Below are 57,671 nucleotides of genomic sequence, written 5' to 3' on the forward strand. Positions count from 1 at the left end.
CGCATTGCAGGCGATCATGCCCGAAAGCTGGATCCGGAAAAACAAGGTGTTCCAGGCACAGCTCCTGTATATTCTGCTAAGTATCGCCATCGGATCGGCTGTATCGAATTTCTTCCTGGACATATCCTATTGGTCAAGGCAGCTACCCGGCCTCATAGGCTGAGGGCTGTCCTTCATGGACGGGCGCGCGGAGCAACCGGATGCCTGTTCCTGCCTCCGTCCATGAGGGACAGAACATAAAAAAGGCAGAAAGCTGTTTGACACAAATTTCATAGGGAATGAACAAATTAGGTAAGAAGACCCGTACCGGCCGGTGGGCGCTTACCGACACAAAAACCCAAGGTTCGACGTATAGTATGAAGAATATGTGTACAATTGGCGATCGTCAGTGCCAGCTTGCCGGCTCAATTCTTGAAACGGAGCCGGAAGCATTGTAAACTGTTAATGGTTTGTGATTTTATTACGGACCCGCGGAATGCCGGTTTACAGGGCTTTATAAGCGGGCCGCACCTGACGATACAACTGAAAATCAGATCATGGATCACATGGATACGAGAGAGAAGCCGGAGGGACTTATATTGGAGAAAATTATTGTTAAGGGTGGTCGGCCGCTGAAAGGGTCGGTTCGTGTCGAAGGAGCAAAGAATGCGGTACTTCCGGTTCTTGCTGCGGCACTCCTTTCAACGGAAGGGACGAACATCATCAAGGATGTCCCTATTCTGACGGATGTATACACCATCAATGAAGTATTGAGGAGCCTGAACGCGAAGGTCGACTTTGATGCGGAGCGCAACGAAGTGCGGATCGACGCATCCGCCCCGCTGTCCAGTGAGGCGCAGTTCGAGTATGTCCGCAAGATGCGGGCATCCATCCTCGTCATGGGGCCGCTGCTTGCACGCAACGGATATGCGCGCGTTGCACAGCCGGGCGGCTGCGCAATCGGCTCCCGCCCGATCGAGCAGCATCTGAAAGGCTTCGAGGCAATGGGTGCCAAGATCAAGACGGGCAACGGATTTGTTGAGGCGAAAGTGGACGGCCGCCTGAAGGGCGCGCGCATTTACCTGGACTTCCCGAGTGTCGGGGCGACGGAGAACATCATGTCCGCGGCTGCACTGGCGGAAGGGACGACAATTCTTGAAAACGCGGCGAAGGAGCCGGAAATTGTCGACCTCGCGAACTACATCAACGAAATGGGCGGACGCATCATCGGTGCCGGTACGGACACGATCCGCATTGAGGGCGTCAGGTCGCTCCGCGGCGCAACCCACCACATCATCCCGGACCGCATCGAAACCGGCACGTTCATGGTCGCCGCGGCGATCACGAAAGGTGATGTCATCATCGAGAATGCGGTGCCTGAACACAATGCCGCGCTGATCGCGAAGCTTAAGGAAATGAACATCGAGATTGATGACACCGACGCCGGTCTGCGCATCCGCGCTGAAAAGCCGCTCCGTTCGGTCGACATCAAGACGATGCCGTATCCGGGCTTCCCGACAGACATGCAGTCGCAGGTGATGGCACTGATGCTGACTGCGGAAGGCACCGGTGTCCTTACAGAGACCGTGTTTGAAAACCGCTTTATGCATGTGGAGGAATTCCGCCGCATGAACGCAAACGTCAAGATCGAAGGACGTTCCGTCATCATGAACGGCCCGTCCAGCCTGCAGGGTGCCGAAGTGGCGGCCACTGACCTGCGTGCCGCGGCTGCGCTGATCCTGGCAGGCCTTGCTGCAGAGGGCATCACACGCGTCACGGAACTCATCCACCTTGACCGTGGCTATGTCGACTTCCATGGGAAGCTTGCACAGCTCGGAGCGGATATCATCCGTGTGAACGACGATGAAACAGCAGACGAAAAGGAAAAGGAACTGGTATGATCCTTCGGGAGGGCGGAGCCAGCCCTCCTGCATATCGCGGAAGTCCGGCACTGCCGGCGCCAACGCCAATCATGCAATCATCTTATCCTTATCTATCTATAATGAAAGCGGACCGGCTTTGTGCCGGTCCGCTTTTTCATATCTCTTCCGCCGGGCACATAGAATCGGGTATGAAAAAGTTGATTGCACTCGGACTGATCATTTTTCTGTTCAGCATGCCGATCCTGCTTAAGAAAACGGAAGGTACGGCAGTGGACAAGCCGCCTGCCGAGACCGGTCCGGAAGAGGCCCAGGCCCCGGAAGCAGGAGCGGCCTGCGAGGTTTTCCTGACTGTCGAGGGCGAGCCTGAGCCCGTGCCGCTCGAGGAGTACGTTGTCGGAGTGGTCTCGGGCGAGATGCCGGCAGGATTCAGCAAGGAAGCGCTGAAGGCGCAGGCGATCGCCGCGCGCACCTACGCGCTCCGCGTCACATCAGGCGGCAAGGAAGCGATCCGCAAAGACACCGCCCATCAGGTGTACAAGCCTGAGGCGGAGCGGAAAAAAGAGTGGGACAAGGACTTTCCGGATAAAGAGCAGAAAGTGAGGGAAGCGGTGACCGAGACGGAAGGCAAAGTTCTGATCCATGAAGGGGAGCTCATCTCCGCCATGTTCCACTCCACCAGCAACGGAAAAACCGAAACAGCGAAGAATTACGGAGGAACGGACATCCCGTATCTTCGCAGCGTCGAAAGCCCCGAGGATGCTGATGTATCTCCGAGATTCGAGGATTCGGAGACATTCACGCTCAGCCAATGGAACAAGAAGCTCGGGGGAGACTGGAATACGGCCAAGTTCGGGACGCTCCGCCTGAAAAGGAACGAGACGGGACGCGTCCAGCAGGCGGAGGCAAACGGTTTTACGATGGAAGGCCGGGAGATGCGGGAAAAGCTGGGTCTCCGCTCCACGGATTTTGACATCGCCTACGATCCCGTCAAGAAAATCGTTCATGTATTCACGAAGGGCTATGGCCACGGCGTCGGCATGAGCCAGTACGGGGCAGAAGCCTACGCGCGCGAAGGATGGCCCGCGGAAAAGATTTTATTCCACTATTATGAGGGAACGACAATAAAAAAATTGGAAGCGGACGATCCGGAGTGTTTAAAATCCCCTTAACCTGCCAACAATGCGGTTGAGGTGATGATAATGAGAGAAGAGAAACCGAATAATCCTTCTCAGAAGAACAAGAATCGCAAAAGCTGGTTGTGGCCGGCCATCTATTCAGGATTCGCGGTCTTATTCGTAGGGATGGTCTGGACCTATCAGGCAGTAACAAATGACGATGCAGGTGAAAAGGCTGAAGTATCGCAGTCCGGCCCTACAGGCGGAGCCGGAGACGTCACGGTGGAAACCAATGCTTCGAACGAAACGATGAAGTTCCCGTTCGATGAGGCGCTTCTCGACGGTGTATCCGTGCTCCAGGAATACTATGACATGGAAGCAGATTCAGAGCAGCGCGAGAAAGCCCTTCTTGTCTTTAATCAGACGTACGTGACGAACAGCGGCGTGACACTCTCCAACGGTGATGAGCCGTTCGAAGTGAAGGCGGCGCTTAGCGGAACGGTGGAAGATGTAGTGGTCGATGAGTTCATGGGCAACAAGGTCACCATCAAGCATGCGGACGGCCTGACAACAAGCTACGGCTCGGTAACAGGCATCACCGTTGAAAAGGGTGACCAGGTCGCGCAGGGCGAGACGATCGCCACCACTGCCGCCAACGAGTGGAACCCGACTGCAGGCAATCACCTGCTGTTCGAAGTGAAGAAAGACGGTGTCGCCGTCAACCCGGGCAATTTCCTGGCATTCTGAATCGAGCCGGACAGCCGACCAAGAGTCGGACTGTCCGGTTTTCCCGTTTCCGTGGGAGATGAAAGTTGCCGGCCTGCTTTCCGTTCCGGTTCCCCCTTCCTGACGGCCTGCCCGAAAATGGCCGTCTCCGCCTTTCTTCCCAAAGCCGATTTTCCTTCATCCGGTCTGAATCCGCGCGCGGCGGCATATGTTGTGAAAAGCGTTCCTACATGAGGAAAGGAAGAGAACGTGCACGAACATATCCGGCGCCGATGCCTGAAGTTGGGGGAATTGCTGCTGGAGACGAGGGCGACCGTCCGGGCGCTTGCCCGATCGACGGGATATTCCAAAAGCACCGTCCATAAGGATCTGACGGAGCGGCTCCCGAATGTGGATGGAGAGCTCGCGCGTGAAGTCGCGGAGGTGCTCGCCTATCACAAGGCGATCCGGCACCTGCGCGGGGGTGAGGCGACACGCGACAAGTGGCGCCGCACGCGCACCGGATCGGAAGGGTGCAAGGAACCGGCGTCCCCGAAATCCTGAAAAAGCGGTCCGCGTCCGGCATTCTGCCGGACCGCCGGGGCGCTTTTTTCATGGGCCGGGGGCCGTGAATCCCGTATGTTCATTGTCCGGCCGCTATGATAAAATGGGACAAGACAGAAAAACGTACGGGAGACGGACGGAAGGAGCACGGATATGTTCTACAGGGATATCGGAATCGATCTCGGCACGTCGAACACACTGATCCACGTGAAGGGCAGCGGCGTCGTGCTGAACGAGCCGTCGGTCGTCGCAATCGATCCGAAAACAAAACAGGTTCTGGCAGTCGGGGACGAGGCATACCGGATGCTCGGCCGTGCGCCGGGAACCATCCAGACCATCCGTCCGCTGAAAGACGGCGTCATCGCCGATTTTGACATGACTGAAGCCATGCTGACCAAATTCATCGACCGTCTCGGCGTGAAGGGGTTTCTCCGGAAACCGAGGATCCTGATCTGCTGTCCGGTCGAAGTGACCACGGTCGAGCAAAAGGCGATCCAGGATGCGGCACTTAAATCGGGCGCGCGCCGTGTGTACATAGAAGAAGAGCCGAAGGTGGCCGCAATCGGAGCCGGGATGGATATCTTCCAGCCGAGCGGCAACATGATTATCGACATCGGCGGCGGCACGACCGATATTGCGGTCCTGTCGATGGGCGGGATCGTCACCAGCCAGTCCGTCAAAATCGGCGGAAACACGTTCGATGCGGATATTCTGCAATACATCAAGAAACATGAGCAGCTGCTGATCGGGGAACCGACAGCGGAGCTGATCAAAAAAGAAATCGGTACGGCGCTTCCGGGTTCTGAAAAAAAGACGATCGACATCCGCGGCAGGGACCTCGTCAGCGGCCTTCCACGCGCCGTCACGGTGGATTCGCACAAAATAGCCGGGGCGATCCGGGAATCGGTGATGACGATCGTCCAGGGCGCAAAGAACGTCCTGGAGAAGACGCCTCCGGAGCTGTCGGCGGACATTATCGACCGGGGCATCATACTGACCGGAGGAGGCGCGCTGCTGCAAGGAATCGACGGCCTGCTGTCCGAGCAGGTGAAGGTGCCGGTCTATCTGGCAGACGATCCGCTCGGCTGTGTCGTGACTGGAACAGGCATCATGCTGGACCGCCAGCGGCCGGTATTCGTCAAAGGCTAAATCAGTGCATGGATTAGGGAGATTGCAATGACTGGAAAACAAAAGCTCGAACAGAATACCGGCAAGCGGGGCCGGACAAGCAGCCGCTCAGGCGATGAGCGCAAATTCCGTGCAACCAACCGGACGGCCGAGCGGCAGAAAGCAGGCGGACGGGGCAAAACCGCCGCAGCAGCTGTCCCGTCAGCTGAACACACGGGAAACAAAGTGTTCAGGGCGACGAACAGGACCGCGGAGCGGGAAAAGGCGCGTGCCGCTGCCAGAAAGAAGCCGGCAGCAAAAGGCGCGGAAAAGGACGGGAAGCAGGAAGTGGGGCGCTGGGTCCAGATCCGGCTCATCCCGATCTGGCTGCGCGTACTGCTGTTCCTGCTCGGCGTCGTGATTGCGGCAGTGCTCGGCGTGATGTTCGGCTACGGGGTCATCGGTGACGGCAAGGCACTTGATGCACTGAAGCCGGAGACCTGGCAGCATATTTGGAAAATGATCAAAGGCGATGTATGACCGCCGTCAGGCAGGCCATATTGAAGGAGGAACACATATGTTGACGACAGAACAGATTCAGGCAATCCTGCCTCACCGCTATCCGTTTCTTCTGGTCGACCGCATTACGGAGCTGGAAGAGGGCAAGCGTGCGGCCGGCTATAAGAACGTGACCATCAATGAAGATTTCTTTAATGGGCATTTTCCCGGCTATCCGGTCATGCCGGGCGTCCTGATCGTTGAGGCGCTTGCGCAGGTCGGTGCAACGGCAGTGCTTTCTATTGAAGATAATGCTGGCAGGCTGGCGTTTTTCACCGGGATCGACAACTGCCGGTTCAAGCGTCAGGTAAAACCGGGTGACCGCCTGGAGCTCGAAGTCGAGCTGACGCGTCTCCGGGGCACGATGGGCAAGGGACATGCCATCGCCCGCGTCGACGGCGAAATCGCCTGCGAAGCGGATATCCTGTTCGCCATCGGCCCGAAAGCCGAAGAATCTGAAGCCTGACTGGCACTTAGCATGTGCAGGAAAGTCCGCTTCATACGGGAAGCGCAGGCGGAAATAGGAAATGAGAATTTTATCATCGTTCCTCCCCAAACGGCCAAGCTAAGGACATCGCGCAGGCCTGCGTGATGTCCGAGGCAGAGCGGCCGTCCGGACGGCCGTGCGGAAACCTCGCACAACAGCCGGAGGGGAGGATTTTTATATGCTGAAAAAAGCGGCACCGGCACTGTTTGCCACCGCTGTCGTGCTTGCGGGGTGCAACGGGAACAACGAGGACGCACTCCCTGCGGACAACGAGACACCGATGGAGGACATCCAGGAAGGCACTGATGAGATGTTCGACAACAACGGCAATGGCAACGGTAATGGCAATGGAAACGGCAACGGTGACGGAATGAACGGAGAAGGCACGAACGGCACGGTCGACCCTGACGGCACGGGTCCGGGGTTCGGTGAGTTCGGCAATGATGACGGCGGCGGAACCGATGTGAACGAGCGGGAAGAGATCATGGAAGACGATCTTGACCGCAACGGTAATGGCGGCGCCGGCAACGGCGGCGGCATGGGCGGAGGCCAATAACGAAGAACCCGGCCCGGGCAAGCGCCCGGCCGGGTTTTGTCATGAAAAAATAGAGCCGCCCGGGGAGGCGGCCCGATCAAGAGTTTTGTTTATCCCGGTCGCGCTTCAGCTGCGGCCGGTTTTTCATGTCCGTCCTGAAACGGTCGAGCATTTCGTCTCCCTGCAGCCCTTCGGCGATCAGCTCCTCGAGGAGGTGTTCGGCGTACTGGGAGCGGACCCGCTTCAGCGGGCCTTTCAGAAGAATTGAGATATGGTCGCCGATTTCCTTTACGGCATAGACCGCAAGCCGGAATCCGGCAGGTTCGTTTTCCGGGTAGGAAATGACCGCCTTGGCGTTCAGGACTTCACCCGATTCAAGCCATTCATCAAACACCGGCTTGTGTTCCTTATCAATGAACATCTCGAGGATCCAGGAGCGGCGGCTGTTTTCTTCATTAATGATGATTCCGTCGACAAGCGGGCAGGAAAAAAATTCCCCGTCCTTCTCAAAACCGACCGACAGCAGTTTAAACGATTTCACAGACCTTCGCCCCCTGTATTTTCGTACGCCCAGTATACCATACGGGAACCTGCCCGAAAATTCTTTCGGAAACTACCAAAATTGAAATTTGGGGAGTCAGGGAAGTGTCCGGGAAACATTGGAATGACAAGGGCTTGCCTGGTCGCATCAAAGAATGTCCGTAGCGCAAAAATCAATTTTGCGGCAAAAAACGCGTCCATTCTTCAAAATTGGCGTTTTGCCTCGTCCGTCCCGGGTCGGGTATGCTGGGCTCAACCACAGTGAAGGAGGTGAACCATTGAATCAGGTGGCATTGGTCGGGCGTCTCACGAAGGATCCCGAACTGAAGAATCTCTCGGAAGGGCGGGTCCAGACCAGCTTTGTGCTGGCCGTCAACCGGAGGTTCAGGAATGACCGGGACAATGACGCGGATTTCGTTTTGTGCACGGCCTGGGGAAAGGCTGCAGTCAATACGGTGAAGTATTGCGGCAAGGGATCGCTTGTCAGCATCGGAGGCCGCCTTCAGTCCAGGTCCTATGAAAAGGACGGGAACCGGGTGTATGTTACGGAAGTGGTGAGCGAGGAAGTCCGTTTCCTTGCGACAAAACCGCCTGCCCGCACGACTGTTGTGGCCGACAGTCCGAACGGGGACAATGCGGAAGGAACAAGTGCCGGACCGTATCAGAACGCCGGGCCGGAAGAAAGGGTTACGCAGGACACCCATCATGAACGCCACGGAAGCCCGGCCGGCAGGGGGCAGACCCTTCCGCCCGAGCTGGTATTCGAAAACCGGAAAAAAGAAGAACAGGAAGAACCCATCCGGCCATGACCCGGGAATCCGGCGGGACCGCAACGCCGGAAAGCCCGGGAACCGGCCCCTTTGGGACCATCTCACACCCATCCTTTGATTTGGAAACGCCACCTTTCAGAAAGGACCTAATGGCATGGAGCACATCGAGCAACAGCTCGGCAGGACCGAGCAGCAGATTGAACAGCTGATCCGGATCGTCGCCCACCTCAACGAGCGCGTCATTTATCTGGAGAAAAAGCTGAGTGATCGTCATTGGCAGGAATCGGACATTCTGAAATTCGTCATGAAGCGATGAATGAGTGAAAAATGGTGGAGGATACAGGATAAAGACGGCCCGGCCATGGGGGTGGCCGGGCCGTCTGCTACATAGGGACAGCGAGCTGTTAAATGATCAGATAATCAACGTTTCATGCAAGATAATCAACGTCTCATTCAAGATAATCAACGTCTCATGCAAGATAATCAACCTCAAAAAATCATCAACGATTTACCCGATCGAGAACAGGTCGTTCAGCTCTTCGTCGGTGAGTTCCGTGATCCAGGCGCCGGACTGGATCAGGTCGGCGGATAGGGCAGCTTTTTCGGCAATCATCTTGTCGATCTTTTCCTCGATCGTGCCGATCGTCACGAATTTGCGCACGTGCACAAAGCGGTCCTGTCCGATCCGGTAGGCCCGGTCGGTCGCCTGGTTTTCGACGGCCGGGTTCCACCACCGGTCCGCGTGGAGCACATGGTTGGCGGCCGTGAGATTCAGTCCGGTGCCGCCGGCCTTCAGCGACAGGATAAACACCGGGAAGCCGCCTGCCTGGAATTCCTCGACAAGGCTGTCTCGGCGGCCCTTCGGCATGCTGCCGGTCAGGAACGGCGCTTCGATGTCATAAAGACTGGACAGGCAGTGGCGGATCAGTTCGCCCATTCCGATGTACTGGGTGAAGATGAGCACCTGTTCGCCGCTGTCGACAATATCCGCGGTGAGCGTCATGATCCGCTCAAGTTTCTTGGAGCGGGCGAGCATCTCGTCCGGCTCGGCGAACGGCTCTTTCAGGAACAGCGCAGGATGGTTGCAGAGCTGTTTGAGGCGGCTGAGCATCTTCAGGATGATGCCGCGCCTGCGGAAGCCTTCCGCTTCCATGAGAGCCGCCTTCGTCTCGCCGATATAGCCTTCATAAAGCGCGGCCTGCTCCTCGGTGAGCGGCACGAACTCGTTTTCCTCGAGCTTGTCGGGAAGGTTGAGCTTGAGCGAAGGATCGGATTTGGTCCGCCGGAGAAGGAACGGGGAGATCTTCGCACGAAGCCGCTGCATCTGCTTTTCCGAGCCGTCGCGCTCAATCGGACTGATGAACGCTTCCTGGAACTCCGAGAAGCGGCCGAGATAGCCCCGATGGATAAAGTCGAAGATCGCCCACAGTTCCGCGAGCCGGTTTTCGATCGGCGTGCCGGTCAGGGCGATGTGGTGCCGGCCCCTGAGCTTCCGGACAGCCCTGGACTGCTTGGTCTGCATGTTCTTGATGTTCTGCGCCTCGTCCAGCGAGACCGCATCCCATTCCATCGCCGTCAGTTCCTCATGGTCCTGCATGAACGTGCCGTACGTCGTCAGGACAAGCCCGTTGCCGAGCGCACCCAGTGCGGCTTCCAGTTCATCGCCCTTCAGGCGGGAAGTGCCGTAGTGGACGAGGACCGGATGTTCCGGGGCGAACCGCTGGAGCTCTTTTTGCCAGTTTCCGATGACCGACGTCGGGCAGATGATGAGGGAAGGGGCTTCCGCCGTTCCGGATTCCCTGGCATGGAGCAGATAGGCGATCAGCTGAACCGTCTTGCCGAGCCCCATGTCGTCCGCCAGAACCGCACCGAATCCGTGTTCCCGCATAAAGATGAGCCAGTCGAACCCTTTCTGCTGATAGGGCCGGAGTTCAGCTTGCAGTCCCCTGGGTACAGGTGTTTCCGGGATGCCTTCCTTGCTGCGGATCCGCTCGACCGCATCTTTGAGAGAATGCTGGAGGAGGAAGTCAAACAGCGGATCGTCTTCGTCCTCGTCTTCCGGTTCGGGGCGTCCCGCGCCGATCTCTTCTTCGAGGTCCCGGAACAGGAGGTCCTTGACGGTCCAGCCGCTTTTCTCGGCTGTCTCCATCATTTCGCGGATGCGTGCGAGCCAGGCGGCATCCAGCCGGAACCATTCGTCGCCCGCGCGGATGAACTCGCGCTTTTCCTCGACGAGCTGCTTGAACTGTTCTGCGGGAATATCAGCACCTCCGAGGGAAAACGTCCAGTTGAAGCTGAGCGCGTCGTCCAGGCGGGCATTGCCGGATGAACCGGCCGAAGCGGAGGCGCGCACACGCACACGCCGTTCCGCGGCTTCCCGGAGCCAGCCGGGAAGGATGACGTCGATATCCAGCGCCTGCAGGAGCGGCAGATCGTCTTTCAGGAATTCCCGGACTTCATGGTCTTCGAGCGGGAAAGCAATAAACGAGCCGTCCCCGCCGCCATCGTCCACGGAGAGGACGGTCCGGATTCTGGTCTGCATTCCGGAAACCGTGCCGGCAAAGGGCTTCCACTTTTTCGGCAGTGACTCTGATGGAGGCTTTGCGACCTTCGCGGCAGCCGGTGTCCAATGCGTGCCGGTTTTCGGATTCACGAGGATGCTCTCCAGCATCCATCCGCCATCCTCATCTTCGGGTTCCGACAGCCGGAGCGCCATGCGGAAGGGAAGGGGAACGTCCGTTGCTTCGGAAGCCTCCGACCGGCGGAAGCGAATGACGTCTTCCAGGCGGTCCTGCCCAATGCCGCCCTCGGCCAGAATTTCGGAAAAGACCCGGCCAAGGAGGCGGGCGGCTTCCTCGGAGACGCCTTCCGCGACCTTCAGCGAACCGTCCGGAGCCCCGATGATCCGGGGCAGTCCCGGTTCCCGGTAAATGGATGCGGCTTCTTTGAAGATGCCGATCCACTGCTCGTCTTCATCCGACTTCCCGAGAAAACGGACAAACGGATGAGGATCTCCGAACGACTCGACAATTTCACGGCTTCCTGCCCGGACCGCGCCGTCCCTGTCCTCGATCAGCAGGCCCATATAAGAGCGCGTATGGCTGAAAAAGAGCAGCTCCTTCAGAGGCCGGCTTCCGATAAAGTCGCCGGAACCGTCAAACCCTGCAAGCAGAAATCCTCCGTCCGGCGATTCGCTGACGGACAGGCGGATGTCGCGGTTCAGTGTGAGCGGCTTCATGACAGCAGTCCCCCTTTCTCCAGTTCTTCCATGAGTGCGCGGAGCCGCTGGTGGCGACGCCGCAGTGCTCCGACGTAGCCGGACCACCATTCGGCCCGTCCGGCTTTTTTCGCGGCGCGTTTCATCTTTTTCAGGATCCGGACGGCTTCCCGGTAGTTTTGCCGGCTTTTCTGGGCGATCTGCTCTTCCACATGGACGTTCATGAGGAAAATGGCTTCCATCGGGGCTTCGTCGATCATCGTCTTTAGCCCGGTCCGTTCAATCCGCTCAAGGCTGGAACGGTTCAGGTGATGGTACGCCGCCCATTCCCGGTAGTGGTCGCGGCTGAGAAGGAATTCCGCATACTCGGCTTCCGCGGCGCTGCCGCAGCGGAACAGGATGTCTGCCGCCGTTTCATCGGGCACGTCCGTCTCCCGGCAAAGGTCGGCCAGTCTCCCGGCCGCGGTGCGCTGGTCGAGGAACGATACGGATTCCATATAGTTCCCGATTTGAGGAACAAGCGACATGAGGAGATTCCGTGCTTCATCGGCATGGCCGTTTTCCGCAAGGCTGGATGCCATGTCCAGATAGGAAGGGAAAAGCGGCAGATCGTTTTCTGAAAGCGGGGCATCCAGGCCCGTGGCCGGAACGCCTGACAGCACTTCCAGATAAGCGGTCATGAGCCGGAGGGCAGGCGGCTTTTCGCCTTCCTCATTCATCCTTCGAAGCGTACCGAGCTCACGCTGCCTGGCATCGCTTCCGCTGAAAAGCGATTCCCACATCTCACGGTAGACGGACAGCCACCGGCCCTGGGCATTTTCAGCGGAAAGGGTCAGTGTCCGGATCAGTTCCTCCAGATCATGATAAAACGGGTCGGCAGCGAACAGGCGGCGGCTGGTGGAAAGTAGCTTCAGCTCGTCCCGGATGCCGTCTGTAAGCTGATCGAGCAGGCGCCCGTACTGCCACCGGTCATAACCGATCGAGAAACCGCCCGCCGGCGCGCCGGCAGTGACTGCACGCAGGCCGAACAGCCCGGAATACAGGCGGAAAAGCGGCTTCCATTCCTGCTCGAGCGGCTCCGCCTCCCGCACCTGCTGGCGGTAGAGCGTGACTGCAGAGGAAATCATATGGAACGGGACATTGTCCCCGATCGAAGGGAAGGTGCCCGTGAGCTGATCGAACACCTCCCGCCACGCTTCCGGCGTCTTTTCCGCAGTCCGTGACGGAGCGGCGGTCTGGGTTGCCGACTGGCGCCATTCCGCCAGCCACTCCGACAGCGAGGCGAAGCGCTGGTAAAGCGCGAAATAGGCGGCCGTCGTATGCTCGCATCCCTTGTCGCCGTGGACACTGCATACCGCCCGCGGATTGTACAGGCGGATTTCCGCTTCCGGCTGAGGGTAGCCGGGGAAGGCAAACCGGACGATTCCGGTCTGGTCGGACTGGAGAAGCCGCAGCCAGTCGTTGCGGACCATCATCGCCGCCTGACGGAACCGCCGTTCCCTCACTTCGTGCGTGACAGGCAGCCGTTTTTGCTGCTCCATTGCATCCATTATTTCCGTTCTATATATATCGGCGACTTCCGTAAGCTGATCGATCAATGAAAACACCGCTTTCTATGGGGTGATTTCCTGCGTGGCGGCAAAGCCGCACGCCAGAAAATCCGATAAACTAAAAAAGGCTGTCCCTCCATTATACGATGCCTGGAAACAATCGTAAACGGAGGGACCGCCGATTCTCTTAAGAGTGTCCGCTGCGGTTCATGTCTTTGAAGATGTCCAGCATTCGCCTGGTCACCGACAGCATCTCTTTCCGTGTTTTGGGATCCTGCCCGGAGACAAAGGAGATCAGCTCCCGCAGCTCGCCCGATTGCTCGATCACTTCACCATAGGATCTTGCAAACGAGGCGTAATAGCGTGCCTGTGCCTCCCGGGCCTCCTCGAGCAGCCGGGCCGTGTCCCGTCCCCCTGCGCCGTATGGCCTGCCGAGCATCATGGCGAGGAATTGCTCATCGGTCATACCGAACACTTCCTTCGCCTTGACGAGCAGGTCATTCGGGAAGTCCCGCTTCCCGAGCTCATAGTTGGACAGCACGGCCGGTTCCACACCAAGCCGGTAAGCCATTTCTCTCTGCTTGATGCCGAGCACATCTTCACGGTATTCCCTGAATTTATCCTGGATCGCCACGATCCCATTCCCCCTTTGGGCCGTTCATGGACCCAAAATAACGGTTGGAAGGTGAGCATCCGGATTAATCAACAAAATGTTGATTGTAAATCATCATTTTGTCGATTTAAGTCTATAAATTAACGAATATTGTAAATATGATGATAACAATGAAATGGTGACGAAAGGAGTGTGCGCGATGACACGGTACGAAATCAGGTTAACCGGAAAAAAAGACGGGATCAGGCCGGGGAAGTGGCGGCTGATTGAAAGGAAGGGAGGAGGGGAGACCGGCTATAAGGTGGTCATGGAAGGAGACGGAGATTACATCCGTCTGCCGGGGATGGATTATGGCCCGTTCCGCCTGAGCAATGTGAGCATGGATTTCGCCGAGCAGGTCATCGTCTTTCACAAGCCCGCCGAAGATCATCAGCTTTTCCGGGAGACCGGACACGCATTCCTGTCGTCCTATGTCATGGAATTCGGGGAAGACGGCTTCGGCTTCTTCGTGCACGGCAGCCGGCGGTCCCGAAAAAAGAGCCCGAAAAGTCCGGGACGCAGCGAATAAAAAAGACACCGGGCCTCAAGCCCGGATTATTTTGTATGCGCTTTCATATAATTATGGTAAACTGTTGATAACGGAATATTTAGAAAAGGAGGGAGCCCCATGCTGCACATCCAAAGAATGAAGCCATTTTACGTTACGCAGGAACAGGCGAAGGTGAAGTTGGTCTTTGAGTATCAGTACTTCACGATCAAAAAAGGTGAAGAGCTTTTTCATTTCATTCCGGCGGAGGGGAAAGAAATCCACATCAACCTCCAAAACCTTCAAGTCGAAAACCTCGGTGACATCTTTGTTTTCCAGAAAGGCAGCCGCTTCATCCGCCTCCCGCTTTATCAGTTGCTGCTCATATCAGATATCCATACCCATCTCAAAGAAATCCTGCAGGGGGCGGACATTATGGAAAATGACCCGCTGCTGCTCGAACCCGGTGAAGCGGAAAACCTGATCGAAGAACTTGAACGGATGAACCTGCTGAACCTGATCGACCGCGCGCTCGAACAAGGAGACCGGGACCTCTTCCACCATCTGACCGGACAGTTGAACGGAACTTTATAAAATAGATGAATTTTAAAGAACCCGCCGTGAGGTCTACGGCGGGTTCTTGGCATTGGGCGGTCGTTTTGGCCAGTATGTCAACGTCTCACTCCAATACGTCAGCGTCCCTTCCATGACAGCGCCTTCTCCCCGGCTCCGCAACACCCTACCCATTTTCCTGCCGAATAAACGCACTTTTTGACAGATAATCCGCTCGTCCTGTGTCGTTTGGATGGTTACAAAACGGCTTTAATTTGGTAAAGTTGAAGGGTGTAAGCTATTAACCTATCGGGCTTGAAGGGATATGGATGTATGTTCTTTGAATTCAAATTCTGGCGTTTCCTGCTGAATCAGCGGGAACTGACGGACCGGATGGACGGGAGCGCGATGAAAGGCTTCCGATGGCGGGTGGCCGGGCTGTTCATCTCCGCAGCCGTCCTGTATGCCCTGATGGACATGTGGGGCATCGGGTCACGGGGCCTCACGCCGATCGCCGTGGCCGGGGCGGAGGAAACGTTCGCCCTCAGGCGGATCCTGTCACTCGCAGCCGCGATCCTCTGGTCTGTCCTTTATACGGCGTTCCATGTGTATGGCGTCGCGTTCATCCTACATAAGCTGACAAATGCCGAATACCGGAAGCTCATTGTTCTGCAGCTGTTCGTGACAGCGATCCTGCTCCTCGAGAAAGCGGTCGTGTTTGCGATCTTCCTGACCGGCGGAGCGGCTACGCCGGTTTCGCCGCTGTCATTCGGCCCGCTTGCATCGACATTCCTGACGTATCCGTTCCTGATCTACTTCCTGAACCAGCTAAGTGTCGGGACCGCGCTTGTCGTGGCCTACCAGTTCCGGTTTATCCGCCAGCTGCTGCCGGAAGCCGGCCGGAGCCTTTTGTGGATCCTTCTCGGCCTCCAGGTGCTCATGGCGCTTGCCGTGTCCCTTTATGGGATGATTCCGGCGGAGCGGCTGTTCACGGAACTTTTCGGAGGAGGTGGGTCGGTTGAATAAGCTGGGGAATATCGCCGTGGCGGTTGCCGTCACCGCTTTTATCGCAACGAACCTCATGCTGCTGTACGGCCAGAAGAGCCTGATTCCGAAATATGTCTATGCGCCTGAAACAGAGCGCATGGTCGCCGCGGACTATGCAGATAAACTGCCCAAGGAGGCGTTCGTCGTTCCGGATACGGTCTACACGGCGTATGTCGATGGTGATGCCACTGTTGAAGAATGGCTCGTCAAGGAAGGGGAGCCGGTCACGGCGGGCCAGCCGATCGCAAAGCTGGACGCGGGCCGGATGGAAGGCCAGCGATCGGTCTGGCAGTCCGAACAGAGTGCGCTTGAAGCCCAGGAACGTGAGCTGGAGTCCACACTGAGCCAGCTGGAGCGGGAACGCCGCTCTGCGCAGTCCGGTTCCAACTCCAACACGAATGAACGGTTTGGCAACAGCGGCACCGATAGCGACAGCCCGATTGTCGACCTGAGCGTCGATGTCAATGTCGACGTTCCGCAGGAAGGGGCCTATGCCCATGCCATCACCGCAGTGGAAAACCAGCTTGCGGACATCCGGCGACAGCTGACGGTCGTTGAGGCCCAGCTGGAGCAAAGCGGGGAATCCCCTTCACTGGTCAGCCCGGTTGAAGGGACTGTGGCCAAGGTCCACCGGCAGGGTGAGCAGCTGGCCGTAGATGTCTATTCATCCGAGCGGACGATCCTGACGTATGCCGCAGGCGAGGAGTGGCAGGACATCCAGCAGGGGGATCGCGTGTTCATCCAGGCGCCCGGCCTTGATGCCGCCATCGAAGGCAGTGTGTATTCGGTCTCTGAAGTCGAGGCCCCGGAGTCGAAATGGCTCGACACCTACCGTGATCTCGACAAACAGGATGTCAGCAATCCGCTGGCTTACTACGAGGTGCGGATCCTGCCGAATGAGGACGTCGGCACGCTTCCGTTCGCAAACAATGTCAACGCCGTCATCTACACGGAAGAGGCGTTCGACGCGGTCGCGGTGAAGACGGCCGCCCTCAGCGGCAAGTACAGGGACGAAGCGATCGCCACGGTCATCGACGGCGAAGGCTATGCAGTAAGCGTCCCGGTCATCACACCGTTTGACTGGAAAGGGCAGAGCGTCATCACGGACAACCTGTATGCGGGTGACTTCGTGATTACGGGCCCGATCTATGACCGGAATGTCTCGCCTCCTGCCGTCATCCTTCCGATGCCGCTGGAGTGGCCGTCCAAAGAAGAATGGAAAGCCCATGACTGGCGCGATTACATGCGTTTCGTGTTATTCCAATAAGCCATTTAAGGGAAGGCCGTCCGCTTTTGCGGGCGGCTTTCGGTGTTTAGCCTCCTGTTCAGCGGGTAATCTCAGACTAGACTGCTAAAGGAGGCGTTAGGAAAATGACTGAACGTAGAGTAGTAGGTTATTACGACAACGAACAGCAAGCAATCGATGCAATCGAGGATCTGAAACGCCAGGGTTACAGCACAGACGACATTTCCGTCATCTCGAAAAACAATGATGATGTGGAAGCGATCCAGGATGAGACCGGCACACAGGCTGCTGAAGGCGCAGCGACGGGTGCTGCGACAGGCGGCGTACTGGGCGGCCTCGGCGGCGTGCTTGCCGGCCTCGGGGCACTGGCGATCCCGGGTATCGGGCCGATTGTCGCTGCAGGTCCTGTCGTTGCCGGACTCACTGGTGCGGCAGCAGGCGCGGGCGTCGGCGGACTTGCCGGCGCACTGATCGGCATGGGCGTGCCTGAAGACGAGGCAGAGCGTTACGAGACATACTTTAACGAAGGAAAGATCCTTGTACTCGTTGACCGCAATGCCAGCGTTGAAGACACGGGCTTCACGACGGGAGGCAGACTGGCAGATGAGACGACGTTCACAACTGGGCGTACGCGGACCGACGAATCGGCCGCCACGGATGACCGCTCGCTGCTTGATGACACGGTCGACCCTGCAAGCCGTGACCGGTTCAACGACCCGCTATAATCTGAATAAAATCTGACAGGACCGCTGCACATGGTTGCAGCGGTCTTTTCGTGTATAAAAGCGGCCCGGGAGCGGCAGGATTGAAGGAAGAAAACGAATGAGAGGGTGCGTCGTGATGTTTGAAGGCTGGGGAGAAGGGTGGGCAGATGTCCACTTCTGGGAAATGATTGTCCGGACGGTGCTGTCATTTGCGGCACTCCTGCTTCTGACCCGGCTGCTCGGCAAGAAGCAGATGAGCCAGCTGACGTTTTTCCATTACATCACAGGAATTACGATCGGCTCGATTGCAGCAAACATTGCAGGGGAAAGCGAGACGCCGTTCTGGAACGGAATGGTCTCACTTGCTGTGTGGACACTTCTGACGGTGCTCCTGAGCTTCATCACCCTGAAATGGGGCGGCAGCAGGGTGATTCTCGACAATCAGCCGACCATTGTGGTCAGGGACGGACGGATTGACGAACAGGCGATGAAATCTGTTCAGCTGCATCTGGATGATTTGAACATGATGCTCCGGGAAACCGGGATCTTTGCCATAAAAGATGTTCAGTATGCTGTTCTGGAACCGAATGGTGCGCTGAGTGTCCTTCAGAAAGTCCAGCAGTTGCCTGCCACCAAAAAAGATGTAAAGGCAGGTGGAGGCCATCCCCAGTACATGCCTTCGGAAATCATCGCGGACGGGAGAGTCAACCGGAAAAATCTCGGGATGTACGGGTTGAGTGAGGAATGGCTTCTGGAGGAGATCGGCAAGCATGGGGTGTCCCGCTCGGACCAGGTGTTTTTCGCTCAATTGCAGGAAGACGGTACGCTTGATGTCACGCTGAAACAGCCCAAACTGAAAAAATGAACCCTTGGACCTGTGAGTTAACCCTGCGTCCAAAGGTTCATTTTTTGTGCTGTAAAATAGGGGCAGTATGTTCCGTCCTAAATGTATAGCCAAGCATGGAAATTCCTAGATATAGCCTAAAAGTCATGGCCGAAAACTCCATCTTTTTCTTCCTATTCCACATGCTATATTAAAAATGTTCCACATAGTATGAACATTTTGGATAGGGGGAGAAATTTTGGAGGGGACAAAAAGGCGCAGGCTCACTTTATTCATGATCCTGCTGATGGTCCTGTCGCTCATCATGCCGGCCGGTGCATTTGCCGAAGGGCTGAAGCCGGCACAAGGACAGGGCGAGGCACTCATGCAGCAAAAGATGGCGATTGCCATGCAGGACAAGTCAGGAAACGCACTGCCACAGTTGCATCCTGATCTGCAGGGGCTAAAAGGGCAGCAGGAAGTCAATGTCATCATTCAGTTATCAGAAGAGCCCGTGGCGGTAGCGGAAGGCAAAAAGAAGATCAAGAAACTACCGTTCCAGGCATCTGACCGGGCCAAGCAGGTCCACGCCATCAAGGCAGAACAGCAGCGCGCCAAGCAGGCGATGAAAGCGGCCAAGCTGCTTGTCAAGGAAGGCTATGCCTACGAGACGGTCCTGAACGGGTTCGCGGCGACCGTCAAGGCGGACGACCTTGAGAAACTATTGGATGTACCGGGCGTCAAAGTCGTCGAGCCGGATGTTATGCGCGAAGCGATGGAAGTGCCGTCCGAGGACGGCCGGGCGGGTGTCCAAATGGACTCCACGAACACCTTCCTCGGGATCGAGCGCCTCTGGAATGAGGGGCTCACCGGGGAGGGGATCAAGGTAGGGGTCATCGATACCGGCATTGATTACCACCACCCGGATTTCCGCGACAACTACGCAGGCGGCCAGAACTTCGTGCCGCACACGTCTAACTACGCGCGTCCGCGCGCTGACGATGATCCAATGGAGACCACGCCGCTTGACCGGCCGGACCATATGGCGGAATTCAATGCACAGGGTCTCTCATTCTACACTTCGCACGGCACACACGTGGCCGGCACGATCGCGGCAGCCGGCAACAACGAATACGGCATCAAGGGCATCGCGCCTGATGTCGAGCTTCATGCCTACCGCGTCCTCGGCGCGTACGGCAGCGGCGCAACGTCCTGGATCATTGCAGCGATCGAGCAGTCGGTCGAAGACGGGATGGATGTCATCAACCTGTCTCTCGGAGGCGGCAGCAACACATCCATCTCCGCAGACTCGTTCGCCATCAACAACGCGATGCTCCAGGGCACAATTGCCGTTGTGGCGACCGGAAACTCCGGTCCGAACCGCGGCACGATCGGCACACCGGCCACTGCGACGCTCGGCATCGCGGTCGGCAACACGACGAAGCCGGAAGAAACGGTTTCCGCTGATGTCCGTCTGTCCGCAGGAGACTACGGGGCGGACGTTCCTATGAATCTCATGGCGACCACTTTCGGCGCCGACACGGCTTCACAGCTCGAAGGGGAATTTGCGGTCGTCGCCGTTCCGGGAACCGGGGCGGATGCAGACTATGCGGGCATTGATGTACGCGGCAAAGTGGCGCTTGTTGCGCGCGGCGCAATCCCGTTCGTGGATAAGATTTCGGCTGCGAAAAAGCACGGTGCTGCTGCCGTGCTGATCCACAACTTCGCAGGCGGGTCGAATGCCCCTGATGCTTCCGGGACCTATCTCGGCAGCGACTTTGAATACATCCCGACATTCGACATGAGCCAGACGGACGGGGAAGCCTTCCGTGCGGCGATCGGCAGCGGAGAAGGCACGGTGTCCTTCGGCAACGTCCTGACACAGATGTCCGAGGGCGACCAGGTGAACAACTCCAGCTCACGCGGACCGTCGACACCGGACTTCGACATCAAGCCGGACGTCTCCGCGCCGGGCACGAACATCATGTCAGCCATCCCGGCATACAAGCCGGACGTGCCGGATGCCGACTACAGCAAGGCGTACGCGCGCAAGACAGGCACGTCGATGGCGACGCCTCATGTCGCTGGCATCGCGGCGCTTGTCCAGCAGGCAAACCCCGGCTGGACACCATTCGATGTGAAAGTGTCGCTTTCGAATACAGCGAAGCTTCTCGACACGGAGAAATATGATGTGTTCTCCCAGGGGGCTGGGCGTGTCCAGCCTTACGAGGCCGCTTTCCCTGAAGCGCTCGCCTATTCGTACGATACGGCAGACGCTGACGGTAAAGGAAATATCGTGGACAACGTAAAAGGCACGATCACCTTCGGCAAGCTCCAGCAGGTTGCTGAAGGGGACGTTGAAGTATCGAAGACAGTCAAAGTGAAAGATGTTGCCGGAGCGGGCGGCGATTATACCGTCACCGTGCAGACGACGAAAGCGTTCGGCGACGCGAAAGTCACCGTCGACAAGTCGGACTTCACGCTTGATGGCGAGGAAGAACTCACCGTCACGCTGATTGCGCCGCAGGCGGAAGCCGAAGCGGGCGATGAGCTGCTCGGGTATGTCCGCATCACCGGTCCGGAAGCCGAACTCTCGCTGCCGTTCGCGGCCCAGTTTGGTCCGGAAAGTGCAACGGCAATCGAATTCATGGACATCTCTGGAACGGATCTGTCATTTAACGGGGACGGAGTAAACGATTCCGCACTGCTGTCGTTCAAGGTCACGGGAGACCTCGGCACCAACATGATTGAGCTCTGGGATATCGAGGACCCTGAAGGCGGCGTTTATGAAGACGGCTATATCGGCTATCTCCATGCCGGCGAATCCCTCCCGGCAGGCTCCTATAGCCTGAATATCGGCGGAACGTATATGCCATGGGATGGCAGCGGGCAGGCCGCTATACCGGAGGGCGTCTATACCATCGACCTGACCGCCCTGACGGTATCGGGCAACCCTCCTGTGGTCGCTGACTACGTCGGACCAATCTTCGTGAAGTCCACCGAGCCTGTCGTGGAGGCTTCTGCGGACGGCACGACGGTCACCGGCCGGGTCATCGACAAGTATGTCGACTACAAGGCGGTCCTTGCGCCGTATGGCCTGGACTATGACCTGAATTCGAAGTTGAATGCCCAAATTGAAGTCGTCTCCGGTGAAGAAGTCGTTGCGACAGAGGCTGTCGTGCTTTCTCAGGACGGCAGCTTCACGGCAGATCTCAGCGGCAAGATAGGTGCCGGCAAAACAGCGCGGCTTTCCGTTAAAGACGCGGCAGGCAACACGGCTGCCACAGTGATCTATTCGGAGCCTGAAACACCTGTGATCACGGTACCGGACGAAAATCTGGACGAGCAGCTCGGGAACAAATCTTCAAACGAAGTGGTCGTCAGCGTTCCGGAATTTGAGGGAGTGGCGGAAGTGGCACTGACCGCGGCGCAGCTCGGCCAGATTGCGGACGCGAAAAAAGGCCTGTCCGTCCAGAGCGGCGACGCCGGCTTCACCTTTGACAAAAAGCTGATCGGCCAGCTTTCCGCTGCAGGCGATGTCACCGTCGTACTCGGCAAGGAACAATCGGCAGAGGAAGACGCCATTTCGGAAGTCTACTCGGTCCATTTTCTGGATGACGCAGGCAACCGCATCGACACCGGCAAGCAGAAACTGGACGTCTCCATTCCGGTTGACCTGAGCGGTATCCAGAAGACGAACAAGCTGACTGTCAGCGACAGCGACAGCGGCAAGACCTACAAGCTGAAAGTGAAGGGAAGCACCGGCACGTTCAAGGCGGACGGCCCGGGCACTTTCACGGCAAAGAGATAACCAGATCAAAACCCGTTCCGGGAAATTTTCCGGAACGGGTTTTTTCTGTGGAAAATAAATATTACAATATGATTACATTACCGGAAAAACGGAAATAGAAGAATACTAGACAGAAGGCGGTGGATACCTATGGTAAACCCGAGGCGGGAAGTGGAAACTCTGCTGGAAGAAAAGATCCGTCAGCAACGAAAACAGGCACGGCCGCCGAGGCGGCCGAGACGATACAAGACTTCTGTTAGGAAAGCCGCAAGCTATGTCGTCCTGGACTTTGAGACAACCGGATTCCGTTCAGGCGCGGACCGGATCATCCAGATCGGTGCAGTCAAATACAAGGACCATGAAAGAACCGGCACATTCGAGACGCTCGTCAACCCGAAGCGGCACATCTCACCAAGAATCACACAGCTGACCGGGATCACAAACGACTCAGTGAAGCATGCCCCGATGATCGACGAAGTCATCGGCGGGCTGATCGACTTTATCGGCGACCTCCCGATCGTCGCGCATAACGCCGCATTCGATATGGGCTTCCTCTACGCCATCGAAGACCTGCACGGCATTCCCATCCCGGAATACACAGTGATCGACACGGTCCAACTTTCCCGGAAAGTCATCACTGAAACGCCTGACCATAAACTCACGACGCTGAGCCGCTACCTGAAGCTGGAGCACGACGCACACGATGCCGTCGGCGACTGCCTGGTCACGGCCAAACTCTATCAGCACTGCCTTGGCATCATCGGCTGAACGGCCTGCCTGTCCTGGCAGGCTTTTTATTGCGGCGGCTTTCTTGCGGTCTGATATACTTACATCTATGACAGACCATGCCTTGCAGGCGGAGGAAAGGAAGACCGGCCCATGTGGAAGATTTATCTGATGCTGACGCTCGTGATGTTCATGTGGGGGCTGAACCTCCCGATGCTGAAGTACCTGCTCGGGTATGTGGGGCCGGTCACGATGACTTCCCTCCGGATCTTCACTGCGGGCATCATCGTATTCATCATTCTCACGGCCATGAAAATCATCCGTCTTCCACGGCGTACGGAATGGATTTACATAATCCCGGGGATGCTGCTGAACGTCGTGGCGCATCACTACTTTCTGAATGCGGGACTGACGATGACCTCCGGCACGAACGCCGCACTGATCCTCGGTACCGGCCCGTTCCTGACTGCGGTGTTCTCCTCGCTGCTGATTCGGGTGTTCCCGTCAAAACTGCAGTGGCTCGGCGTCCTGCTCGGACTCATCGGGGTCAGCTCCGTCGTCCTGGCGGGAGGCGGGCTTTCGGATATTTCACAGGGGGACGTCTTCATCTTCCTGTCCATCGCCGTCCAGGTGCTAAGTTTCCTCATCGTCGCCAAAGCAGCCGCGACACTCGACCCGCGGCTGCTGACCGCCTACATGCTTCTGATCGGCGGCTCCACACTGTTCATCATCGGACTGATTGTGGAACCCGGTGAACTGGCCGCGTTCGGCGAAGTCCCGCCGATCTTCTGGCTGGTCTTCGGAATCAGTGCGCTGTTCGGTACCGCCATCAGCCACATGCTCTACAACTACTCCGTCGGCCAGGCCGGCCCGACCAAAGCGGCGATCTTCATGAACCTGAACACACTCGTCGCACTTCTCGGCTCAGCGCTCTTCCTCGGCGAAGTGTTAACTGTCCGCCACCTCCTCGGACTCATCCTGATTGTCACCGGTGTCCTCTTCGGATCAGGAGCGGCGGAGGACTTGTGGAAGAAGCGGCGTGCTAAGGAGGAGACGGCGAGGGATTAGGTGAAACGTTGATATAGTGGAGTGAGACGTTGATTATCTTCACTGATACGTTGACTAAGTTTAATGAGACGTTGATTAACTTCATTGAAACGTTGATTATCTCTTATTCTAATAATTAAAAATTCAGATATTGCGTCACGGCTCTCCTTCGCTTATGGTAAAGGAAACAAAGTCGGACGCTTTTTATTTGCGTTCCCCCTCCGGCCGGAGAGGAGCTGCAAATGAACTCGACTGACTGGGAGATCCATAGCCTGGAGCGCGCCGTTGTTCGTCTCCAACATCAAGAACCGGTTATTAACGAGCCGCATGATGTGCCGACAGTTGAGGCGATGCTGGGCGTCGCCACCAACGATAGGAAGTTTAAACGGGAGAGAAGGCAGGCGTTGGAAGATATCGAAGCCATCCTTTATCGGAAAAAAGCAGGGAGGGTTGGGGAAGAGGCTGTAGAGCAGACACTTTCTGAAATGATTTTTCCCGAGGGGACGCATGTATTTAGAAACGCCTCACTGCTGATCAGAAAGGGCTACCGGGTCGAAATCGATGTCCTGATTCTCACGCCAAGCTTTGCACTGGTCCTTGAAGTGAAGAATATTGCCGGGACGCTCTTTTTCAACGAAGAGGAAGGGAAGACCGTCCGCATCCGGGAAAACGGTCAAGCCGATGAGTTCGATTGCTATGTACATCAGCTGGACCGGCAGATCAGCGGCCTTAATCAGTTTCTGGCAAGCCATCAGATTTCGTTGCCAATCTATGGGGCAGTAGTCTTGGCGAATCAAAACACAGTCGTGAAGAAGCGGCCGGTCACGTTCCCGCTCCTGTACCGAAAACAGCTTGCGCGTCATTTCCGCTCACTTCGCTCTGACAATCCAATCCTATCTGCAGTCACAGTTAATCAGCTATCCAGACTTTTCGGCCCACGTGTGGAAGAACAGCAGGAACAACCACTGTGCATGGAGAGGGATCTCAGTCCGCTCATGTTCCGCCGAGGAGTACTGTGCCTTCAGTGCAATCAAAGAATCCTTGCTTACCAGGGACGGGGGTGGTATTGCAGGACTTGTGAAATACCGGGAAGAGAAGCGGTGCGCCAGGCGGTTGAAGACCGCTTGATATTGATCAACCTGGAAATTACCAATAAGCAATGCAGAGAGTTTCTTATGATTGGGCATAGTTCCCAGGCGACAAGAATCCTGAAATCTTTGGAGCTGAATAAGTTCGGTGAACCGCCTGGGACGAGTTATTACAAGATTGGCAAAGGACCGCTGAAATGGGCGGAGGAGAGTAGAAAATCAACGTCTCAATAAAGATGTCAACGTCTCAATAAACTTAATCAACGTCTCACTTTAGATAATCAACGTCTCAACAAACATCATCAACGTTTCCCCTCGAGACAGTCTCTTCAGCTCATCTCGCTCATAAACTGACTGATAAGGAAAGGATGATCAAAATGGCGCTCAGGATCAATCCGCTGGTGGAGAAGACGCCGCTTTCGGGGATCCGGCAGATGTCGAACCGGCTGCCGGCGCATCCGGGGGCGGTGAATCTGACGGTGGGCCAGCCGGATTTCCCGCCGCCGGATGAGGTGAAGGAAGCGGCACGGCAGGCAATCGGGCAGCGGGCAACGGGGTATTCGATGAATGCGGGGCTGCCAGAGCTGAGGCAGGCGGCTGCCGCGTACTACGGCAATAAGTATGGGTTCCGCTATGATCCGGTGAGCGAGACGGTGATCACGGCGGGCGGGAGCGGCTCGATGGATGCGGTGCTCAGGACGATTCTTGAGCCTGGGGATGAGGCAATCATTCCGGTGCCGATCTATGCAGGCTATGAGCCGCTGATCCGGCTTGCCGGTGCGACTCCAGTTTATCTGGATACCCGCCGCACCGGGTTCATTCCGAAAGCAGATGCCCTTGAGAAGCTGATCACGCCGAAGACGAAAGTGGTCATCTTCAACAACCCGTCGAATCCGACCGGTGTCGCGATTCCGAAAGACCGGATGGACCGGCTTGCCGAAGTGCTTGCCAGGCACGAGGTCTTTATCCTCTCCGACGATATTTATTCCGAGAACACGTTCGACACGCCGCATCAGTCATTCGGGGCTTATCCTGCGCTCCGCGACAGGCTTTTCCTGATCCACGGCCTATCAAAGTCCCATTCCATGACAGGGTGGCGGATCGGCGTGCTGTTCGGGCCGGCAGAGGTGATGCAGCACATTGTGAAGATTCACGCGTACAATGCCATCTGCGCACCGACACCATCTCAGTATGCGGCAATCGAGGCGTATACAGGAAACACTAAAGCACCCGAAAAAATGAACCGGGCCTATATCCAGCGAAGGCAGTTCATCACCGCCTCACTGAAAGAAATGAATCTCCCGCTCGTCCGCCCGACCGGTGCATTCTACGCATTTCCTTCGATAGAAGAATTCCCGATCACCTCGAAAGACTTCGCCATCCGGGCCCTCGAGGAGGAGGGCGTGGCGGTCGTCCACGGCAGTGCATTCACGATGTACGGGGAGGGACATATCCGGATTTCCTATGCTGCCAGCATGGACCAGCTGGAGAAGGGAATGGAGCGGCTCGGCAGGTTTGTCGGTAAGCTGCGGGGAGACACCCGCACAATCGTCCCGGACCTGCCACAGCTGTAATCAGGAAAGGACCTGGAAAAAGGGTCCTTTTTTCCTGTGCAGAAAATCTTTAAATCTCCTCGGACCGGGTATTTTCATAGGAAGATACCAGGAAAGGGGTCTTCATATGCTGAGGAAACTGCTCGCCGCCGTCCTGCTGGCTTTCACGTTGCCGTCCGCTGCATCTGCAGATACTAAAACCTTCACAGACGTCGCACCGACGTTCTGGGCCGCCGATGAGATTCATGAACTGGCGGAACTTGGCGCATTGAATGGCTACCCGAACGGGCGGTTCTACCCGAACAACCTGCTCACCCGTGCGCAAAGCGCCAAAGTGCTTCATGAACTCACGAATCCGCAGCAAGCACCAAGCGACTTCCGGACACAGTTTACGGATGCCACTTCAAATCACTGGGCCTACGGCTATATCCGTGACCTGACGCACAGCGGTGTGTTCCGGAACGCAGAGTTATTCCGTCCGGAAGAAAACCTGTCCCGCGCACAGATGGCGAAAATCATCGTCGAGTCGTTCGATATCATCACCGATGACAACGACCTGTCGTTCTTCGTCGACACGCCGGCAGGAGAGTTCCACACATATATCACGACGATAGCCGAACTTGGAATCACAACCGGCCGGGCAAACAGCAGATTCGATCCGAACGGTCCCGTCACTCGCGCCCAGTTTGCCGCGTTCTCGAGCCGCGCACTGGAGTTTGACCGGAAGCGCGATGCCGGGGAAATCGTCTATGACAAGGAAAGCGAACAGTACATCGACCTGACTGACGCCTCTCCGAATCCGCCGAGCCCACAGGAGGAAATCAGCCAGCAGACGATCGTTCTGGTCAATGCGGAGCGCGAGGCGCGAGGCATCGCACCGCTCACAGCCGACCCGGCACTTTCCGCGATGGCACAGCTGAAGTCGGAGGATATGGCGCAGAACAATTATTTCGAACATGAATCTCCGACATACGGGCAGGTGTGGGACATGGCGGCGATGTTCGACTACAGCTTCACGAGGATCGGCGAGAACATCGCCTGGAACCAGCAGTCGGCCCGTGAAGTCGTCACGGCCTGGATGAACTCCGAGGGCCACCGCGCGAATATACTCGACCCGCGCTTTACCCATATCGGAGCGGGCTTCGCCAAGAACGCGGAAGGGGAACTTTACTGGACCCATCACTTCTCAAGAAAATGACTTTTAAAACCAGACCTTCTGGATTATGATGAATGTATGAAAAAGTACCTATTTCTTCTGCTGATCATTGCGCTGCTCTTCTTTTCATCCGGGCAGACGTACGAACAGCAGTCGCTCATCCCGAAACTGAAAGAATGGCTGCCGGGCCAGCCCCTGGAAGGGGTCTTGTCTACGCTCCAAGTCCCGTACTGGGGGCGGACAATCTCCGTGGAATCCAAGGGATACTATCATTTCATTGAATTCCTTATCCGGAAAGGGGCACACATCGTCTCCTTTGGCGTGCTGGCTGCTGCCATCTTCGCCGTGCTGCCCAAGATCCGGTTCCGCTACCTGGCTGCATTCGGCCTGACCGTCATCGCAGCGTTTATGGACGAGTACCACCAGTCGCTCACAGGGGGCAGGACGCCCTATCTCGGTGACGTGGCGCTGGATGCATTCGGAGCGGCGCTGTTCCTGAGCCTCATTGCTCTGTTAATGAAACGGAATGTGCCCAAACGAAAGACCGCCGGAATTTCCTGAATGGAAATCCGGCGGTCTTTTTACTTAGTTTCGGGCTGCATCCAGCAAACTGCTTCTGAGTGCTTCTTTTTCCGCATTGTACTGGTCACGGAAACTTTGCGCGTAGGATTTGCTGTAGCCATTTCGTTGGAGATCGTTTTCAACCTCACTGATCAGCTGGTTGAAAACAGCATCAGTCTGGCTTTCAAGTGAGTTTGCGGCCCCCATGTACTTTTGGTAGAAGTAGGCATAATTGATGGACTCACCGTTTTGCTTCTTTTCGGTGTACTCAGCTTTGGCACGGCCTACGAGGGAACTGATTTTCCCGTTTGCCTGGGCCTGGAAACTGTCGAAGGTCGGCGTGTATTTGTTCTTAATATCTGAGACGGACGGTTTTGAAGACGAACCGCTTCCGACAGAAGCCCCGCTATTATTTGAAGAATTGCCGGCGGAAGAAGTTGAACCGTTGCCGCTTGCACTGCCTTTGGATGTGGACTGGGTAACTCCGGCTACTGCTGCGGAACCGGCACCACCCGGCTGGTCCGAGACAATTTTCTCGGTGGATCCGGTACTTTCATCAGTTCCTGCAGAACCGGCTCCGGTTTCAGCTGACTGATTTTCTCCCCCGGCAGAATCCCCATTGGCAGTTCCCGTATTTTCTGTTTCCGGATCACTGGTTGTCCCGCTGGATTGTTCCGGGTCGCCTCCGATGACCGTGCCATCCGGCAGCTCAAGCTGGTAATCCTCTTCTTGAATCTTTTCAATTTCTTCATCAGCTACATCGTATTCTTTAAACTTCAGAACATAGACCAGGTAACCGCCGACCAGTAATGCCACTGTCAGCAGACTTAGTAGAATTGTTCTCAAGCGGCGCTTTTTACGTCGACTCATGCTGAATTTACCCCCAATACGCTAATTTGAACTTTGCGTCTATCATTTGAAATAGAGTAACACATTTTATAGTTTCTTGAAATCTTTTTGAGGTGTAATTTGATCTGTAAGGTAACTCATACAGGAAATGACTGTGGTCTTTTCAAACCGTATATCGCTCTTTCATCATCTGCGATATAATCAAGAGAAAAAAGAAACGAGGGTCGGTCAATGCTGAAGCGATCAACAGCGCTATTCTTTTTCCTCACGGTCCTCTTTGCTTCGCAAGCTGTTCATGCTAATGTGATTGAGGAAATCAAGCACTATGTAAAAAACTACTACTACGGGGATATCCCGCTTTACTTAAATGAGATGAAGACGATTGCGGAGATAGAGGCCGGGCTTGACGAATATTCAGAGTATCTAACGAAGAAGGAATATGAAGCTTATCTCGGAACATTACATATCCCTTCAGAATCATGGCAGCTGACCGGAGACCTTCCTGGAAGTGAGGCTGATTCACATGTGATGTCGCGCTTTCTTTTCGGTAATACCGGATATATCGCTGTTTCCAGGTTTCAAGTGGAAACGCCGATAGCCGTGATTCGGGAATGGGAAAAATTAAAGGGGATGGGAGCCCGGCAACTAATTCTGGATCTCCGGTATAACGGAGGCGGTTCGGTGGGCAGCGCAGAAAAAATCATCGGCATGTTCCAAAATGCTCCGGAGGCCTACACGCGGCATAACCGCGAAGAATCCATTAGGGTCAAGTCTGTGCCGGCTAAGATCAAATTTCCGCAGAACCCATATGTCCTCGTCAATAAATATTCAGCTTCAGCCTCTGAGCTGGTGGCTGCTGCTATCAAAGACCAGCAGGCCGGTACGGTGGTCGGCCAAAAAACCTATGGGAAAGGAAGCATTCAAAGCTTTTTTGAATTATCGGATGGAGGAGCAATGAAGCTCACGACCGCTCACTTTATCGGTCCGGGTGGTACCAAAATCCAAAGCTTTGGAGTGATGCCGGACGAAGAGACGCCGCCTGGCAAGGAATTGCAGTTTGCCCATACTGCCCTATCTAAAGGTTGGTTAACTGAACAAGGTTATTCGGAATTTCCTGATGCTGAGATGGAAGCTCCGGGAAAATCCTTTACCATCACATTTTCTCAGAAGATGAACTTTTCTGCTCCTGCCGCGTCCAATCGTGTGGAGCTGATCAGAATGGGGGACGCGATCACAGTTCCGGTGAAGGTAGAGCAAACCGGTGACTTGGAACTCAAGATTACTCCGGAGAAACCATTACTTTCAAATTCGGTTTATGCGTTGGTGATCCACCCCCGTTTTGCAGATCGTGAAGGAATTTACATGAGAAAAGGAGCTTATCTCTTCATTAAGACCATTTGACAGGAACCCTCCTGCTGACAGGTAAGACGAATGGAGCCTCATTGTGTTATAATGGGAAAATTGATTTGCCCCCTAACTTGTAAATGCAGTTTTGCATCAGGAAAGGAAGACTTGGAATGACGAAGAATCTATGTGTCATCGGACTGGGCTACATCGGCCTGCCGACTGCAGTCATGTTCGCAAACCACGGCGTACGCGTACATGGTGTGGACGTGAATCAGCGTGCAGTCGAGATGATTTCGAATAAACAGCTTCATATTGAAGAAAACGGGCTGCAGGAGCGTTTAAACAATGCGATTGACAGCGGCATGCTGACGGTCTCCACGGAGCCGGTCGAAGCGGATGCGTTCATCGTGGCCGTTCCGTCCCCGATCCGCGAAGACCGGACTGCGGACCTCGAATACGTCCGGAAGGCAACAGCATCAATCGTGCCTTATCTGAAAAAAGGCAACCTCATCATCTTGGAGTCTACGGTACCTCCAAAGACGGTCGAGGACGTCATGCTTCCGGAGCTTGAAAAGTCCGGTTTCGCAATCGGTGAAGAACTGTTCGTCTCTCACTCTCCGGAGCGGGTCATTCCGGGCCGCATCTTCGAAGAACTCGAGCAGAACGGCCGCATCATCGGCGGCATCAACGAAAAGTCCGCGGAGATGACGAAGGAGCTCTATGAAGCATTCGTCAAGGGACCGATCGAGCTCACAGACGCGACGACCGCGGAACTTGTTAAAGTCATGGAGAATACGTACCGTGATGTGAACATTGCATTTGCCAACGAAATGGCGAAAATCGGTGAGCATCTGGACGTCAATATCTGGGATGCCATCCGCTTTGCAAACTTCCACCCGCGCGTGAACATTCACCAGCCGGGACCAGGCGTTGGCGGGCACTGCATCGCCGTTGACCCATGGTTCCTCGTTGAGCTGGCACCTGAGCAATCCAACATCATTCATCTATCACGCAAGACGAATGACGGCATGCCGCAGTTCGTCGCTGACAGGGTAATGGAGCTTGTAGGGGACTCGGAACGGAAAATCGCCGTTCTCGGACTTTCCTTCAAGGCGGATGTCGATGACATGCGTCAGAGCCCGTCCATTGACGTCATCAATCATCTTCAGGAAAAGGGCTTCACCGTTGCATCGTTCGATCCGCATGTGAACGAAGGCAGCCATCCTACACAGGTAAATTCCGTTGAGGAAGCAGCAAAAGACGCTGTGATGATCCTTGTGCTGACAAACCATATGGAATTTAAAAACCTACAGCCTAACCAGGTAGCAGATTCCATGGATGAGAAAATCATCTATGACACAAAGAACTGCATCGACCTCCCTGTATGGAAGGAAGCGGGCTTCCGGACATACCTTCTGGGAGACCATAAAGACAATACGAACGAGTAAATCGACTCGATATACGGGTGAATCCAATGAAAGAACAATTTTTCGGAGTACAGGTCAATACGGAGCGGTTCGATGAGATGCTCGACCTCATCTTTTCTCGCAAGCGGGAAGGGAAGAAGTCGTTCATCGTCGCGATCAATCCGGAGAAACTGATGAAAGCCAGGCAGGACCCGGAACTCCACAAGATCCTGAATACGGCTGACTTCCAGATCCCGGATGGGGTTGGTGTGCTAATCGCTTCCCGACTGAAGAATGGGACGATCCGCGATCGCATCACGGGCGTTGATATGATGGAGCGGCTCTGCGGACGTGCGGCTGAAACCGGTGACGGTGTCTTCCTATACGGTGCCAAGCCAGGCGTCGCCGATCAGGCAGCGGCCGGCATGAAGGCGAAATTTCCAAGCCTGAACATCGCAGGGACGCTTGACGGCTATGTCAAGGATGAGCAACAGGTACTGGACACGATCAATGCGTCCGGCGCAGCCATTCTGTTTGTCGCCCTCGGAAGCCCCACCCAGGAAAACTTCATCATCCGCAACATGGACCGCCTCGTGCCGTCTGTCTATCAGGGAGTCGGCGGGTCGTTTGATGTGTTCTCAGGAAACATCAAACGTGCCCCGGCCGGCTTCAGGAAACTGGGCCTTGAATGGCTTTACCGCCTGCTGAAAGAACCATCCCGGTGGAGGAGGCAACTGGAACTGCCGAAGTTTCTCATCGCGGTCCTGACCGGACGGCATGAGAAAGGCGGCGGTGCCCATGAGTAAACTGAAGGTCGCATCGATCCTGTTTCTGTTCTCGACATTTGTCCTGAAATTTTCCAGCATGATCCGCGACCTCGTCATCGCCGGCCTGTTCGGTGATTCCTATCATGCTGATGCGTATCTCGCAGCGATGACGATTCCTAACGCCTTCGTCCTGTTTTTACTGACCGGGATGAAAGACGCGTTTCTCCCGAGCTATTATAAGTTCAATGCCATTGGCAGGGGAGAAGAGCACCTGACGAATATCGTCAAGGGAACGTTTTGGATCACGCTGGGCGTGTCCATACTTGGCGTACTCTTATCCGGCCCGATTATCCGACTATTTTATCCGAACTTCGGGGAATTCGAGCACGGATTTGCCATCGCAACCGCGACGGCGGCCCTTTATTTCGCATCTCTCTGCATGGTCGGTGTGAACGCCGTCTACGAAGGTTACTTTGACGCAAAGAAGAAATTCTCATTCAGCGTCTTTTCCCAGACGAGCGTCGTCCTGATGACCATCCTGTTCGCGATTCTCTTCCACAAACAGCTGGGCATCATCGCCGTACCGGTCGGGTACTTTGTAGGTACGATATTGAGCCTTCTTCTGAAGGTGATCTACCGGACACCAAAGAAGTTCCTCAACTGGAAGCAGAAGATGGACATCGGGGAAGTGTCGGAGTTCTATCATATTTTCTGGCCTGTCGGGCTGACAATTGCCGTCGGCCAGATTAACCTGATGGTCAACACGTTCTTTGCAGCCGACCTTGGGGAAGGGGTTGTGTCGAACCTGAACTATGCGTTCCGGCTCGTCAACATCCCGCAGGCAATCTTCGGTGTGACGATCGCGACAATCGCATTCCCGATCATCGCCGAAGCACACAATAAGAAGAACCCTGCCCTGTTCAAGCGGGGGCTTGAGAAAGGGTATCTGTACCTGCTTGTTTTCCTCACACCGATGCTGGCGGGCATGTGGTACCTCATGCACGAACTCGTCGGAACAGTATATGAACGCGGCGCCTTCACGGCAAGCGCAACAGATCTGACTACATCTTATGCGGTTCTCTATATCGGATCGGCTTTCTTCTATAGTATCCAGGCTGTTACCGCGAAGGGTTTCTATACGCTTGAGAAAGGTCACTATATGATGCGGATCGGGCTGATATCAATCATCCTGAATATCCTTTCCAACTGGATCTTTTCCCAGTTCTACGGGGCACAGGGGATTGCGTTGTCCGCTTCAATCGTGGCTCTGCTCTATTGCGGAATCACCTTCACGACGCTCTATAAGGAAGTCGGCGGATTTGATGTCCGGTATCTGCTCAAAAACTCCGGGCAGATCATAGTCGGTGTTGCCGTGATGATGGCGTATCTGTACGGATTTGACTTCTTGGTTCCGGGCTCGGTAGAATGGCACCGCATCATCCGCCTGGTCGTCCTCGGAATTACTGGAGCGATTGTCTACTTCGCCGTCATGCTGCTGTTCCGAAACGAATTTGTGAAAGAGATGCTTGCCAAAGGAGGAACGCCATCATCGAAATGATGATGAACATACATGATGAAAACAACGCTAAAAAACAGCGCCGACGGACTTGGACGGATCGGCGCATTCTCACCATATTTCTTTTTGCCGTTCGTGCTCGTGTTGTACTTCCTGGTCAGCATGTTCGACTTTCACCGGTTTGAGTATTTCAACCTCTCTGTATCGGTCTGGCCGGCAGTCATTCTTTCGCTCATCGCCTACTATTTCGGTGTCTGGGCGGCGGACCGCGGCAGATGGGTGTTTCCGGATTTCGGGCTGGGTATGTTCAAGGGCAAGACTGTCTGGTTCATCTGGATCCTGACAATGATCGGGGCAATCGCCTACGCCGGGATGCTTGCGACCGGGCAGGTCGGCCTGACCGACGAATCCGTCCGGCGCAACCTGGACCCGAAGTTGAACCTGCTTAGCCAACTCTTATGGTTCGGCGTCGTTCTGCTATTGGCAATCAAGATCTTCAAGGAAGAGAATTTGACGAAACGGAAGGCCTTCAACTACGGAGCCATCTATTTTGGCGCGATGGTGCTTTTCTTGCTTATGGGCTATAGAACACCGATCGCGGTTATGCTCTTAACCGGTGTGATCATTTTCCATTTCGTCATCAAACGTATCAGGTTGTCGTGGCTGTTTGGCGGCATGGCCGTCATCGCCCTGTTCTTCTCAATCTTCGGCTTCATCCGATTCTCCACTGAAGATCCAAACGAAGCGTTCAATAGCCGGGAACAGCCGGATGTCGAGCTGTCAGAACAGCAGAAGCAGAAGTTAATAAGAGACCAGGCGATCATGAATGAGACGCCAGAATGGGTTCGCTCGCTTAACGGTGAATTGGTCAATGGGCATATCGTCCTGTCAAAAATCATTGAATATACCCAAGAAGAAGACTACCTGAAAGGGGAGCTCATTGCGGGTACATTCGGAAGTATTCTCCCTGGAGACCAAGTCTTCCCTCGGGTAAAAGTGACCGAAGTCGTCAACTCGCTCTCAGTCGAAGATGGCCGGTATATTACTAGGCCGAACCGGACAACGACACCAACCTATACGGGGCAACTGTTCCTCGACGGCGGCTATCCGCTTGTCTTTGCAGGATTCTTTGTCTTCGGTACTGTAATTTCCATGCTCTACAATCAGGTCAAACTGACCGGCGTCCGAAATTACCAGACGGTGGCATATGCGTTCGTCACAACGATTTTTATCGTTTCCCTGCATACAGGACTTTTAGACATCATTTTCTTCCTGATGATCGGCTTTGTCATTCTGACTGCGGCTATCGAACTCAACAGGTCGGGAAAGAATAGCTTGAATACTTTGTAATCAGGTTGTATACTGAAATTGTCCATAGAATAGTTCCAAGTTGCATATAACAATTGGCCATAAAAAAGCGGGCCGGCATCTACATGATGCCGGCCCGCTTTTTTGTACAATAATGCCGTCATTTGTGATAATATTCGATATTCTTCTGCAAAATGCCCGAAATCAAATGGAAATCATACTGAAATCCGTTGACATCAGATTGTAATACTCTATAATGAACATTGAGCTTTCTATCAATCTGCTATTCTATTGCGAATGATAGAAATTGCATCACTTCTTCATTAATAAGGAGGAACATATTCTATGGCAACAAAAACTTACAAAAAGTTTTTGACTGGCGCTGCGACAGCCGCAATGGTCGCATCCGCAGTAGCTCCGGTTGCTGCGCAAGGGCAAGACGTTGCTGACACGGCAAATAAGTCGTTCAACGACATCGGTCCCGACAGCTCCCACTACGTAAACGTAATTGAAGCTCGTGAGCTCGGATTCCTCTCCGGTTACGGCGACGGCTCTTTCAAGCCGAACAAGACGCTTAACCGCGGCGACGTCACGAAGATGCTCGGTAAGTATGTTGTTGCGACTAGCGGCAAGACTCTTAATGAGTATGTCGAAGACAACAACATTGCTGACGTACCAAACTTCGCAGACGTACCGAACTCGATTTCCGACAAGGAGCTCGTTACTTACTCGAAGATCGTTAAGCATGCAGAAATCTTCCAGGGTGCCAACAACAACCTGATGCCGACGAAAGAAATGAACCGTGACCAGATCGCGCTCGTTCTCGTTCGTGCATTCGACCTTGAAGACAAAGCAGGCGACACTAAGGTTGTCGACGGAGCAAATTCCGCTTACGAGAAAGAGATTGAAATCCTTCTCGAAAACGGTGTTTCCAACGCTAACCCTTACAAGCCATTCAACAAAACAAGCCGTGCGCAATTCGCATCGTTCCTCGTGCGCGCGTACAAAGTGTCCATGGGCTGGGATCCAACTAAGCCACTGCCTGAACCAGGTAATCCAGATCCAGGAACAGATCCAGATCCGGAACCAGGTCTTGAGTGGGAAGGCGATATCGGCATTGACGCTTCCAAAGACAGCCTCCTTGCTGACGGCAAAGACACTTCCGTCATCACTTTCTCCATCCTTGATGAAAAAGGCAACGTTGACACAGATGCAGACAACATTGTCCTCGCACTCGACGCTACACACGGAACATTTTCTTCCGAGCGCGTGACTGTACAGGACGGCGTTGCAACAGCAACACTGACTTCCGAGCAGAGCAACAAAGACCTGGAAGTCCTGATCACGGCCACAGTAGCTGAAGCATCCGAAGGCTACAAAGACTTGATCGGCGAAAAGCAAACTTACGGTCATATTACATTCGTGGCTTACAGCCAGAACGTGGAAACGCTCAACCTGACTGGTGCTGAGTCTAACCAGACTGACCGTGTGACACTCCACTTCGACCGCGAAGTTTCCCTTGAAGACTTCGTCGTTACAAGCCCGACTGGCGAGCTGAACTACCAGTATCGTCAGGCTGATGGCTCTTGGGGAGCTCCTACAACAGTCGTAAATCCACTTGTTGACCCAGCAGATGTTCGTCATGCCCTCAAGCCTGAAGCGATCAACGTACTCAACGCTCCTGAACGCATCAACGGCGGCCTGATTGGCGGAGGTTCGATTGACGGCGCATCCAACTATCTCGTTGATGGCATCCTCGGACTCAAGCCTGTAGAAGGCGACTCCAAGTCCGTTGAAGTTATCCTTGAAAAGGATTCGCACCTTCTGGATAACAGCCATGTAGTCGTTGTTACGAACTTTGTCTCGGAATCCGGAAAAATCTCCAACTCGGCTACCGAGTTCATTCTGACAGACGCACGCACACCAGAAGTGACAGGCGTTTCTAACAGCGGCCTGAACGAAGTAAATGTTAAGTTCTCCGAAGCGATTGAAGACGGCACTGCTGACTTCCTCATCGACGGAACTTACAATGCAAACGATGATGCAGCAATTGAATACGGCGAATTCGATGCTCGTACGCTCGAAGACAACCGCGATACTGTATCCATCACGCTGGGCGGCGAATATTCGACACCTCCTACGCCTGCTGGCTACTTCACTGCCGGTAACCATAGCATCCAGGTTGCAAACGCAACTGACTTTGCTGGCAACAAAGCGACAACTCAAAACCTCAACTTCACAGTTGAAGCGAATACGACCCAACCATCTGCGGAAGTCACAGTTGAATCTCCAGAGCAGTTCATCGTTGAATTCAACACAGACGTACGCACAGCTGAAGTTGAAAACTTTGCATTCCAGGTTTACAACGAAGACACAGAAGCTTGGGAGTCGATCACTTCTGAAGCAACTGATGAAGAAGTTGGACTGGAAGTTTCCAACCTTGGCGGAAACACGTATGCATTCGAACTTACTGAAGACTGGACTCAGATCTATGATACAGAAGGTACGAATGACAACTACTACAACTACGAATACCGTATTGTTTACGCGAAGGATGACCTTCAGAACCTTGCAAACGGCGTAACAAACGCTGAGCAGGTTGTACTTGACCTCAGCTACGACGGCTCTCCGCTGAACTCGGCTGATACTACAAGCCCAGAAATCACTGAAGTTGTTCAGGATGGCACGTCTTCCACATTCACAGTTACGACCAACGAACCGGTCAAGATTGCTGGAGAAGACAATGCTGGAGACACACTCAGCCAGAAGCAAGAGTCTGTCAACAATGGCACGCTTCCGGAAGTCAAGGGCACAATCCTTGCTAAAGTTGCAGGTGGCAAGACAGTTGAAGTCGATGCGACTGTCAATGGTTATGTTGATGGTTATGATAACAAGTTCACTGTAACTGCAGGTGAGGTTACACTTGCTGAGGATGTTACGGAAAACCGTGTTGTTCTCATCCCAGCGGGCACATACTCCCTGCAAGAGCTTGTTGACTTCGGTTACCTGGAAACTGACTTCGAACTCGTTCTCAGCCAGCTGACTGACGATGTAGGCAACACTGCCAACACGGCAACTTACGACTTCGAAATGGAGAAGACTGTGGTCAACCCAGATCTCACTCCGTTCTATCTCGTAAAAGCTGAATACGAGAACTACAATGTCGAAGGCAACAACACTCAAGTCGACATCGCAGTTACATTCTCCGAAGGTGTTGCAGCTGCTAACAGCGCGGCAGACATCACTAAGTGGAGCATCAACGGACATGATCTTCCGGTCGGCACTTCAATCAAAGCCGAAAACCGTGACGGCGTAGCCGGAAATGAAACAGTGATCATCACTGTTACAGATCCTTCGCTCTTCATGTATGAAGACAATGTTCCGGTTGGTGAAGGCGGAGAAATCCAGCTTCCGGTTCCTGAGGTAAGCAACGTCATCACTGTTGACCGTGAAATCGCATCCTTCGACGGATCCAAGCTCACTGGCCGTAACCAGCTTGTTGTCGGCATTCCTGCTTTTCTTCAGAACGTGAACTACGCGATTGAACTTCTTTCCCGCGTTGCCGCACTTGATGAAGTTGAAGAAGCTGATCGCGAGCTGATCGAAGCAGCACGTGCAAACTACAACTCCTTGAATGCTCTTGAGAGAAACTATGTTTCTCCACAGCTGGTAGCACAGCTTGAAGCAGCTGAAGAAGCGCTGGGTGAAGCAGGAGAACCAACTCCTGAGCCGACTACTGAAGAAGCAATTGAAGAAGTCGCTCAAACAATCACAGAGCTTTTCGGCCTGGAAGAAGATGTAACACTTCCTCAGCTTGCAGCGGCTAACCCAACCGTTGAAGAGCTTCAGGAACTTGCGACCCAACTTGCTAATGTTGCACCAGGAGATGTAGCAGCTCTCCAGGATCGCCTTGGTGACGGTAACATTACAGAACAAACTATCATTAACGGGTTTAATCAAATCCGGTCGACTAGCGCTGCATCTCTCTATCCAGAACTGGTTGAAGCTTTCGAAGCAGCCTATAACCTTTAATAGACACTCGAACTGAAGAGTTCATTAACTAGTGTTGGTTAAGTAAAGCACTCTGACCTGAGGCATTGGCACGTATTGCCGAAGCTTTGTCAGAGTGCTTTTTCTGTTGAATTGGCATTAGCTAATTCACTTACTTTACGTTTATTATTGTGCTCGTATTATTCAAATGGTAGAATGATGCTTGATGTTATGCTCTTAATCTATCTACATTGGAGGTAATGGAATGAACAAACGCTCGAAATTTGCCGGACTCGCTCTGTCCGCAACACTGGCAGCAGGCACTCTCTTTACGGTTGCTCCGGCTGGAATCACGTATGCCAATGAACAGACGGCAGTTGCTTTCTCGGATCTGGATCCTACAGGTGATGATTACCAACCGATTCTTGCACTTGCGGAGCGCGGCATCATCAAGGGGTATCCGGATGGTACATACAAGCCAGGCCGTGACATTACTCGTCAGCAGGCCGCTAAAATCATTGCCGGTGCATTGGAGCTCGATACGAAGAATGTAAAAGACCCTGGCTATACGGATCTGAGCAAAGACAGCGAGTACTACGGTCCGATTGCAGCTCTGACTGAAGCAGGCATTTTGAGCGGAACTGTCAAAGATGGCAAGAAAGTCATCAATCCGGCTTCCAACCTGTCCCGTGCACAAATGGCTAAAATCATTGCGGAAGCCTATGATTTGGATCATGAAGTTTCCTACACAGCTCCTTTCACAGATGTGACCGCTGATGAATGGCATGCGGGTTATGTACAGGCGCTTTATAATCTTGGAATCACAAAAGGCGTAGGAAATGTCTATGCCGAAAATGACTTTGTGACCCGTGGTCAGATGGCGATGTTCATCCATCGTGCGGAGAACTCCGGTGAAGCAGTTAAAACTGTTGAAGCCGCCCGTGACCTCATCTATGACTTCCTTGAAAGCAAATCGGAAGTAAAAGACAACAATGGTGTGGTCATTGTCGAAACAGCATTTGACCGTGAGACCGGTGTCTATGATGTATTTATTGATGCTGATACCAACATTGCATCGCTCTTGAGCGCTCTTGGAAAGCTCAAGGAAGTCGGTCTTCTTTCTGAAGACATCACAAAGCTAGGTCTGACTCACCTTAAAGTGGCTGATAACAAGCCGGTCGATCTGACAAAAGACTTTGATGCTGCAGTCAATACTTTGACACAGCAAGTGATTGACGAAGTACTGCGTGATGGCAAAATCTCTTCCCACAACATCCCGGTAGAAGCGACAATCACAGTAGGTAAATACACGCTTAAAGAAGAAATCACTCTGAACGGCAATCTGAAGAGATAATTTCTTCAAAATGAAGGTCTGGCATATTAGCCAGACCTTTTTCTATTCTATTAAATCTATTTCGAATTAAATGTTAGTTTAAGAGATTCCCGGGTATAGGATGGGAGAAAGAGTTTCAACTCTTCCTTTCCAACACAATTTGACAGGGGGACTTATCTTTGACGAAGAAGACTTACAGGAAGTTTGCAACTGTTGCAGCAACAGGTGCATTGGTGGCTACAGCAGTAGCTCCGGCGGCGGCCACGCCTCAAGAGGTTGCTCAGACATCCTATACCGATGTCCCGGTTTCGAGCAGTCATTATGCTAATATCATGAAGGCAAAAGAATTGGGAATCATGACCGGTTACGGAAATGGGAAGTTCCAGCCGGATAAGCTTCTGAATCGGGGAGATGTCACAAAGGCACTCGGTAAATTTGTTGTGGCTCAGAGCGGCATGACACAAGATGAATATGTTGAAGAACATAACATTGCGTCTGTTGAGAACTTTAATGACGTACCCGACGACTATGTGGATTCTGAGCTGGTAACATACTCAAAGATTGTTAAACATGCTGGTATTTTTAAAGGCGCCAATAACAATCTGATGCAGACGAATCTGATTAGGCGCGACCAAATGGCGGAGGTGCTGGTGCGTGCGTTCGGCTTTGAGGACCAGCCGGGTGATCCGGGCATGGAAGATACGAAAGACTCTGCTTATGCAAAGTCTGTAGAAGTTCTTTATGAGAACGGAATCACGAATCAAAATCCATATCGTCCATTGAATTACACCAGCCGTGCTCAGTTTGCAACCTTCCTTGTGAGGGCTTACGAGGCCACTGTGGAAACACCGGATCCGGGATTCGCTGTTACCTCGGTTGAAGCGGTGACTTCTACAGTTGACGCCAACGCGGATAAGCAGTTTGCAGGCTTCACCATCAACGGAGGGGACGCGGCAGACCTCGAACAGCTGAAAGAAGAAGGGTATTCGGTAGAGTTCCTATCTTCTAAATCTGGTCTCTTCGTAGATAAAACAACCGGAGAGTTGGATGAAGAAAAGCTCGAAGTTGGAGAGGAAATCCGATTCCAGGTTAAACTTACAAAAGACGATGAAACTCTCACTTCTGAGAATGGAACACTCACAGTAGAGGATTTCAAAACATCCATTACTGAATTGACCGGTTATGACCTGACATTGGAAAGCGGTCAAGAAGTTACAAATGGGACAATTGTCCTGGATGAAAAAGCGGCAATAAGTAATATCGTCGGTACAACAAAATCGGGTGATGAGGAAGTGCCCGTTAAATCCGGCCTTACCTTTGATTCTTCAGACAGAAGTGTCGTCCAAGTAGATAGCAATGGGAATCTCACCACTGTTGCTCCTGGATCTGCAACGATCACCGTGGCTCACGAGTCCGGACAGAAAATCGAAGTCCCGATTAAAGTGGTTTCGGAAGAGCGAGTTCCATCTAATGCAGAAGCCAACACGGAAGGGATCGGCCTTCTTACTGGCCAGGAGCGAAGCTTTGCATTTACGGTAACCGACCAATATGGAATGCCTTACGACGAAGAAGACGGGGAAATCACTGGAAGCTTTGACGTTGTAGTTGATGAGTTAAAGATCGCCACTGTATCAGTTGAAAAAAATGCAGAGGTCGGAAAATATAAGGCGACAGTAAAAGCTGAAGAAAATCTTGAAGAGGATGCCAATGGCACCATTGATATAGTTGCAGGGGATAACGAATTGCTCAACATCCCTCTCACAATCGGGACGGATGATATAGCTGCTGAACAGCGTCTTGAATTGGCCGACTCGTCCAAAGATACGACAATCGACCTAAATCCTTTGGTTGACGACAGTTCCTTGGTCTTGGCTCTAAATGAGTACAACGAAGCCGGACTTTATATTGGGGAGTCCGATCAGTTGGGCAATGGCTATACTGTTGCGACAGACAACGACAACCTGACCGCCAAAGTAAATGAAGGACAGATTGAGGTGTCCGCATATGACGACACGGAACCAGGCACGACAGTCGTCTCCGTGATGGAAGGGGACTTGCTGATCGATCAGATTACCCTGACAGTGGTCGACACGACACCTGCCATCCAGTCGGTTGAATTTGGCACTAGTCAAGTGGATACTGCTCCGGTCAAGCTCTCTGACCTGCTGGACGCAGAAGACCTAGTGCTCACTTCACAGGGAACGGCTGAAATCGGATTGGTTGGTAACGAGACATTGGTTCCGACAATCTTCGTCGATGTCGGTGAGCAGGATGGTGTCTATCAGGCTGATACCGACGTGTTGCTGGGCACAGTAGATATTGCCGCCCAATCGGGTATTGCGAACACGCTTACCTTTAGCGAAGGGTCTGGCGATGAAATCCTCATAAATGGAATTGAACCTGGCGAGGACGGCAACTTTACTCTGCGGGTAAGGAAAGATAATCAGGTATTGGGCACGCATTTGGTCCAAGTAACAGACTTTAGCCGGAACCTTGAATCAGTTGGATTTGCCGCACAGGAGATCACGGCTGCTGACCCTGTTAACTTGATTACAGTTAATCTCACAGGAGAAGATGATACGGTTACCTATACTGTTGCTGATGACGGACAATCAGCGACCATCCAAAAAGGTGAAACGGAAATTGGGACCGTCCAGCTGGAAGCGGCTGAAGTCTTGTCCGGCCTGCAACTCACAACAGAAAATGGCGAACTGACAGTGTCAGGACTGGAAGCTGGAGATTCGGGTGATTTCACCCTTACAGTCGATGCCGAAGGTCAAACTTATACTCAGACATTTACTGTGAATATTGCGGCGGAGCAAGAGGCAGAGGCAGAAGCTTAAATCTATTTCAAAAAACAGGCGGAGAAAACACGAGTTGTTTTTCTCCGCCTGTTTTTCTGTATTGTTATCAAGATATCGTTGAGAAACGATTGACCTAACTCCGTCTCGGGAGTGGAAGAAGTGGTATAATTTGATTGATTCCAACGATATAGCAACCGTTCGATCAATTAATAGAGGAGGTTGTTTTTCTTGAAAAAGACGACATACAGGAGGTTCACGGCAGCAGCGGGGGCTTCTGCATTGATGGGATCAGTGATTGTGCCTGCAGCAGCAGCGCCTCAGGAAACGGCAAAAGCTTTCTCAGATGTCCCGGAATCGAGTTCCCACTATGAAACCATCCTGGAAGCACGAGCACTGGGCATCATGACAGGCTACGGTGATTCGACGTTCAAGCCGGATCAGAAGCTGAATCGCGGGAACGTTGCGAAAGCGTTCGGCAAGTACGTGGTTGCTAAAAGCGGAATGGAGCTCGAGGAATACATAGAGGAACATCATATATCGGATGTCGAAAACTTCACGGATGTTCCTGATGCCTGGCCTGATAAAGAACTGGTTACCTATTCAAAGATCGTCAAAAAGGCCGGGATCTTCAGAGGAGCCAACAACAAACTCAATGCTTCCAAGCTGATGCCGCGTGACCAGATTGCGGAAGTCCTGGTACGTGCATTTGGATTTGAAGATCAGCAAGGTGCTCCGGGAATCCCGGATACCGAACAATCTGGTTATGCCAAGTCGATCGAAATCATCTATGAAAACGGAGTCTCCAACGCCAACCCGTATCACCCACTTAATAAGACCAGTCGCGCACAGTTCGCCTCGTTCCTGGTCCGTGCCTACAAAGTGGCCGAAGGACTTGACCCGCAAAGACCGTACCCATTCCCGGTCGAATCGGTGCACTCTCTAGATGACATCGCCATTATAGTAGGAGAAAAACCTGAACTTCCGGAAACAGTCGGTGTGACACTTAAAAGCGGCGTGACAACGACGAAGGCTGTGGAGTGGAACACAAATCAGCTTGCCACCGATGAAATCGGTACATATACCATCATAGGGGACGTAGCTGATACGGACTTGACGGCATCGGTTGAAGTGATCGTCAAGAAGCCAACATACCGTCAGCCTCTATCAATTAGAAGTAATAACAACGTCATTGAAATTGATTTTCACGAACATCCTATGACAGAATCTGCTTTTGATCCTGCCAACTATAAGCTTAATGATGGTCCACTTCCATCTGGGACAAAAATCGAGAGTGTGGATTCAAGGGTTAAAGATTCCAGGATTAAAATCACGTTGCCCATGCCTCAAGAAGTGATTCCGGATGATATTAAATATACGTTCGAGATCACTCAGAACGTCAAAACACAAACAGGACATATAATTGTCGGGAACTCAATCCCGGCGAATACGGGAATAGAAGAACCTGTGAATGCATCTGTGACAGGTTATTTTAAAGACAATGTAGCGCCCACACTCGTATCCGCCAACTATGTGATTCCAACAGCTGATTCTGATGCAACAATGAAATTCAGCTGACATTTTCTGAAAACATTGCTCCTTTGTTTTACTATGATATAAGCAGCATTCATCCTGAAGACACAGGTGCGTGGGAAATGGCATATTCCCAAAATGAAATCTTTAACCAGCATCTTTCAGATGATGTCATCTTTGTAGTTGGCGAAACAAAAGGTCATGCAATGCTAAGGGCTGATTCTCTACACGATATTGAGGGTGGAGGAAAAGTCTTTTATATCACAATCCCATCAACAAATATCAGCGAGACTTCCACAGTCACCATTGTACCGGAAGGGGAAATCAACGAGAGTTTAATGATTAGAGATGCCTCCAGAGGAAGAAATTTAGTTACCGCACCTGCAACCATCATGGTTACCCCATATGATGTGATCATTCCACCCAATCCGTCCTCAGAAAATCAATAATACTATGTAAAAAGTTGGAGGGCGGCGCCGGTCCCTTCAACCTTTTCATATAATCGTTATTTTCGTTTCCTCAATAAATCAGCAGGCATAACCAACTTACAATAAGTATAATAGTAGATATAGAAGGGAGCGGATGTGTTGAGCAGGAGAACTTTGTTTTTCGGGGCTACAGGAGCTTTCTGCCTGGGTATATTCATTTTCCTGTCCGGTACGCCGACCCAAGGAGATCAGCAGGTGAACACGCCATTATATGCCGATGTCCCGATAGAGAGCAGCCATTTCCAAAATATCACGGAAGCCCGGACACTGGGGCTTATGACAGGTTATCCGGATAATAAATTCGGCCCGTCCGTCAAGCTGAATCGTGCGAACGTCGTGAAGGCATTCGGCAAGTATATTGAACAGACGACTGGAAAGAAAGTGGACGAGTTCGACTTGAATGATGTTGAGCCATTTATTGATGTTCCTGCTAATACGCAGGACCAGGAACTTTATTGGTACTCTTTATTGGTAAAAAAAGAAGGAATCTTCAAAGGTGCCAATAATCGGCTCATGCCGACTGATGCCATTTCCAGGCGACAGATGGCCATGGTAATTGTCCGCGCATTTGATTTGCCGGATCTTCCCGATGTAAAATCCCGTGTTATCGACCATGATCCATCGTTTGGTGAGGAGGATCGGACGGCTATCGATATACTGTCTAAACATCGTATTACGACGGTGAGTGAGTTCCGGCCAAGAGAGACAACAAGCCGCGGTCAGTTTGCTTCATTTCTGGTAGCCGCGTTCCATGCAGTCCATGATGAGTATCCGCCGCCTACAGTAGAGGAAATCGAAATTGAAGAATCATAGAACAAAACCTGCCATCCGCTCGGGATGGCAGGTTTTCTTGTTGAGACCGATGATTCAGATTATCTTTTTGAATAGTAGATTACTATGTTAAGATGAAGCTAATCCATATAAGAAGGAGCTGGAATGGTGGGGAAACGACTCAAATTGTCTGCTGCCTGGCTGCTCGTCCTTTCGATACTTTTCACGGCAGGACAATCCGTTTCGGCAGCGGATGACATTACTGGCCATTGGGCGGAAGAGGACATGCGCTTTATGGTTGATCGAGGATTTTTAAAAGGGGATGGCAACGGGTATCACCCGAATAAGATCATTACCCGCGGCCAATTTGCCGTCTTGCTCGCCCGTGTGCTTGAGCTGGAACCTTCTTCGGGAGGAATCACGTTCACTGATGTGGACAACCGCAGTGGTTATCTGGCAGAGATACTGGCCGCCGCTCACGCGGGGATCATCACCGGGTACGGGGACGGAACTTTCCGTCCGAGCGAACAAATCAACCGGCAGCATATGGCCGTCATGATGAAGCGCGCATTGGACTATCTGAAAATCGAAGGCAAAACTGCAGACTATCGCTTTGCCGATGAAAAAGAAATTCTGCCCGCTTATCGTGTGGATCTGTATGAATTGGCAGGGGCAGGTATATTTAAAGGTTCAGAGCAGCCTGATGGCAGCTACCTCTTCCGACCAATGAATCAGGCACACCGATGGGAGGCGGCCACTGTCCTTACACGGCTGATCAAGCTTGCCGAACAAGTCGAAGGAGAAATTCCTGCTGAACCTGAAGAAGAGCTGTCCTATGCTACAGCAGAAACGGTCTCCGATGGAACGACTACAGTTGTCAAGAAGTATAAGAGCTTTGAAGAAGCAGCCGGAGCTATGGGTAATGGACAGGTTGTCATTTACGGAGATTCGATTGTGAAAATGCAGTCCGGCGTGGTGATTACAAAGCCTACACTGTCGGGATCCACGCTCACCAATGTATTCGATCATCCTGACAAAATGGACGATTCCAGAAAGGCCTTCACCTATGTGACCAGGGATTCAGAGCTGGAGTATCTGGAATCCACAGCTGACTATGTAAAAGTGAAGCTTGCCGGAAAAACCGGGTATATCAAACATGAAAATGCACTCCTGAAAACTTGGAATATGCTGAAAGGCCGTTCCTATTACACGGTGAACAGCGAGGAAGAACTGGTCCACAATGTGTTTTCCAATCAGACAGGGAAATATCAGAGCTACACGATCGGAAAAGCGCCTGACAACCTAAAAGAGGGGCAGAGGTATCTGTCCTGGAATCAAATCGATTATACTGACTGGAGAGGGAATACGGTTCAGACATTCTATAACTATTTCCAGTTCCTCCCGGCACGAACTGAAACCATCTACACTGCTGAAGAACTGGATCGTTATATCATGGGAGAACTTGCCCGTTTGGAAGCGACCGGAAATGCGACTTACAAAGACGCGACTAAAAAAAGTAAGCTGATTGGCATCGGAAACATTCTGAAGAAAGTTGAGAAGGAAAAGAACATTAATGCCCTCCTTGTGTTGGCGCTTGCCCAGCATGAAAGTGCGTACGGCATGAGCACGAAAGCCCAGCAATACAACAACCTCTTCGGTCTTGCCATCTATGACGATGCTGCCGCTGACCATCCGTTCCATAAGTATGAATCAGTGGAGGACAACGTCAACACCCTTGCCGATCAATACTGGAATAAAAACTATATCCCGCCGAATGGCGGCTATGCAAATGGTGCCGCCTTTGGTACAAAGGCAGTCGGATTTAATGTGAAATACGCATCAGATCCGTACTGGGGGGCAAAGGCTGCCGGTCATGCATACCGGATCGACAAGGCACTCGGAGGTCGTGATTTCGGGCGTTATACCATCGGCATCACAAAGACCACCGGTATGAATGTGAGAACGTCACCTGAAGTTTCCGACAACCTTGCATTCAAGTACACAAAAATCGGTTTGCCGGTGACGATTGTCTCTTCGGAGTATAATGCTTCTGAAAAACGGACCTGGTATCAAGTCCTTTCAGACGATCCAAGATATGAAACAGTTTGGATTGCAGGAGAAAACGTGCAGATTGTCTTTCAATAATAAATAGAGAAGACATCATCCTATATGTCTAGTCTGAGGCACCGTGTTTGGCGGTGTCTTTTCTTACTAGATCAAAATCAATCTGGCTATCATTGAAAAAGCGGCGCGCAAAGTGCGGGCCGCTTTCATATGAGACGATTAATAAAAACGCTTGAAACTGTCGAATTTCGGCTTCCAGTAGGAATCGTTGACACTGGAAATCACGACGCCCTGTGAAGAACTTGCATGGATGAAGTTGCCGTTGCCCAGGTAAATCCCGACATGGGAAATCCCTTTTTTATACGTGTTCTTAAAGAACACAAGATCACCCGGCTGAGGATTGTCTACATAGTAAGAGCGGTTGAAGTAGCCATCAGTATTCGTACGTGCCACGTCTTCTCCCGCGGTCTTGAATGCATACCAGATAAATCCGCTGCAGTCGAAGCCGGACGGAGTCGTACCGGCCCACTTATAAGGAGTGCCGATTACGGACTTGGCAACGTCGATCACAGAACCGGATGCTTTGACAGGTTCTGTGGGCTTGGCTGCGGCTTCCGTGTTGGGAGCGGATGCCTGGACTACTTTACCGGTGGTCTTGACGGCTGAACCATTGACAGTCAGCTTCTGGCCGACATGAATCAGGTGGGAAGTCAGCCCGTTCCACTTCATCAGCTGGTCTACAGAGATTCCATACTTGATGCTGATTGCGCCTAGTGTATCCCCACTTTTGACGATATAGCTGCCTGAAGGTGCACTCTGCTGGGAAGCTGGCTGTTGCGCCGGTTTAGCTGAGGTCTGCGGTTTTGCGGTTACTGTTGCAGAACCGGCTAATTTCAATTTCTGTCCGACAAAAATCAGGTCACCTGTCAATCCGTTCTGTTCTTTCAGGCGGCTGACCGTTGTCTTATGTATGGCCGCGATTTTGCTGAGGCTGTCTCCGCTTTTGACCGTATAGATTCCGTTGCCTGCTCGAACAGAAGCGGAGGAAGAAGAAACAGGGGCCGGCTTATTCTGGCTTTGTCCCGTTTCTGGGAGTTCGATCAAAAGCTTTTGTCCCGGATAAATCACATCAGTTGTGAGCTGGTTCCAAGATTTCAATTGTGTCACGGTGACTTGGTGCTGAGTTGCAATCTTCCAGAGAGAATCACCAGATTGTACCGCGTAAGAGTCCGAAGAGGCTTCCGCTTCGCCCGGTGCCGCCAAGATTGCGACCAGAGCGGACGTTGTCAGGACCGAAAATGCGACCTTTTTCATCATTTGATCCCCTTTACTGTCAAATTCACCTATGACCCATTGTATCCGAAACAATATTCAGGTAGATTACAAAAGTGTTACAAATAGATTTCAAAGGTGTTAAATCGATAGAATTGCAGGGTGAATAGGAGGAAGTACCCGTATTAAACAGAAACTTAACAAAAGAATAAGAGAATTCTCGTATTCCGTTCATTTTGTAAATGGTAGAATAGATTCGAAGTTATTGCTTTCGTCCGAGAGCGATAGATTAATAACAGAATAGGATGGTGTAGCATGAACGGGAAATGGGTTAAGGCATCTGCCTCCGCCGCACTGGCACTTGCGCTTTTCGGCATTCAGGCTCCTGACAACGCAAAAGCCGCAGAAGGGGACTTTAAGCTGACAGTCCTGCACACAAATGACACACACGCGAGCCTGAAAGATGCACCAAAACGTGCGACGCTGGTCAAGCAGATCCGGGCAGAGAAAGAGAATGCCCTGCTACTCGATGCAGGGGATGTATTCTCGGGCACACTCTACTTCAATGCATTTTCAGGCAAGGCTGATTTGGAAATGATGAATTACATGCAGTATGATGCCATGACATTCGGCAACCATGAATTCGACCTGGGAGCATCGGAAGAAGGACATCAGGCGCTGGCAGACTTCATCAAAGGGGCAGAATTCCCGCTGGTCAGTGCGAACATTGATTTTTCGAATGATGAAAAGTTCGATGGCCTTCAAAATAAGGAATACACTTCCGAGTATGAAGACGGTAAAATCTACAACGGCATTGTAAAAGAGGTTGAAGGCGAGAAAGTCGGGATTTTCGGTTTGACGACTGAAGAAACACCGACCATCTCCAGCACGGGAGATGTGGAGTTCTCTGAATACGTAGAAGCGGCAGAGGAAGCGGTAGCTGCTTTTGAAGAACAGGGCGTCAACAAGATTATTGCACTGACACATATCGGCTATGATGACAGCCTTGCATGGGACAATGACCTTGAGCTAGCAAAAGTCGTGGAGGGCATCGACATCATTGTCGGGGGACATACCCATACCGCATTGGCAGAGCCAACAGTGGTGGAAGACGGAGAAGAGCCGACAGTGATCGTACAGACAGGCGGCAACAATAGCTCTCTTGGCCAACTGAATGTCACATTTGATGAAAACGGTTCAGTCACATCCCATGAAGGAGAGCTTCTCTCTTATGATGAGGTGGAAGCGGATGAAGAGGCTGCAGAACTCTTGGCTCCATACACCGCGAAGGTTGAAGAGATGTCCAAAGAAAGCATCGGTGTCTCTACAGAAGTGGCCCTGAACGGTGAGCGCGAGTTCGTCCGCACCGGTGAGACGAATCTCGGTAACCTGATCACGGACGGCATGGTTACAACGGCTAAGAAGATTAATCCCGATGTGACAATGGCTGTGACGAACGGCGGGGGAATCCGTGCTTCGATCGATGAGGGTGACATCACACTTGGTGAGGTACAGACCGTGATGCCGTTCGGCAATGCGCTTGCCATCATGGAACTTACTGGGGCGGAAATCCGTGAGGCCCTAGAAACTAGCGTTTCCGCATATCCGACAGCTTCCGGCGGTTTCCTTCATGTGTCGGGCCTGAAGTTCAACTTTGATCCTCAAGCTGAAGCAGGTGATCGAGTCCGCGACATTCTCGAAGAAACAGAGGATGGCTTCGCACCAATTGATGAAGAAGCGACATACTACGTGGCCTCGAACACATTCACGGCAAAAGGCGGAGACGGCTACGATGTCTTCAAGGCAGCGTACGAAGACGGGCGTGTCAGCGAACCGGGGAACGTCGACTATGAAATGTTCATCGATTACCTGACAGGCTTCGAATCCATCAACCCAGAGTTGGAAGGCCGTATCCTGACGACCAATCCGTTCACGGATATCGATGCGGATAACGAGTTTACACCGTTTATTCAGAACGTCTACGACATTGGTCTCGTGAAAGGAACGACGCCAACCACTTACTCGCCTAACAAGATTCTTTCCCGTACACAGGCAGTCAGCATGATTGTCCGGGCACTTGGCCTTGAGACCGAAGGAAAGACTTCTTCGTTCAAGGATCTGGGCAACATGGCTGAAGAAACAAAGGCTGAAGTTGCGGCTGCCGAAGAAGCGGGGATCGTTATTGGCAGCAACGGCAACTTTATGCCGAACGAACAGGTGAAGCGTGCACAGCTTGCGCTGATGCTCAAGCGTGTCTATGAACTTCAGAATGAAACAGAATACGACGGCGATGCGGCAGACCTGCCATTCACCGACATCTCCGGTTCCGATGAAGAAACCATTGATGCCATCGCTTTCCTCTATGAGCAGGACATTGCACACGGCTTGGCAGACAAATTCCGTCCAAGTGAAGGCACGAGCCGTGCCCAAGCAGCAAAAATCTACTCCAATTTCCTGAACGTTATCAAATAAGGAAACACGAATGGCCTGGAGGCTTACAGTCTCCAGGCCATCGTTCTATTCCTTAAAAGTTTATCATATCCAAAATTATCATTTTTCATCCATTTGATAATGGTAGAATAGGTTCATAGTCTTTGTTAAAAGGGCAAGGAGTAAATACATAATAGGATGGTGTAACATGAACGGACGATGGATCAAGGCGACTGCCATGGCAGCATTGACGCTAGCACTGATGAGCACGCAGCATCCTGTACATGCGGAGACTGCAGAAGAGAACTTTGAGTTAACCTTAATGTATACGAGCAACACTCATTCAAATCTGGAAGAGGCACCTAAACGTGCTGCACTGGTTAATCAGATCAGGGGAGAGAAGGAAAACACGCTGCTTTTGGACGCTGGTGACGTATTCTCGGGGACGCTGTATTTCAATAAGTTCACGGGGCAGGCAGATCTTGCAATGATGAACTACATGAAGTATGATGCCATGACATTCGGCAACTATGAATTGGACAAGAGGGCATCAAAAGAAGATTATCAGATCCTCAGCGAATTTATCCAAGGGGCAGAATTTCCTGTAGTTAGTGCAAACACGGTTTTATCGAAAGAAGAGAAATTAAGCGGTTTGCAAAATGACAGTTATACTCCGGAATATGAAGCCGGGGAGGTCTATAACGGGATCATAAAGGATATCAGCGGCGAAAAAGTCGGGATTTTTGGTCTTACATCGGAGAAGACACCTTCGTTTGCTGACGTCGGAGATATCGAGATTACAGACTATATTGAGACCGCAAGAGAAGCGGTTACAGCCTTCGAAGAACAGGGCGTCAACAAAATCATTGCACTGACTCATATCGGCGATGAGGATCAACCGCGCGTTCAAAATGATTTGAAGTTTGTCCAAGAACTTGCTGAAGCGGTGGAAGGAATTGACGTGATAGTGGAGGGCCATTCCAACCTTGAAGTGTCAGAGCCAAAAGTGGTCGAAGCGGGAGAAGAACCGACTTTAATCGTTCAGGCAGGTACCTTGGGAGATCGCTATGGCAATGTTCTCGGCCAACTTGACATTAAATTTGATGAAGCCGGTAAAGCGGTTATTTACGGTGGAGAAAGTCATCACCTCGATTATTCGGAAGTTCAAGCTGACCCGGGCGCTGAAGAACTTCTGGCTCCATATCAGGCAGAAGTTAAAGGCGAATCAGAAGAAAGCATCGGTGTAACTGTTAAAGAATCCTTGAACAAAAACAGATTAGGCAGCCTGGTCACAGACAGCATGGTTGATGCTGCCCAGAAGGTCAATCCGGATGTCGCGATGGCTGTAACGAATGCCAGAGGAATCCGAGCCTTCATCCAAGAGGGTGAAATCACACACGGTGGAGTGCTAAAAGCCCTGCCATTGGAAGATAAACTTGCCATTATGGAACTTAAAGGATCGGAAATCATTAAGGTTCTTGAAAAAAGTGGGGCATTCCAACGTTTTTCTCCCTCCAGAAGTTATCTGGAAATTTCCGGATTAAGATTCTCATACAGTGAATCTTCTCTTGAAGCAAATGTATTTGTCAGGAAAGGTAAGGTGTATAGACCGATCGATCCGGATGAGACCTACCTAGTAGCCACTAATTCGTTTATTGCAAAAGGCGGAGAGGGCTATCAGGTATTTGCTGACGCGTATAAAGAGGGGCGTGTCACCGAAACAGATGCATCTGTTGATTACCTGATGTTCATCGATTATTTAAAAGAGCATGGAACCTATGCAAGTTATTTCCGCTCCACATCCAGTGGAAGGTTTCCATTTACGGATGTCGATCCGGAAAATGAATTTACACCGTATATCAAAGAAAACTATATTAGCGGTCTGATTAAAGGGACGACACCGACTACCTACTCTCCGAACAAGACGCTTTCCCGTACGCAGGCAGTCAGCATGTTTGTCCGGGTGCTCAATCTCCAAACCAAGGATTATAAAGATGATTACAAAGTTCCCTCGTTCAAGGACTTAGGCAATATGGCCGATGCCACTATGGGAGAAATAGCGGCAGCGGAAGAAGCGGGAATTGTGATAGGCAGTAACGGCAATTTTATGCCGAATGAACCGGTGAAGCGCGGACAGCTCGCACTTATGATGAAGCGCCTCTATGAATACGTGATGGAAACTGAGTTCGAGGGTGACCTCGATGCTTTGCCATTCAAAGATATGTCCGGTTTAGATGATGAAACGCTTGATGCCATAGCATTCCTGTACGAGTATGGGATTGCGGACGGCTCTCCGGACGGCTCTGAAAACGGAACAATTTTCCGTCCGTCTGACAAGACCAGCCGGGCGCAAGCAGCAAAACTATATTTCAATTTCGACACCCTCATTATCGAGGAGACCTCCAGGCGTTATCACAATCAATAAACATACAACCCGCCACCTTTCCAGGTGGCGGGTTCATTCGTTACTTATTGTAGTAATCCACAATGCCGTTGTAAATTGCAGTTGCATACCGTTCGAGATAGGCATCGCTCGTCAGCTTGGCGAAGTCACTCGGGTTGGTGATAAATCCGAGTTCGACAAGGACAGCAGGGATATGCTGATTGCGGATGACATAGAAGGCGGTATCCTTGGCACCGCGGTTATACATGCCGACATCCCTTACCAGCCGGTTTTGGATGGTTTGGGCAAGTTCCCGGCTTTCTGAGCCGTTCATATTGACCGATGTATCAAAGAACACTTCGGAACCTCTTGCAGAGCTTGAGCCCGCTGCGTTTACGTGGATGCTGACGAAGTTCTCTGCGTACTTTTGTGCAGCATAGTCAACACGGTTTTGGAGAGTCGGATATGTATCCCCGACTCGTGTCATATAGACAGTGGCGCCTGCAGCCTTCAACTTCTGCTCGACCTTCTGGGAAACTTTGAGGACGATGGCTTTCTCAGTAACCCCGGCTCTTGAAGTACCCGGGTCACGCCCGCCGTGGCCAGCATCTACTACGATGATTCTGTCTTTCAGGACGGAGCCGCTTGTGTTCTTGAGCTTCAGGAAAGCCTTGTGCACATAAGCATTGCGCCCGTTATAATCGATGTTGGCCCACCAGCCGGTGATTCCTTTGACTGTCACCTTGGCTCCTTTGCCGAGGCTGCCAAGCCTTGCACTTGAATCCGAAGTGCTCTCGCGGACGTTCAGGCTGCTCACAGTTACTTCACCGATCAGTTTGCCTGATGGGGAAGTGATGGGGGCTTCAATTTTATCGGTGTAAGCAGATTGGATGTAGCCCGGCAGACCGTTGAAAATGACTAAATGCCAGTCGCCCTTGCCTCCGTAGACTTGGACGACATCCCCATTTTTCAGCTGGCCAATCACGGTACCGCTGACGGACGGAGCGGAGCGGACGTTCAAGATCGGATCGTTTGGCATGCCAGTGTTCACTTTAACTGAATGCGTGGCAGAACCGATCTCGTTCTTATCGTGATCCAGATAGGTTACATAGGCACTGCTTGCATTCACATAAGCAGGGCCTTTTTCGTAACGGATCTGGACCCAATCGGACTTCAGTAAAGAGTCATTTTTCACGACCGTGAAAAGAGTGCCCGGTTTCATCTGCCCGATAACATCTCCGCTTGTTGATGGGGAGTTGCGGATGTTCAGATGATTGAATCCGGTTTTGACTTTTCCTGTCGCGATTGCCGTGTTGTTCAGGGCAGGTACTTTAAGGCGGAATTTCGAGTCCATGGCGCGTGCCAGGAACATCGCAAACTGCGCCCTTGAAAGTTCGCTTCCTGTGTTGAACCGGCCATTTGCTCCCCGGGCAATACCGTTATAGTAGAGGCCATTCAGCTTTGTTGCGTTTTCGTAATTGGTATCGACATCAGAGAACATAAGGGGTTGATCAGTGGTGATTTTCTGATCCACTTTAAACGCATTGGCGATCACTTTGATCATCTGTCCGCGCTTCAATGTGGCATTCGGCTTGAATGATCCATCCGGGTACCCTGAAAAGAAGCCCAATTTCGCAGCTTTGCTGATATAAAAGCGCTGCTCATCATTTTGAAGGTCCTTAAAGGTGTGGCCGGAAGCATCGATGTTCTCGTTGCCCGTAGCAATGACAAGCATCTTAGCTGCCTGGAAACGGGTAACAGGCTGATTCGGTTTATAAAGAGTTCGGCCATTTTCTTTATATCCCTTGATAATACCGCGTTCAGCAATGAACTTCACATGCGGTTCAAATTCAGTTCCTCCGATATCGGAGAAGGTGACAGCGGCCTCTGACTGAATAGGGGCACTCAGGAACAGAAGAACTGACAAAAAGGGCAGCAGAAACCGTCGTTTAATGTCCATCATTTTCCTCCTCGAAATGATTCAATACGACATCATCATATCAAATACGAAACTATGAATCTATATAGCATCGAGTATTTTTTTGAATTCTTAACAGAAAAGACCAAAGACTCCCGATAGGGTCTTTGGTCTTTTATAATGATATTTTTTTACTTGATCCGGTCCATAAACTTGCCGAGCTGTGTGCGGGTGACATTTTCGTTAAGTCCGTATGTTCCGGCCTTCGGTCCGGCTGTATAGCCTGTTGTCACTTTGTTGTGATAGAGCGTATTGATATAAGGAGCAGCCCAGCTATCTGCAGGTACATCTTTGAAGTTCGCATTTGTGGATCCGGTCAGATTAAATGATTCAACAAGGATTTTTGCCATTTGAGCGCGGCTCAGGTTGCCGCCGGCATTAAAGTTGCCATTCGCTCCGGTGAAGATGCCTGCTTCATAGACTGCGTTGATTACAGCGATTTTCGGGTGATTTGCCGGAATGTCACGGAAGTAGGAAGTGTTCGTATGAATCGGCTTTAATCCTAGCTCTTTGACAAGCGCTTCAGCTGCATCAAGACGGGAAATCGGCTTGGATGCATTCGCATACGGGTTCTCTGCTGCAGCTTGTACAACTTCAGCAACCTCGGCTTGTGCTTTTGCAGGGAAGTCGACAATACGGCGCGCTGTAACGTATTTGCTGCCCCAGTAATAAGGATCGCTGAGGGATGTAATGGTTACTCCGCGGCTGGATGATGCATGGATAAACTTGTTGTCGCCTGCGTAGATGCCGGCGTGGGAAACGCCGCGTCCGCTTGTATTGAAGAAGACGAGGTCGCCAACCTGAAGGTTCGATTTAGCAACCGCAGTTCCCGCATTGACCATTTGAGAAGTGGTCCGCGGTACGCTGACACCGGCTTTTTTGAAAACGTATTGGATGTAACCGGAGCAGTCAAAACCGGAAGTGGTCGTTCCTCCCCATTTATAAGGTACTCCGATATAGTCGTCTGCTATATTCATCAGCTGGGATTCTGTC

At 52.6% G+C, this 57,671-nt stretch carries 46 protein-coding genes (2 of these 46 cut by a window edge); 38 read left to right on the forward strand and 8 right to left on the reverse strand.

Annotated features, from left to right (window positions below; all coding sequences use genetic code 11):
* The 9 genes from C772_RS01110 to C772_RS01150 all read left to right on the forward strand — a co-directional run.
* A protein-coding gene (locus tag C772_RS01110; RefSeq protein ID WP_008296663.1) for a DUF1146 family protein crosses the window boundary here: on the forward strand, nucleotides 1–163 show its 3' portion. It extends 74 nt beyond the left edge of the window; only the last 163 of its 237 coding nucleotides appear in the window; the start codon falls outside the window, past its left edge; its stop codon occupies nucleotides 161–163.
* A gap of 415 nt (nucleotides 164–578) precedes the next feature.
* Nucleotides 579–1,880, forward strand: a complete 1,302-nt coding sequence (murA, locus tag C772_RS01115; protein WP_008296664.1) for a UDP-N-acetylglucosamine 1-carboxyvinyltransferase — start codon at nucleotides 579–581, stop codon at nucleotides 1,878–1,880.
* A gap of 170 nt (nucleotides 1,881–2,050) precedes the next feature.
* A complete protein-coding gene (gene spoIID / locus C772_RS01120; protein WP_035001107.1) occupies nucleotides 2,051–3,031 on the forward strand; it encodes a stage II sporulation protein D in 981 nt (326 codons plus the stop codon).
* Nucleotides 3,032–3,061: 30 nt separating this feature from the next.
* A complete protein-coding gene (locus tag C772_RS01125) occupies nucleotides 3,062–3,724 on the forward strand; it encodes a M23 family metallopeptidase (RefSeq protein WP_008296666.1) in 663 nt (220 codons plus the stop codon).
* 228 nt (nucleotides 3,725–3,952) lie between these two features.
* On the forward strand, nucleotides 3,953–4,246 hold the full coding sequence (locus tag C772_RS01130) for a sporulation transcriptional regulator SpoIIID (protein WP_008296667.1): 294 nt from the start codon (nucleotides 3,953–3,955) through the stop codon (nucleotides 4,244–4,246).
* Between the two features lie 153 nt (nucleotides 4,247–4,399).
* Nucleotides 4,400–5,395 carry a rod shape-determining protein gene (gene mreB / locus C772_RS01135; RefSeq protein ID WP_008296668.1) on the forward strand — a complete coding sequence of 332 codons (996 nt, stop codon included), beginning with the start codon at nucleotides 4,400–4,402 and terminating at the stop codon, nucleotides 5,393–5,395.
* A gap of 27 nt (nucleotides 5,396–5,422) precedes the next feature.
* A complete protein-coding gene (locus C772_RS16245) occupies nucleotides 5,423–5,893 on the forward strand; it encodes a DNA-directed RNA polymerase subunit beta (protein ID WP_008296669.1) in 471 nt (156 codons plus the stop codon).
* Nucleotides 5,894–5,930: 37 nt separating this feature from the next.
* Entirely contained in the window at nucleotides 5,931–6,377 is a 447-nt protein-coding gene (fabZ, locus tag C772_RS01145; protein ID WP_008296671.1) for a 3-hydroxyacyl-ACP dehydratase FabZ, read from the forward strand.
* A gap of 199 nt (nucleotides 6,378–6,576) precedes the next feature.
* On the forward strand, nucleotides 6,577–6,954 hold the full coding sequence (locus C772_RS01150; protein WP_008296672.1) for a hypothetical protein: 378 nt from the start codon (nucleotides 6,577–6,579) through the stop codon (nucleotides 6,952–6,954).
* A gap of 76 nt (nucleotides 6,955–7,030) precedes the next feature.
* Here C772_RS01150 and C772_RS01155 read toward each other — a convergent pair whose 3' ends face one another.
* Nucleotides 7,031–7,474, reverse strand: a complete 444-nt coding sequence (locus tag C772_RS01155; protein ID WP_008296673.1) for a YwpF family protein — start codon at nucleotides 7,472–7,474, stop codon at nucleotides 7,031–7,033.
* A gap of 286 nt (nucleotides 7,475–7,760) precedes the next feature.
* On the opposite strand from C772_RS01155, the gene C772_RS16250 reads away from it, so the two are divergent.
* Nucleotides 7,761–8,282 carry a single-stranded DNA-binding protein gene (locus tag C772_RS16250; protein ID WP_235046358.1) on the forward strand — a complete coding sequence of 174 codons (522 nt, stop codon included), beginning with the start codon at nucleotides 7,761–7,763 and terminating at the stop codon, nucleotides 8,280–8,282.
* A 115-nt stretch (nucleotides 8,283–8,397) separates the two neighbouring features.
* On the forward strand, nucleotides 8,398–8,559 hold the full coding sequence (locus tag C772_RS16710; protein WP_008296676.1) for a hypothetical protein: 162 nt from the start codon (nucleotides 8,398–8,400) through the stop codon (nucleotides 8,557–8,559).
* A 192-nt stretch (nucleotides 8,560–8,751) separates the two neighbouring features.
* Here the strand turns inward: C772_RS16710 and C772_RS01165 are convergent, their stop codons facing one another.
* The 3 genes from C772_RS01165 to C772_RS01175 all read right to left on the reverse strand — a co-directional run bounded on the left by C772_RS01165 (nucleotide 8,752) and on the right by C772_RS01175 (nucleotide 13,644).
* The gene (locus tag C772_RS01165; RefSeq protein WP_008296679.1) at nucleotides 8,752–11,481 is read right to left on the reverse strand and encodes a DEAD/DEAH box helicase; all 2,730 of its coding nucleotides are present in this window, start codon (nucleotides 11,479–11,481) and stop codon (nucleotides 8,752–8,754) included.
* Nucleotides 11,478–13,058, reverse strand: coding sequence for a hypothetical protein (locus C772_RS01170; RefSeq protein WP_035000997.1), 1,581 nt, complete (start codon nucleotides 13,056–13,058; stop codon nucleotides 11,478–11,480). Before C772_RS01170 ends, C772_RS01165 begins: the two co-directional genes overlap by 4 nt.
* A 139-nt stretch (nucleotides 13,059–13,197) precedes the next feature.
* A complete protein-coding gene (locus tag C772_RS01175) occupies nucleotides 13,198–13,644 on the reverse strand; it encodes a helix-turn-helix domain-containing protein (protein ID WP_008296683.1) in 447 nt (148 codons plus the stop codon).
* 178 nt (nucleotides 13,645–13,822) lie between these two features.
* On the opposite strand from C772_RS01175, the gene C772_RS01180 reads away from it, so the two are divergent.
* The 13 genes from C772_RS01180 (at nucleotide 13,823) to C772_RS01240 (ending at nucleotide 28,442) form a co-directional block, all read left to right on the forward strand.
* Entirely contained in the window at nucleotides 13,823–14,191 is a 369-nt protein-coding gene (locus tag C772_RS01180) for a hypothetical protein (RefSeq protein WP_008296684.1), read from the forward strand.
* A gap of 99 nt (nucleotides 14,192–14,290) precedes the next feature.
* A complete protein-coding gene (locus C772_RS01185) occupies nucleotides 14,291–14,743 on the forward strand; it encodes an IDEAL domain-containing protein (protein WP_008296686.1) in 453 nt (150 codons plus the stop codon).
* A 291-nt stretch (nucleotides 14,744–15,034) separates the two neighbouring features.
* Entirely contained in the window at nucleotides 15,035–15,727 is a 693-nt protein-coding gene (locus tag C772_RS01190; RefSeq protein WP_008296688.1) for a hypothetical protein, read from the forward strand.
* The gene (locus tag C772_RS01195; protein ID WP_008296690.1) at nucleotides 15,720–17,015 is read left to right on the forward strand and encodes an efflux RND transporter periplasmic adaptor subunit; all 1,296 of its coding nucleotides are present in this window, start codon (nucleotides 15,720–15,722) and stop codon (nucleotides 17,013–17,015) included. The genes C772_RS01190 and C772_RS01195 overlap by 8 nt, the downstream gene beginning before the upstream one ends.
* 104 nt (nucleotides 17,016–17,119) lie before the next feature.
* Nucleotides 17,120–17,719, forward strand: coding sequence for a general stress protein (locus C772_RS01200; RefSeq protein ID WP_008296692.1), 600 nt, complete (start codon nucleotides 17,120–17,122; stop codon nucleotides 17,717–17,719).
* A gap of 97 nt (nucleotides 17,720–17,816) precedes the next feature.
* Entirely contained in the window at nucleotides 17,817–18,563 is a 747-nt protein-coding gene (locus tag C772_RS01205) for a YetF domain-containing protein (RefSeq protein WP_235046354.1), read from the forward strand.
* 217 nt (nucleotides 18,564–18,780) lie between these two features.
* Nucleotides 18,781–22,332 (forward strand): S8 family serine peptidase, encoded by a 3,552-nt coding sequence (locus C772_RS01210; protein ID WP_008296696.1) that lies wholly within the window; start codon nucleotides 18,781–18,783, stop codon nucleotides 22,330–22,332.
* A 129-nt stretch (nucleotides 22,333–22,461) separates the two neighbouring features.
* Entirely contained in the window at nucleotides 22,462–23,079 is a 618-nt protein-coding gene (locus C772_RS01215; RefSeq protein WP_008296698.1) for a 3'-5' exonuclease, read from the forward strand.
* 111 nt (nucleotides 23,080–23,190) lie between these two features.
* Complete coding sequence (locus C772_RS01220; protein ID WP_008296700.1) at nucleotides 23,191–24,105, forward strand: DMT family transporter; 915 nt, start codon at nucleotides 23,191–23,193, stop codon at nucleotides 24,103–24,105.
* A 221-nt stretch (nucleotides 24,106–24,326) separates the two neighbouring features.
* A complete protein-coding gene (locus tag C772_RS01225; protein WP_008296701.1) occupies nucleotides 24,327–25,406 on the forward strand; it encodes a nuclease-related domain-containing protein in 1,080 nt (359 codons plus the stop codon).
* Between the two features lie 143 nt (nucleotides 25,407–25,549).
* Nucleotides 25,550–26,746, forward strand: a complete 1,197-nt coding sequence (locus C772_RS01230) for an aminotransferase class I/II-fold pyridoxal phosphate-dependent enzyme (RefSeq protein WP_008296703.1) — start codon at nucleotides 25,550–25,552, stop codon at nucleotides 26,744–26,746.
* Nucleotides 26,747–26,852: 106 nt separating this feature from the next.
* Nucleotides 26,853–27,923, forward strand: coding sequence for a CAP and S-layer homology domain-containing protein (locus C772_RS15965; protein WP_008296705.1), 1,071 nt, complete (start codon nucleotides 26,853–26,855; stop codon nucleotides 27,921–27,923).
* A gap of 36 nt (nucleotides 27,924–27,959) precedes the next feature.
* A complete protein-coding gene (locus C772_RS01240; RefSeq protein ID WP_008296707.1) occupies nucleotides 27,960–28,442 on the forward strand; it encodes a VanZ family protein in 483 nt (160 codons plus the stop codon).
* A 24-nt stretch (nucleotides 28,443–28,466) separates the two neighbouring features.
* Here C772_RS01240 and C772_RS01245 read toward each other — a convergent pair whose 3' ends face one another.
* Nucleotides 28,467–29,312, reverse strand: a complete 846-nt coding sequence (locus tag C772_RS01245; protein WP_008296710.1) for a hypothetical protein — start codon at nucleotides 29,310–29,312, stop codon at nucleotides 28,467–28,469.
* A gap of 210 nt (nucleotides 29,313–29,522) precedes the next feature.
* On the opposite strand from C772_RS01245, the gene C772_RS01250 reads away from it, so the two are divergent.
* From C772_RS01250 to C772_RS01300, 12 genes are all read left to right on the forward strand, one after another.
* The gene (locus tag C772_RS01250; RefSeq protein ID WP_008296711.1) at nucleotides 29,523–30,692 is read left to right on the forward strand and encodes a S41 family peptidase; all 1,170 of its coding nucleotides are present in this window, start codon (nucleotides 29,523–29,525) and stop codon (nucleotides 30,690–30,692) included.
* 116 nt (nucleotides 30,693–30,808) lie between these two features.
* Entirely contained in the window at nucleotides 30,809–32,086 is a 1,278-nt protein-coding gene (locus C772_RS01255; RefSeq protein ID WP_008296714.1) for a nucleotide sugar dehydrogenase, read from the forward strand.
* A 26-nt stretch (nucleotides 32,087–32,112) separates the two neighbouring features.
* Nucleotides 32,113–32,850: a WecB/TagA/CpsF family glycosyltransferase gene (locus tag C772_RS01260; RefSeq protein WP_008296716.1), complete on the forward strand. Its 738-nt coding sequence runs from the start codon at nucleotides 32,113–32,115 to the stop codon at nucleotides 32,848–32,850.
* Nucleotides 32,843–34,369 carry a murein biosynthesis integral membrane protein MurJ gene (murJ, locus tag C772_RS01265; protein ID WP_008296718.1) on the forward strand — a complete coding sequence of 509 codons (1,527 nt, stop codon included), beginning with the start codon at nucleotides 32,843–32,845 and terminating at the stop codon, nucleotides 34,367–34,369. The genes C772_RS01260 and murJ overlap by 8 nt, the downstream gene beginning before the upstream one ends.
* 12 nt (nucleotides 34,370–34,381) lie before the next feature.
* Entirely contained in the window at nucleotides 34,382–35,677 is a 1,296-nt protein-coding gene (locus tag C772_RS01270; RefSeq protein ID WP_008296720.1) for an oligosaccharide repeat unit polymerase, read from the forward strand.
* 303 nt (nucleotides 35,678–35,980) lie between these two features.
* A complete protein-coding gene (locus C772_RS01275) occupies nucleotides 35,981–39,667 on the forward strand; it encodes an S-layer homology domain-containing protein (protein ID WP_008296722.1) in 3,687 nt (1,228 codons plus the stop codon).
* Between the two features lie 223 nt (nucleotides 39,668–39,890).
* Entirely contained in the window at nucleotides 39,891–40,979 is a 1,089-nt protein-coding gene (locus tag C772_RS15970) for an S-layer homology domain-containing protein (protein WP_008296723.1), read from the forward strand.
* Nucleotides 40,980–41,137: 158 nt separating this feature from the next.
* On the forward strand, nucleotides 41,138–43,801 hold the full coding sequence (locus C772_RS16605) for an S-layer homology domain-containing protein (RefSeq protein ID WP_008296724.1): 2,664 nt from the start codon (nucleotides 41,138–41,140) through the stop codon (nucleotides 43,799–43,801).
* Between the two features lie 189 nt (nucleotides 43,802–43,990).
* Complete coding sequence (locus C772_RS01290; RefSeq protein ID WP_008296725.1) at nucleotides 43,991–45,337, forward strand: S-layer homology domain-containing protein; 1,347 nt, start codon at nucleotides 43,991–43,993, stop codon at nucleotides 45,335–45,337.
* 77 nt (nucleotides 45,338–45,414) lie between these two features.
* Nucleotides 45,415–45,741, forward strand: coding sequence for a hypothetical protein (locus C772_RS16785; RefSeq protein WP_008296726.1), 327 nt, complete (start codon nucleotides 45,415–45,417; stop codon nucleotides 45,739–45,741).
* Between the two features lie 138 nt (nucleotides 45,742–45,879).
* The gene (locus C772_RS01295) at nucleotides 45,880–46,593 is read left to right on the forward strand and encodes an S-layer homology domain-containing protein (protein ID WP_160162827.1); all 714 of its coding nucleotides are present in this window, start codon (nucleotides 45,880–45,882) and stop codon (nucleotides 46,591–46,593) included.
* 123 nt (nucleotides 46,594–46,716) lie between these two features.
* Nucleotides 46,717–48,696, forward strand: coding sequence for an S-layer homology domain-containing protein (locus tag C772_RS01300; RefSeq protein WP_008296728.1), 1,980 nt, complete (start codon nucleotides 46,717–46,719; stop codon nucleotides 48,694–48,696).
* A gap of 138 nt (nucleotides 48,697–48,834) precedes the next feature.
* Here the strand turns inward: C772_RS01300 and C772_RS01305 are convergent, their stop codons facing one another.
* Nucleotides 48,835–49,929, reverse strand: a complete 1,095-nt coding sequence (locus C772_RS01305; protein WP_051059377.1) for a C40 family peptidase — start codon at nucleotides 49,927–49,929, stop codon at nucleotides 48,835–48,837.
* Between the two features lie 273 nt (nucleotides 49,930–50,202).
* Between C772_RS01305 and C772_RS01310 the strand changes: the two genes are divergently transcribed.
* A complete protein-coding gene (locus tag C772_RS01310) occupies nucleotides 50,203–52,359 on the forward strand; it encodes a 5'-nucleotidase C-terminal domain-containing protein (protein WP_008296730.1) in 2,157 nt (718 codons plus the stop codon).
* Between the two features lie 166 nt (nucleotides 52,360–52,525).
* Nucleotides 52,526–54,742, forward strand: coding sequence for a 5'-nucleotidase C-terminal domain-containing protein (locus C772_RS01315; RefSeq protein WP_008296731.1), 2,217 nt, complete (start codon nucleotides 52,526–52,528; stop codon nucleotides 54,740–54,742).
* A 40-nt stretch (nucleotides 54,743–54,782) separates the two neighbouring features.
* Here the strand turns inward: C772_RS01315 and C772_RS15975 are convergent, their stop codons facing one another.
* Both C772_RS15975 and C772_RS01330 read right to left on the reverse strand, forming a co-directional pair.
* Nucleotides 54,783–56,660, reverse strand: coding sequence for an N-acetylmuramoyl-L-alanine amidase (locus C772_RS15975; protein WP_008296732.1), 1,878 nt, complete (start codon nucleotides 56,658–56,660; stop codon nucleotides 54,783–54,785).
* A gap of 149 nt (nucleotides 56,661–56,809) precedes the next feature.
* Nucleotides 56,810–57,671 carry the 3' portion of a C40 family peptidase gene (locus C772_RS01330; RefSeq protein WP_008296733.1) on the reverse strand. The gene runs 89 nt beyond the window's last position, so 862 of the gene's 951 nt are visible here — the last part of the coding sequence; its start codon lies beyond the right edge, outside the window — the gene reads right to left on this strand; the stop codon is at nucleotides 56,810–56,812.

This window comes from Bhargavaea cecembensis DSE10 (genome assembly GCF_000348905.1).
Taxonomy (GTDB): domain Bacteria; phylum Bacillota; class Bacilli; order Bacillales_A; family Planococcaceae; genus Bhargavaea; species Bhargavaea cecembensis.

Coding starts and splice junctions, on each gene's coding strand:
- C772_RS16710 (WP_008296676.1), top strand. CDS start 8,398: ATGGAGCACATCGAGCAACAGCTCGGCAGGACCGAGCAGCAGATTGAA.
- C772_RS01315 (WP_008296731.1), top strand. CDS start 52,526: ATGAACGGACGATGGATCAAGGCGACTGCCATGGCAGCATTGACGCTA.
- C772_RS01225 (WP_008296701.1), top strand. CDS start 24,327: ATGAACTCGACTGACTGGGAGATCCATAGCCTGGAGCGCGCCGTTGTT.
- C772_RS01125 (WP_008296666.1), top strand. CDS start 3,062: ATGAGAGAAGAGAAACCGAATAATCCTTCTCAGAAGAACAAGAATCGC.
- C772_RS15970 (WP_008296723.1), top strand. CDS start 39,891: ATGAACAAACGCTCGAAATTTGCCGGACTCGCTCTGTCCGCAACACTG.
- C772_RS01300 (WP_008296728.1), top strand. CDS start 46,717: ATGGTGGGGAAACGACTCAAATTGTCTGCTGCCTGGCTGCTCGTCCTT.
- C772_RS01215 (WP_008296698.1), top strand. CDS start 22,462: ATGGTAAACCCGAGGCGGGAAGTGGAAACTCTGCTGGAAGAAAAGATC.
- mreB (WP_008296668.1), top strand. CDS start 4,400: ATGTTCTACAGGGATATCGGAATCGATCTCGGCACGTCGAACACACTG.
- C772_RS01240 (WP_008296707.1), top strand. CDS start 27,960: ATGAAAAAGTACCTATTTCTTCTGCTGATCATTGCGCTGCTCTTCTTT.
- C772_RS16785 (WP_008296726.1), top strand. CDS start 45,415: ATGGCATATTCCCAAAATGAAATCTTTAACCAGCATCTTTCAGATGAT.
- C772_RS01310 (WP_008296730.1), top strand. CDS start 50,203: ATGAACGGGAAATGGGTTAAGGCATCTGCCTCCGCCGCACTGGCACTT.
- C772_RS16245 (WP_008296669.1), top strand. CDS start 5,423: ATGACTGGAAAACAAAAGCTCGAACAGAATACCGGCAAGCGGGGCCGG.
- C772_RS01230 (WP_008296703.1), top strand. CDS start 25,550: ATGGCGCTCAGGATCAATCCGCTGGTGGAGAAGACGCCGCTTTCGGGG.
- C772_RS01165 (WP_008296679.1), bottom strand. CDS start 11,481: ATGAAGCCGCTCACACTGAACCGCGACATCCGCCTGTCCGTCAGCGAA.
- C772_RS01220 (WP_008296700.1), top strand. CDS start 23,191: ATGTGGAAGATTTATCTGATGCTGACGCTCGTGATGTTCATGTGGGGG.
- C772_RS01245 (WP_008296710.1), bottom strand. CDS start 29,312: ATGAGTCGACGTAAAAAGCGCCGCTTGAGAACAATTCTACTAAGTCTG.
- C772_RS01270 (WP_008296720.1), top strand. CDS start 34,382: ATGATGAAAACAACGCTAAAAAACAGCGCCGACGGACTTGGACGGATC.
- C772_RS01260 (WP_008296716.1), top strand. CDS start 32,113: ATGAAAGAACAATTTTTCGGAGTACAGGTCAATACGGAGCGGTTCGAT.
- C772_RS01255 (WP_008296714.1), top strand. CDS start 30,809: ATGACGAAGAATCTATGTGTCATCGGACTGGGCTACATCGGCCTGCCG.
- C772_RS01205 (WP_235046354.1), top strand. CDS start 17,817: ATGAGAGGGTGCGTCGTGATGTTTGAAGGCTGGGGAGAAGGGTGGGCA.
- C772_RS01305 (WP_051059377.1), bottom strand. CDS start 49,929: ATGAAAAAGGTCGCATTTTCGGTCCTGACAACGTCCGCTCTGGTCGCA.
- C772_RS01185 (WP_008296686.1), top strand. CDS start 14,291: ATGCTGCACATCCAAAGAATGAAGCCATTTTACGTTACGCAGGAACAG.
- C772_RS01250 (WP_008296711.1), top strand. CDS start 29,523: ATGCTGAAGCGATCAACAGCGCTATTCTTTTTCCTCACGGTCCTCTTT.
- C772_RS15975 (WP_008296732.1), bottom strand. CDS start 56,660: ATGGACATTAAACGACGGTTTCTGCTGCCCTTTTTGTCAGTTCTTCTG.
- C772_RS01190 (WP_008296688.1), top strand. CDS start 15,035: ATGTTCTTTGAATTCAAATTCTGGCGTTTCCTGCTGAATCAGCGGGAA.
- C772_RS01150 (WP_008296672.1), top strand. CDS start 6,577: ATGCTGAAAAAAGCGGCACCGGCACTGTTTGCCACCGCTGTCGTGCTT.
- C772_RS01275 (WP_008296722.1), top strand. CDS start 35,981: ATGGCAACAAAAACTTACAAAAAGTTTTTGACTGGCGCTGCGACAGCC.
- spoIID (WP_035001107.1), top strand. CDS start 2,051: ATGAAAAAGTTGATTGCACTCGGACTGATCATTTTTCTGTTCAGCATG.
- fabZ (WP_008296671.1), top strand. CDS start 5,931: ATGTTGACGACAGAACAGATTCAGGCAATCCTGCCTCACCGCTATCCG.
- murJ (WP_008296718.1), top strand. CDS start 32,843: ATGAGTAAACTGAAGGTCGCATCGATCCTGTTTCTGTTCTCGACATTT.
- C772_RS15965 (WP_008296705.1), top strand. CDS start 26,853: ATGCTGAGGAAACTGCTCGCCGCCGTCCTGCTGGCTTTCACGTTGCCG.
- C772_RS01200 (WP_008296692.1), top strand. CDS start 17,120: ATGACTGAACGTAGAGTAGTAGGTTATTACGACAACGAACAGCAAGCA.
- C772_RS01180 (WP_008296684.1), top strand. CDS start 13,823: ATGACACGGTACGAAATCAGGTTAACCGGAAAAAAAGACGGGATCAGG.